Genomic DNA, 49128 nt, shown 5'->3' on the forward strand with positions numbered 1-49128 from the left:
GGTGATGCCCGCCGCGACGACCATTTCGTCGACGCCGCCCGCTGTCGTGGATCGGCGCATCGACAGCGTGGTGCCGATTCGCCTTGCCGCACCGGTTCCCGGCGACCGCGTGATTCCGCTCGCGCAGCGGTTGCGTCGCGCGGGGACGAAGCCGGTGACCATCGAAGGCAAGCCGGAGGGCGAGGACGCTTGGGAGTTGTTGCGCCACGGCGTGCGCTACGAAGAATTGCGCGCGGCGGCGCAGCTCGCGAACCGCAGCGGCCCGCTCAACGAACTCGAGTTCTCGGAATTCGTGACGGGCGTGCAGCGCCTCGCCGACGCCGTCGACGGCGCGCCCGAATTCCCCGACATGATGGAAACCGTCGGCATGGCGCGCGAACTCGACGCGTTCGCCGCGCAATGCGACGCGCAACTGTCCATCAACATTCTGTCGGACGGCGCGCCGTGGTCCGCGAACTACGTGCAGGCGGTGGCGTCGCAGGACGGCTTGCTGCTGTCGCGCGACGGCACGCGCTTCGTCAAGCTCGACGCGAAGCAGAATCCGGTATTCATGCTCCAGTTCGGCGATACGAACTTCCTGCGCGACGACCTCACGTACAAGGGCGGCCAGATGATCACGCTCGTGCTCGACGTGCCCGTCGCGGACGAAGACATTCTGCCGTTCCGTCTGATGTGCGATTACGCGAAGTCGCTGTCCGAGCGCATCGGCGCGCGCGTGGTGGACGACCAGCGCCGGCCGCTGCCGGAATCGGCGCTGCTCGCCATCGAAAAGCAACTGATGACGCTCTACGCGAAGCTGGAGCAGGCGGGCATTCCGGCCGGCTCGGCCGCGACGCGCCGGCTCTTCAGCCAGTAGGCGTCGTCGTTTGCGCGCTGCATCGGCGCGCGCGTGTCATCCAGGATTGCGCCCCTTCGCCGGGGCGCTTTCCGTTGGTGCGCGCGAGCGCATATCCGTATGGCCTATGCCATCCGGCCGATGCCACATTTTCCGATCTTCTGAGACAATCGACCGGTCGATCGACTGACTTACCTCTTTCATCAAAAAAGGCCGCATGTCCGCAAAAACCAAAGCCGAAGCCGCCGCCACCGCGAAGTCCGAGGCCGCCGTGCCCAGCGCCGACCGGCCGGCGGAGCGCGCCGCGTGGCTGCGCACGGAACTGGAGCGCGCGAACTACGCTTATTACGTGCTGGACCAGCCCGAGCTGCCCGACGCCGAATACGACACGCTGTTCAAGGAACTGCAGGGCATCGAGGCCGAAAATCCCGACCTCGTCACGCCGGATTCCCCCACTCAGCGCGTAGGCGGGCAGGTCGCCGAAGGTTTTGCGCCGGTCGTCCATGACGTGCCGATGCTGTCGCTCAACAACGGCTTCGCGGACGAGGACATCGCCGCGTTCGACAAACGCGTGTCGGACGCGCTGGGCGCCGCGCCGGTGGAGTACGCATGCGAGCTGAAATTCGACGGTCTCGCCATTTCGCTGCGTTACGACGACGGCCGCTTCGTGCAGGCATCGACGCGCGGAGACGGCGCCACCGGCGAGGACGTCACGGCGAACGTGCGCACCATCCGCTCGATTCCGCTGACGCTCAAGGGCAAGCACGTACCGAAGCGGCTGGACGTGCGCGGCGAAGTGCTGATGTTCAAGCGCGACTTCGATCGCCTGAACGCGCGTCAGCGCGACGCCGGACAGCGTGAGTTCGCCAATCCGCGCAACGCGGCGGCGGGCAGCCTGCGTCAGCTCGACCCGAAGATGACGGCGCAGCGGCCGCTGTCGTTCTTTGCGTACGGCATCGGCGTGCTGGAAGGCGCGGAGATGCCCGGCACGCATTCGGGGCTGCTCGACTGGTACAAGGAAATGGGGCTGCCGGTGAATGCGGAACGCGCCGTCGTCGAGGGCGCGGATGGCTTGCTGGGCTTCTTCCGCAAAACAGGCGAGAAGCGTGAAAAGCTGCCGTATGACATCGATGGCGTCGTCTACAAGGTCAACCGCCGCGACGAACAGGACAAGCTCGGCTTTGTCTCGCGCGCGCCGCGTTTCGCACTCGCGCACAAGTTTCCGGCGCAGGAAGCGCTCACGCAGTTGCTCGCTATCGACGTGCAGGTCGGCCGCACGGGCGCAATCACGCCGGTCGCGCGTCTCGCGCCCATTTTCGTCGGCGGGGCGACGGTCACGAATGCCACGCTGCACAACGAGGACGAAGTGCGCCGCAAGGACATCCGCATCGGCGATACGGTCATCGTGCGGCGCGCGGGCGACGTGATTCCGGAAGTCGTGGGCGCGATTCTGGACCGGCGTCCCGACGACGCTCGCGAATTCGTGATGCCGACGGAATGCCCCGTCTGCGGCTCGAAAATCGAACGGTTGCCGGACGAAGCGATCGCGCGTTGCACGGGCGGCCTGTTCTGTCCGGCGCAGCGCAAGCAGGCGCTGTGGCACTTCGCGCAGCGGCGTGCGCTGGATATCGACGGACTCGGCGAGAAGATCATCGATCAGCTGGTCGAACAGAATCTGGTGCGCACGCCCGCCGATCTGTTCAATCTCGGTTTCTCGACGCTCGCGGCGCTCGACCGTTTCGCCGACAAATCCGCGCAAAATCTGCTCGACTCGCTCGAGAAAGCGCGGCACACGACGCTCACGCGCTTTATCTACGCGCTCGGCATCCGGCACGTGGGCGAATCGACAGCGAAGGATCTGGCAAAGCATTTCGGCTCGCTTGACCCGATCATTGCCGCATCCGTCGAAGAATTGCTCGAAGTTAATGACGTCGGCCCGGTGGTGGCCGAAGCCATACACAATTTCTTCAGCGAAGAGCACAACCAGCACGTGATCGAGCAGTTGCGTGTCAAAGTGTCGTGGCCGGAAGGGCCGCCCGCGCCGCGTGCGCCGCAGGGCGTGCTCGCGGGCAAGACGGTCGTGCTGACCGGCACGCTGCCCACGCTCTCGCGCGAGGAAGCGAAGGAAATGCTGGAAACGGCCGGCGCGAAAGTGGCCGGTTCGGTATCGAAAAAGACCGACTACGTCGTGGCGGGCGCGGAAGCGGGCAGCAAGCTCGCGAAAGCGGAGGAACTCGGGGTTCCGGTTCTCGACGAAGACGGCATGAAGAAGCTACTGGAAGGAGTCACTCCATGATCCGAGAAATCCTGAAGATGGGCGATCCGCGGCTGTTGCGTATCGCTCAGCCCGTCGAACATTTCGACACGCCCGAACTCCACACGCTCGTGCAGGACATGTTCGACACGATGCGCGACGCGAACGGCGCGGGGCTTGCCGCGCCGCAGATCGGCGTCGATCTGCAGGTGGTCATTTTCGGCTTTGGGCACAACGAGCGTTATCCGGACGCGCCGCCGGTGCCGGAGACGGTGCTCATCAATCCGATCATCACGCCCAACGGGCACGACATGGAAGAGGGCTGGGAAGGGTGCCTGTCCGTGCCGGGGCTGCGCGGCGCGGTGCAGCGGTATTCCATGATCCGCTATCAGGGCTTCGATCAGTACGGCAAGGCCATCGAGCGGCTCGCGGAGGGTTTCCACGCGCGCGTCGTGCAGCACGAGTGCGACCATCTGATCGGCAAGCTGTATCCCATGCGTATCACGGACTTTTCGAAGTTCGGCTTCACCGACGTGCTGTTTCCGGGCCTCGATTCGACGCGCGACGACTGAGCCTCGAATCGGCTTGGCGTCGGATGTAGCGATGAACCCGCTCCTTGCGAGCGGGTTTTTCTTTACGCGAACGTTGCCGGATTGCCGCTGGTATCGGGCCGGCGAAAGAGCGCGACGTGTTCGGGATTGGCGGAGCCTTGCAGACGCCCGTCAGGCAGGCGGGCAATCACCATTTCGCCGATGCCGGGACTCATGACGACCACTTCGTCCTGCAGGGCGAGAAGCGCCTGGAGCCGTCGTCGGCCGCTGACGATTTCCAGCCCGGTATCCGTTTCACGAACGATGATCTCAACTGCCATGGCGATCCTCCTTGATGCCTTTCAATGCCGTATGCCTTCGCTCCCGCGATGCGTCGTCCGCCGGAGCGCCGCGCTTGTCGGACTCGATACGTCCTTTCGCGCATACCTGCCTAACGGATCGATGAGCCATTTTCTTTAGCCAAAAAGCGAACAAAATTAACGGCGCGACCGGATGACCGATCGCGCCGTTTTAATGCGCCGGATGTCGCGTTTTTGCGACGCGTCATGCCACGGAAGCGTGACGGCGGACTTAGAAGCTCTCGTTCGGAGCGAGATAGCGCCACTGTCCGGGCGGCAGCGCGCCGAGCGTCACGCGCCCCATGCGGATGCGCTTGAGCCCGACCACGTCCAGCCCGACCAGTTCGCACATGCGGCGAATCTGGCGCTTCTTGCCTTCGCGCAGCACGAAGCGAAGCTGTTCGCCGTTCTGCCAACTGACTTGCGCGGTCTTGAGCGGCACGCCGTCGAGTTCGAGGCCGTGCCGCAAGAGCGCGAGCTTTTCCTCGGGGAAGCGCCGGTCGATATCGACGGTATGCTCGCCGTACTGCACGCGCACGAGGTACTCCTTGTCGACTTCGGAATGGCCGCCGATCAGTTGCTTCGCGATGCGGCCGTCCTGCGTCAGAACCAGCAAGCCGGTCGAATCGATGTCGAGACGGCCGGCCGGCGCGAGCGTGCGCAGATGCCCCGGCGCGAAGCGGATGCCGGAGCGGTCTTCGTCCCAATGATTCGCCGGATTGACGAGCGTGACGGCCGGCTCGTAGCCGTCCTCGGCCTGACCGGATACATAGCCGACGGGCTTGTGCAGCAGGATGGTGACGAGTTGCGACTGCGCGGAATGCGCGGCCGGCAGGACCTCGATGTTCTGGCCGGGACGGATGCGCGTGCCGAGTGTGTCCATGACTTCGCCATCGACGAGCACCCAGCCTTTCTCGATCCATTCGTCGGCTTCGCGGCGCGAGCACAGGCCGAGTTCCGACATGACTTTCGACAGGCGCACCAGGCCGTCGTGATGCGGGCGGGGTTTGGCTTCGGGTTCGGCGATTGGCGCGGCGTGATTGAGCTCGTCGCTGCGTGGCTTGGCGGGGCGGTGGTCGTCGGTGCGTTGTTTGAACGGACGTCGTTCATCATCACGCGGGCCTCGATTGCCTGCGCGGGAATCGTCGCCGCGCGGTTTGAACGGACGCCGTTCCTCACCACGCGGGCCGCGATCGCCTGTGCGCGAATCGTCGCCGCGTGATTGAAACGGGCGTCGGTCATCGCTGCGCGGCGGGCGGTCGCCAAACGACGGGCGCGAATCGTCGCCACGTGGCTTAAATGGGCGTCGATCATCACCGCGCGGACCGCGATCACCGAAAGACGGGCGTGAATCGTCGCCGCGCGGTTTGAACGAGCGCCGGTCGTCGCTGCGCGGGGCGCGATCGCCGAAAGACGGGCGCGGGTTGTCACCACGCGGCTTGAAGGAACGCCGCTCCTCGTCACGCGGACCGCGATCGCCAAAAGACGGACGCGAATCGTCGCCGCGCGGTTTGAACGAGCGCCGGTCGTCGGTGCGTGGGCCTCGGTCGCCAAAAGACGGACGCGAATCGTCGCCGCGCGGTTTGAACGGGCGTCGGTCGTCGGTGCGCGGACCGCGATCGCCAAACGACGAACGCGAATCTTCACCACGCGGCTTGAACGAACGTCGATCATCACCACGCGGACTGCGATCGCCTGTGCGTGAATCGTCGCCGCGCGGTTTGAACGAGCGCCGGTCGTCGCTGCGCGGACCGCGATCGCCAAAAGACGGACGCGAATCGTCGCCGCGCGGTTTGAACGAGCGCCGTTCGTCGCTACGCGGACCGCGATCGCCAAACGACGGACGCGAATCTTCACCACGCGGTTTGAACGAGCGCCGCTCCTCACCACGCGGACCACGATCGCCAAACGACGAACGCGAATCTTCACCACGCGGTTTAAACGGGCGTCGATCATCACCACGCGGACCGCGATCGCCAAACGACGGGCGGGAATCGTCTCCGCGCGGTTTGAACGAGCGCCGTTCGTCGCTACGCGGACCACGATCCCCAAAAGACGGACGCGAATCATCCCCACGCGGTTTGAACGGACGCCGCTCCTCACCACGCGGACCGCGATCCGCAGACGAAGCTCGCGAATCATCTCCGCGCGACTTGAAAGAACGCCGTTCCCCCGGCGCGTCTGCGCGCTTCGGGGCCGTCGCCCGCGCTTGCTCAGGCTTGCCGCGCTTGACCAGGGCCTCCTCCGGCGCGTTGTCGCGCACGGGCTTGCGGCTGATGGAACTGCCGGAACGCACCGGCGAACGCGTCGTCGATGTCGGACGCGGATGTTTGGCTGTCAGTTTGACGCGCATAAAGTCTCAGGCTGCGATCGCGCGCAGCAGTTCGGTTTCGACCTGGATTTGGGTCCGGTTCGACGACAGGCTCTTGCCGTCGAGCAAAAACACGTCTTCGACGCGTTCGCCGAGCGTATTGATGCGCGCCGCCTGCACGCCGATCCGGTGTTGCGCCAGAACGCGCGCGATCGAATAAAGAAGGCCCTGCCGGTCGTTCGCAGACACGGACAGGATGTAGTACTGGCCACGCTCGTCCGGGCGCAAATCCACGCGCGGCGTGACCGGGAAAGTTCGCACGAGCCGCGACACGCGGCCCTTCGACGGCTCCGGCAAGATGCTTTCGTCCGTCAGCCGCCCACTCAATTGCTGTTCGACGAGATTCGCGATATCGCGATAACTCCCGTCATGATCCGGATGTGCGACGAGAAAGTTATCGAGCGCATAGCCGTGGCGCGTCGTGGTGATGCGCGCATCGAGCACGGACAGGCCGTTCTTGTCGAAATACGCGCAGATGCCGGCGAAGAGGTCCGGCCGGTCCTTCACATACACGAGCACCTGCAGCGCCGCGCCGATCGGCGAGGGGCGCGCGCGCACGATCGGCGCGTCGCTCTCCACATGCCGATACAGCACGCGCGTCTGCCAGGCGATATCGGCGGGATCGTGGCGCAGAAAATAGCCGACGTCGAGCTGTTCCCACAGCCGCCGCTGCGCCCCCTCCGGCACCGTCTCCAGGCGCAGCAGCGCGAGCGCCGATTCCTGCCGCGACTTGAGTTCCGAATGGGCGTCCGGCTGCGCGCCGCCGAGCACGGCCAGCGTCGCGCGGAAAAGGTCCTCGAGCAGCTTGCCTTTCCAGTTGTTCCAGACCTTCGGGCTCGTGCCGCGAATGTCCGCGACGGTCAGCAGATACAGCGCCGTCAGCCGCCGCTCCGTCTTCACGACCGACGCGAACTGCTTGATGACTTCGGGATCGCTCGTGTCCTGCTTTTGCGCGACGTGACTCATCGTCAGATGCTGCTGGACGAGCCATACGACGAGTTCCGTATCGTCCTGTCCGATCTCGTGCTCGCGGCAGAAGCGGCGGGCGTCGACCATGCCGAGCGTCGAATGATCGCCGCCGCGCCCCTTCGCGATGTCGTGAAACAGCGCGGCGACATAGAGCACCCACGGGCGCTCGAAATTGCCCATCAACTGGCTGCAGAACGGATACTCGTGCGCGTGCTCGGCAATGGCGAAGCGGCGCAGGTTGCGCAGCACCATCAGGATGTGCTGATCGACCGTGTAGACGTGGTAAAGGTCGTGCTGCATCTGCCCGACGATGCGCCGGAAGTTGATCAGGTAGCGCCCGAGCACGCTCGTCTGGTTCATGAGCCTGAGCGCGTGCGTGATGCCTTCCGGCTGCTTCAGGATCTCCATGAAGAGACGCCGGTTTTCCGGATCGCGCCGCCAGTTGCGGTCCATCAGCTCACGCGCGTTGTAGATCGCGCGCAGCGTGCGCGCCGACAGGCCTTTGACGCCACGCGTCTGCTCGTACAGCAGGAAGGCTTCGAGGATGGCGTGCGGCTCGCGCTCGAAGACATCGTCGCGGGCGATTTCCAGCATGCCTTGCTTCTCGACGAATCGCCCGGAGAGGACGCGCGTGATGCCCGACGTCGACGGGAAAAGCTGCGCTTCCACGTTCTGGATGAGGATGGTCGCGAGCTGCGTGACCGCTTTGGCCGCCCAGTAGTAGCGGCGCATCATCTGCTCGCTCGCGCGCTTGGCGGCGGTCGCCTTGAAGCCGAAGCTCTCGGCAAGCGGCGTTTGCAGATCGAAGACGAGAATGTCCTGACGGCGCTTCGCGACGACATGCAGCCGCGCGCGCAACAGCTTGAGAAAGCCCTCGTTGCGGCGCAGTTCACGCGCTTCGCGTTCGGTGATGAGACCGCGCGCGTCGAGTTCGCGCCAGCTCGATCCGAATCCCGCCGCGCGCGTGATCCAGAGAATCAGTTGCAGGTCGCGCAGTCCGCCCGGGCTTTCCTTGATGTTCGGCTCGAGGCTATAAGGCGTGTCCTGAAACTTGGCGTGCCGCTGACGCATTTCCAGCACCTTCGCCTGGAAGAACGCGCGCGGGTCGAGCGTCTCCTTGTAGCGCTCCGAGAAGCGCTGGAAAAGCTGCGCGTCGCCGCAGATGCGCCGCGCTTCGAGCAGCGACGTGAGCACCGTGACGTCGTTGCTCGCCTCGCCGATGCACTGCTCGACCGAGCGCACGCTGCTGCCGATATCGAGCCCGAGGTCCCACGCCATGCCGATGAATCGCTCGACGCGCGCGTTCAGCGCGGCGTCGTCGGCTTGGGCGGCGGCATCGGGCAGAAGCACGAGGATATCGACGTCGGAGTAGGGCGCGAGCTCGCCGCGTCCGTAGCCGCCGACCGCCACGAGCGCCGCGTCCGCCGGCATCTCGCACGCGGACCAGGCGCCTTTGAGGGCGTCGTCGGTGGCGCGGGCGAGCGCGTGCATCAGCGGCTCGACGCTCGTGGCCGTCTTGAAGCGTTCGATGAGCGCCGCCTTCGCCGTCTTATAGGCGTTTCGCAGCGTTTCACAGGGCGTGGCGACGGCGACGGTGACGCTCATGAGTCGATATTCAGGACGAGGGGAAAAAGCGGCGGAGCCGGCGAAAGCGCGGTCAGGCGGTCGCCGCGATGAGTTGCGACGGCGCCTGCGTTCCCGCCGATACCGTCAGCACTTCATAGCCGGTCGGCGTGACGAGCACCGTGTGCTCCCACTGCGCCGAAAGGCTGCGGTCGCGCGTCTTGACGGTCCACTGGTCGGGCATCGTGCGGATATCGCGGCGGCCGGCGTTGATCATCGGCTCGACGGTGAAGATCATGCCCGCCTGCAATTCGATGCCCGTGCCCGGACGCCCGTAATGCAGCACTTGCGGCTCCTCGTGGAACACCTGGCCGATACCATGACCGCAATATTCGCGCACGACGCTGTAGCCTTGTGCCTCGGCGTGCTTCTGGATGGCGTGGCCGATGTCGCCGAGATGCGCGCCCGGGCGGACCTGATCGATGCCGAGCCACATGCAGTCGAAAGTCGTCTGCACGAGGCGTTTCGCGAGAATCGAGCCTTCGCCGACGATGAACATGCGGCTCGTGTCGCCGAAATAGCCGTTCTTGATGACGGTGATGTCGATATTGAGCGCATCGCCGTTTTTCAGCACTTTCTCGCTCGGGATGCCGTGGCAGATCACGTCGTTCACCGAGATGCAGGTGGCCTTCGGATACGGCGGATAGCCCGGCGGCTGATAGTTGAGCGGTGCGGGAATCGTGCCCTGTTCCTTCACCATGAAATCGTGGCAGAGGCGGTCGAGTTCCTCGGTGGTCACGCCCGGGACGATATGCGGCGTGATGAAATCGAGCACTTCGCTGGCGAGCCGGCAGGCGACGCGCATCTGCGCGATATCGTGATCGTTTTTCAGCGTAATGGACATGGATTGGCTCGGAAGTGCGCGGATAGCGAGGAGGCGGGCGAGCGCCGCCAAAGCGGCATTATCGCACCTCGGACAACGCGCCGCAGCGTGATATGGCCGGCGCCGCCGCTATCGCGGCAGATGGCGCCGCAGCGGGCGGCTACCGAGCGGCTTGAGCGGCGTAATCCTCACATGCTATACTCACGGGCTAAGTCTCGGTTCGCCTTGTTCTCTTGCCTGTAAGCAATGAATGAGCAATGAGAAGGGGCAATGAATGACGGAACCGAAGACTTGGAAGCGTAGTCTTATCGACGCTTTTTTTCGAAACTCAAGCCGGCGCACCCAGGGTGTCCCACGCATAGTCAAACTAAGCGCGGGATGCGGCAGCCGGCTTAAGACCCAACCCTCGCGGAGAATTTCATGGCAGTCACGATGCGTCAAATGCTGGAAGCCGGTGTCCACTTCGGTCACCAAACGCGCTTCTGGAACCCGAAGATGGCCCCGTACATCTTCGGTCATCGCAACAAGATTCACATCATCAACCTCGAAAAGACCCTGCCGCTCTACAACGACGCGCTGAAGTACGTGCGCCAGTTGGCAGCGAATCGCGGCACGATCCTTTTCGTCGGCACGAAGCGCCAGTCGCGCGACACCATCGCACAGGAAGCAGCGCGCGCCGGCATGCCTTTCGTCAACGCCCGCTGGCTCGGCGGCATGCTGACCAACTTCAAGACGCTGAAGGTTTCGATCAAGCGCCTGAAGGACATGGAAGCAGCCCTCGAATCCGGCGAAACCGAGCGCATGAGCAAGAAGGAAGCGCTCCTGTTCGAACGCGAAATCGCCAAGCTGCAAAAGTCGATCGGCGGCGTGAAGGACATGGGCGGCATTCCTGACGCAATCTTCGTGATCGACGTCGGCTACCACAAGATCGCCGTCACCGAAGCGAAGAAGCTCGGCATTCCGGTCATCGCCGTGGTCGACACGAACCACTCGCCGGAAGGCATCGACTACGTGATCCCGGGTAACGACGACGCCTCGAAGGCCGTCGCGCTGTACGCGGAAGGCGTCGCGGACGCGATCCTCGAAGGCCGCGCCAACGCGGTGAACGACGTGGTCCAGGCCGTGCGCAACGGCGAAGGCGACGAGTTCGTCGAGGTCAACGCAGAGGCGTAATCGAGCCCTGTGGCCGGCACAAAAGGGGGCTTTGCGAAAGGCCCCTTTTTTTTAAGCCGGCGCGATTCCGAAACACTTCAGCCGTGGGCGCTTTCTGCCGGCGGCACGTATCAAACAGACTCAAGGAGCGAATGATGGCGGCAATTACCGCAAGCATGGTGGCAGAACTGCGCGCGAAGACCGATGCGCCGATGATGGAATGCAAGAAGGCGCTGACGGAAGCCGACGGCGACATGGCGCGCGCCGAAGAGCTGCTGCGCGTGAAGCTCGGCAACAAGGCGAGCAAGGCGGCATCGCGCGTGACGGCGGAAGGCATTGTCGTGGCGCACGTCGAAGGCGGCGTGGGCGCGCTCGTCGAGCTGAACTGCGAAACCGACTTCGTTGCGAAGAACGACGACTTCATGGCGTTCGCCAAGGGCGTCGCGGCACTGGTCGCGAAGAGCAACCCGGCCGACGTGGCCGCGCTGTCGGCGCTGCCGCTGGAAAGCACGACGGTCGACGCCGTGCGTCTCGCGCTCGTCGGCAAGATCGGTGAAAACCTGTCGATCCGCCGTTTCGTTCGCTTCGAAACCGCGAACAAGCTGGCTGCGTACCTGCACGGCACGCGCATCGGCGTGCTCGTCGAGTTCACGGGCGCGGACGAGCAAGTCGGCAAGGACGTCGCGATGCACGTCGCCGCGATGAAACCGGTCTCGCTGTCGTCGGACGAAGTGCCGGCCGATCTGATCGCGAAGGAGCGCAGCATCGCCGAGCAGAAGGCAGCCGAATCGGGCAAGCCGGCCGAAATCGTCGCCAAGATGGTCGACGGTTCGATCCAGAAGTACCTGAAGGAAGTGTCGCTGCTGAATCAGCCGTTCGTGAAGAACGACAAGCAGACGATCGAGCAGATGCTGAAGGCAGCCAACGCGTCGGTGCAGAAGTTCGCGCTGTTCGTGGTGGGCGAGGGCATCGAAAAGCGTCAGGACGACTTCGCGGCCGAAGTGGCGGCGCAAGTCGCAGCAGCCAAGCAGGGCTAAGTTCGCAGCCCGCGGCGCGCGCGGCCAAAGGGCGGCGCGCGGCCTTGCATCATCTGCAGTCGCGACGGCGGCCTGTCGTCGCAGCAAAGATTCAGCGATCCGGTTCGCATCGAGCGGCGGGCGCGGCAAGTTCGGGTTTTCCCGTATGCGCCGCGCCCGTCGTCCCGATGCGGGCCGCTTGCGGTAAGTAATGTTTCACCCCTACAGTTCTACGTTGTTGCAAAACCCTCCTCGGCGCGAACGGAAACCTCATATGCCCACAGCCTACAAACGCGTACTCCTCAAACTCTCCGGCGAAGCCCTCATGGGCGACGATGCTTTCGGCATCAATCGCGCAACGATCGAAAGGATGGTGGCGGACGTCGCTGAAGTGGTGCGGATGGGCACACAACTGGCCGTCGTGATTGGCGGCGGCAATATTTTCCGCGGCGTCGCGGGCGGCGCGGCCGGCATGGACCGTGCAACCGCCGACTACATGGGCATGCTGGCCACGATGATGAACGCGCTCGCGCTGCAGGACGCCATGCGTCACGCGGGCATCGAGGCGCGCGTGCAATCGGCGCTGCGCATGGATCAGGTGGTCGAGCCGTACATTCGCCCGCGCGCCATTCGCCAGCTCGAGGAAGGCAAGGTCGTGATCTTCGCGGCCGGCACGGGCAACCCGTTTTTCACGACGGATACCGCCGCCGCGCTGCGCGGCTCGGAAATCGGCGCCGAAGTGGTGTTGAAGGCGACGAAGGTCGATGGCGTATACTCCGCCGACCCGAAGAAGGATCCGAGCGCCACGCGCTACAGCACGATCAGCTTCGACGAGGCGATCGGCCGCAATCTGCAGGTCATGGACGCTACCGCGTTCGCGCTGTGCCGCGATCAGAAGCTGCCGATCCGCGTCTTCTCCATTACGAAGGCGGGTGCGCTGAAGCGCATCGTGCAAGGCGACGACGAAGGTACGCTCGTCCACGTGTAAACTCTTGCGTATTCGGGCGCCGCGCGCACCCGGCGTGAATCGCGCCGGAAGAATCGCGGGAGAGGCGCCTGCATCGCCAGTAAACCAAGGTTTTGGAGGTTCAAATGAGTGTGGCTGACATTAAAAAGGGCGTCGACCAGAAGATGCAGCGGTCGATCGAAGCATTCAAGGCCGATCTCGCCAAGATCCGCACGGGCCGTGCGCACACCGGTCTGCTCGATCACATCCAGGTCGACTACTACGGCTCGAACGTGCCCATCTCGCAAGTCGCGAACATGACGCTCGTCGATGCCCGCACGATCGGCGTGCAGCCGTGGGAAAAGAAAATGGTGCCGGTCGTCGAGAAGGCGATCCGCGAGTCAGATCTCGGCCTGAACCCGGCGACGCAGGGCGACCTGATCCGCGTGCCGATGCCCGCGCTGACCGAAGAGCGCCGCCGCGAACTGACGAAAGTCGTGAAGAGCGAAGGCGAATCCGCGAAGATCGCCGTGCGCAACCTGCGCCGCGACGCGAACGAGCAACTGAAGAAGCTGGTGAAGGACAAGGAAATCTCGGAAGACGACGAGCGCCGCGCAAGCGATGACGTTCAGAAGTTCACCGACAAGTTCGTCGCCGAAATCGACAAGCTCGTTCAGACCAAAGAAGCCGAAATCATGACGGTGTGAGGCCGTAAGCGGTCTTGCCAGCTTTGGCTTTCACGACCCAGGGCTGGCGTTTCACATCCTGTCGATAACAAGATTCAGCGGCCATGACCTATACCAGCTCTACCGTTACCGTGCCCGATGTCGCGGCTGTCCCGCGCCACGTCGCGATCATCATGGACGGCAATGGCCGTTGGGCGACCGAGCGGCGTTTGCCGCGCGTCGCCGGTCATACGCGCGGCGTCGATGCGGTGCGCGCCACCGTCGAAAGCTGCGCGCGGCGCGGCGTCCAGTTCGTCACGCTGTTCGCGTTCAGTTCGGAAAACTGGCGTCGTCCAACCGACGAAGTGTCGTTCCTGATGCGCCTGTTCGTGACCGCGCTCGAGCGCGAGATCGGCAAGCTGCACGCGAACGGCATCCGCCTGCGCGTCGTCGGCGACGTGTCCATGTTCGACGACCGCATCCGCGCGCTCATCCAGCGCGCTGAAACCAAGACCGCGCGCAACACGCGCCTGACGCTGACCATCGCCGCCAATTACGGCGGCCGCTGGGACATCATGCAGGCGACGAAGAAGCTCATCGCGCAATCGCTCGAACAGGGCGCGCCGGTGCGCGTCGACGACGAATCGTTCGCCGAGCATCTCGCGATGGCCTACGCGCCCGAGCCGGATCTCTTCATTCGTACGGGCGGCGAGCAGCGCATCAGCAATTTTCTGCTGTGGCAGCTCGCGTACACCGAGTTCTATTTCACCGATATCTACTGGCCCGATTTCGACGCCGACGCGCTCGACCGCGCGATCGCATCGTATGGCGGCCGTGAACGCCGCTTCGGACGCACGAGCGCGCAACTCGCTTCCCAATCGCAGAAGGCCGACACCCTTTCATGCTAAAGACCCGTGTCATCACGGCAATTGTCCTGCTCGCGGTCCTCGTGCCCGTCACGCTGTTCGCGCCCATCGGGGCGTTCGGGGCGCTGATCGGTTTCGTCGTCGTGTTCGCTGCGTGGGAGTGGGGGCGGCTGCTCAAGCTCAACGGCGCGGGGCCGGTCGCGTATGCCCTGGTCGCGGGGCTCGCGCTCATCTTCAGCACGTTTCTGGGCGTCGCGCCGAAGCCGCTCTTTCAGATGGCCGGGATTTTCTGGCTGCTTGCGGGGCCGTACGCGCTCGTTCGCAAGCCGGTGCTGGCGGGCGGCGCGTGGCGCGCGTTCCTGCTGTTCGGCGGGATCGTCGTGTTCGTCGCGTGCTGGCACGCGGTCGTCGCGGCGCGGACGCAGGGCGTGGCGTTCGTGCTATCGCTTCTCCTAGTCGTCTGGCTGGCTGACATAGGCGCATACTTCGCCGGAAAAGCGCTCGGCCGTCACAAGCTCGCGCCGTCGATCAGTCCCGGAAAAACCTGGGAAGGCGCACTCGGCGGCTGGGTCGCCGTCATGGTGATCGGGTCGGTCGCCGCTGCCACCGGCGTCTACGCGCCGACCGTGTTCACCGCTTTGGTCGGACATCTCGGCTGGGACCGCGCGCTCGTCGCGCTGACCGTGTTGGTCGCGTTCAGCGTGGTCGGCGACCTGTTCGAATCGCTGATGAAGCGTCAGGCCGGTGTCAAGGATTCGAGCGGCCTGCTGCCGGGTCACGGCGGCGTCCTCGATCGCATCGACGCATTGTTGCCTGTATTGCCGATTGCCTTGCTGATGCTCGGCTGATCGGCCAGAGAAGATTTCATGCAAAAACGTCTTACATTGCTCGGCTCGACGGGCTCGATCGGCGATAGCACGCTCGACGTCGTCGCGCGGCATCCGGACCGGTTCTCGGTCTACGCGCTCACCGCTCACCGCAACGGCGACAAGCTCGTCGCGCAATGCCTGCGCTTCGCGCCGGAAGTGGCCGTCGTCGGCGATGCGGAAACCGCCGCGCGCGTGGCCGCCGCGTTGCGCGCCGCCGGTAGCAAGACCGAGGTGCTGCACGGCCCGGACGCGCTCGTCGACGTGGCGCGCGCCGCCCAGTGCGATACGGTCGTCGCGGCGATCGTCGGCGCGGCGGGACTTGCGCCCACGCTGGCCGCCGCGCGCGCCGGCAAGCGCATCCTGCTTGCGAACAAGGAAGCGCTCGTCATGTCCGGCCAGATCTTCATGGACGCGGTCCGCGACAACGGCGCGATCCTGCTGCCGGTCGACAGCGAGCACAACGCCGTGTTCCAGTGCCTGCCGGTCTGCTCGGACAACGAGGCGCAACTGCACGGCGGCGTATCGAAGATCATTCTGACCGCATCGGGCGGGCCGTTCCGCACGCGCGAACCGGCGACGCTCGTCGACGTCACGCCCGACGAAGCCTGCAAGCACCCGAACTGGGCGATGGGCCGCAAGATTTCCGTCGATTCCGCCACGATGATGAACAAGGGCCTCGAAGTGATCGAGGCGCACTGGCTCTTCAATCTGCCGGGCTCGCGTATCGAAGTGCTGATCCATCCGCAGAGCGTGATCCATTCGATGGTCTCCTACGCGGACGGCTCCGTGCTCGCCCAACTCGGCAATCCGGACATGCGCACGCCGATCGCGCATGCGCTCGCGTATCCGGAGCGCGTCGATTCCGGCGTCGCGCCGCTCGATCTCGCGCAGATCGCATCGCTCACGTTCGAAAAGCCGGATTTCGCGCGCTTTCCGTGTCTCGCGCTCGCCATCGAGGCGCTCGAAGCGGGCGGCATCGCGAGCGCGGCGTTGAATGCGGCGAACGAAATCGCCGTGGAAGCGTTCCTCGCGCGCCGCATCGGCTTCATGGCGATCGGCGGTGTAGTGGAGCGCGTGCTGAACGCCTTGCCGAACGCCAGCGCCGCGTCGCTCGACGACGTGCTCGCCGCCGATGCGAACGCGCGCCGTCTCGCGTCCGGTTTCGTTGCAGCGCTCACCGCGAGCGCGCCAGGCGCCGAACCCATCGCCCATTGAGGCCGTCATGAACTTCCTGACCGAAATCGTCGCCTTCGTCGTCGCGATAGGCGTGCTCGTCGTCGTCCACGAATTCGGTCATTACAGCGTCGCGCGAATGTGCGGCGTCAAGGTGCTGCGCTTCTCGGTCGGCTTCGGCAAGCCGCTCGTGCGCTGGGTCAGCAAGAAAACCGGCGTGGAATGGACGATCTCCGCGCTTCCGCTCGGCGGCTACGTCAAGATGCTCGACGAGCGCGAGACCGAAGGCACGATTCCGTCCGAAGACCTGCCGCGCGCGTTCAACCGGCAGCCGGTGCTGAAGCGCATTGCGATCGTCGCGGCGGGGCCGGCCGCCAACTTCCTGCTGGCGATTGCGCTGTTCGCGGCGGTGTTCGCGGGGGGCGTCACGGAGCCGCAGGCCATCGTTTCGACGCCGGCGCCCGAAAGCGCCGCTGCCCACGCAGGCTTCGAAGGCGGCGAGCAGATCGTCTCGTTGCGCGACTCGCAAGGCGGCGACACGCACGCCATCCGCTCGTGGTCGGATCTGCGCTGGAAGCTGCTGGATGCATCGTTCGATCATCGGAACATCGTGCTGACGGCGAAGACGCATGACGGCACGTTCGATTTCCCGTTGACGGTCTCGGGCATCACGGACGCCGACGCCGAGCAGGACTTCATGGACAAGCTCGGTTTCACGCCGGGCGGCGGCACGCTGACGGTCGCGGGCGTGGAAGCGGGCAGTGCCGCGCAGAAGAGCGGCCTCGTCGCCGGAGACAGGCTGCGCGCCATCGACGGCCGCCCGATCGACAGCGCGACGCGCTTCATCGACTACGTGAAGTCGCATGGCGGCAAGCCGGTGACGCTCGTCATCGAACGCGGCGACGGCAATCAAGCTAGGCGCGATACGGTGCAGATCGTGCCGGACGTGAAGCGCGATGCATCGACGGGCAAGGACATCGGCCGGATTGGTGCCGCGCTCGCCAATCAGCTGCCGACCGTGGACGTACGCTATGGTCCGTTCGAGAGCCTTCGCCTCGGCGTGAACCGCACGTGGGACATCAGTGTCTATTCGCTGCGGATGTTCGGGCGGATGATCGTCGGCGAAGCGTCGCTCAAGAACCTGTCGGGGCCGGTGACGATCGCGGATTACGCAGGCAAGAGCGCGCGCCTCGGCATGACGGCCTTCGTTTCCTTTTTGGCGCTCGTCAGTATCAGCCTCGGTGTGTTGAACTTGTTACCGATTCCGGTATTGGACGGTGGGCATCTGTTATATTATTTGGTTGAAGCCGTTACCGGCAAGGCGGTGTCCGATCGCTGGCAGCTGGTTCTGCAACGGGCGGGCCTCGTGTGCATCGTCGCTCTGTCGATGATCGCGCTGTTCAACGACCTGACTCGCCTGATCCGTTTTTGATCCATTTTGATAATCTCTGGCGGCGCGACAAGAGCGACCGCCGGAACGAATGCAGCTTTAAATACTGGGGAAGCACGTTGTTCAAACCTCATCGCTTTGTTCCTAAGTCGGCTGTGGCCGCGGCGCTCGCCGCAACGGGCATGGCGGCACACGCCACCACGCCGTTCGTCGTGCAGGATATCCGGATCGAAGGTCTCCAACGCATCGAGCCGGGCTCCGTGTTCAACTACCTGCCGATCAAGCAAGGCGACACGTTCTCCGACGACAAGGCCTCCGAAGCGATTCGCGCGCTGTATGCAACGGGCTTCTTCAACGACGTGCAGATCGCCACCGAGGGCAACGTGGTGGTCGTGCAGGTGCAGGAACGTCCGGCCATCTCGAACATCGAGTTCACCGGCCTGCATGAGTTCGACAAGGACACCATCACGAAGGCGCTGCGCTCGGTCGGTCTGTCGCAAGGCCGCTCCTACGACAAGTCGCTGCTGGACAAAGCGGAGCAGGAACTCAAGCGCCAGTACCTGACGCGCGGTTATTACGCGGCGGAAGTCACGACCACGGTCACGCCGGTCGACCGCAATCGCGTATCCATTCTGTTTTCGGTCGCCGAAGGCCCGAGCGCGAAGATTCGCCAGATCAACTTCGTCGGCAATCACGCGGTCAGTTCCGGCACCTTGCTCGGCGAAATGCAGTTGTCCACGCCGAACTGGTTCTCCTGGTACACGAAGAGCGATCTCTACGCGAAGGAAAAGCTGACCGGCGACCTGGAGAACGTGCGCTCGTACTATCTGAATCACGGCTATCTCGAATTCAGCATCGACTCGACACAGGTGTCGATTTCGCCGGACAAGAAGGACATGTACCTGACGGTCGCCGTGCATGAAGGCGAGCCGTACAAGGTCAGCAGCGTGAAACTGTCGGGCAATCTGCTCGACCGCGAAGCGGAACTCACCAAGCTGATCACGGTGAAGCCGGGTCAGTTGTTCTCCGCTGAAAAGCTGCAAGCAACCACCAAGGCGATCGTCGACAAGCTCGGCGAATACGGTTACGCGTTTGCGCAGGTCAACGCGCAGCCCGAAATCGATCAGACGCATCACACCGTCGCGCTCACGCTGAACGTCGAGCCGAGCCGCCGCGTATACGTGCGGCGCGTGAACATCGTCGGCAACACGCGCACCCGCGACGAAGTGGTGCGTCGCGAAATGCGCCAGCTCGAAAGCTCGTGGTTCGATTCGAGCCGCCTCGCGCTGTCGAAGGATCGCGTCAATCGTCTCGGCTACTTCACGGACGTGGACGTCACCACGACGCCGGTGGAAGGCACGAACGACCAGGTCGATGTGGACGTCAAGGTGGCCGAAAAGCCGACCGGCGCCATCACGCTGGGCGCGGGCTTCTCGTCGACGGACAAGGTGGTGCTCTCGGCGGGCGTGTCGCAGGACAACGTGTTCGGTTCGGGCACGAGCCTTTCGGTGAACGTCAACACCGCGAAGACGTACCGCACGCTGACCGTCACGCAGGTGGATCCGTACTTCACCATCGACGGCATCAAGCGCATTACCGACGCGTACTACCGCACGTATCAGCCGCTGTATTACTCGACGGATTCGAGCTTCAAGATCATCACGATGGGTGCGGACACGAAGTTCGGCATCCCGTTCTCGGAGCAGGACACGGTGTTCTTCGGCGTCGGCGCCGAACAGAACACGATGGACGTGGATGCGAGCACGCCGCAGTCGTATAAGAACTACGTTAAGGAATTCGGGCGCGTGGTGAACAACTACCCGCTCACGGTTGGCTGGTCGCGCGACAATCGCGACAGCGCGCTCGTGCCGAGCCGTGGTTACTACCTGCAGTCGAACGCGGAATACGGCACGCCGCTCGGCAACACGACGTACGCCAAGTTCGACGCGCAGTTCCAGTATTACTACTCGTTCGCGCGCGGCTTCGTGCTCGGCTTCAACCTGCAGGGCGGCTACGGCAAGGGCCTGCAAGGTCAGACGTACCCGATCTTCAAGAACTACTACGCGGGCGGTATCGGTTCGGTGCGTGGCTACTCGCCGAGCTCGCTGGGTCCGCGCGACGCGACCACGAACGATCCGATCGGCGGTTCGCGCATGGCAGTCGGCAATATCGAACTGACGTTCCCGCTGCCGGGCACCGGCTACGACCGCACGCTGCGTGTGTTCACGTTCCTCGATGCCGGTAACGTCTGGGGCGACCCGGGCCAGGGCGGCACGACCAACGGTGCGAACGGCCTGCGCTACGGCTATGGTGTGGGTCTCGCGTGGATTTCGCCGATCGGCCCGCTCAAGCTCTCGCTCGGCTTCCCGCTGCAGAAGCACGATGGCGACCAGTACCAGAAGTTCCAGTTCCAGATCGGTACGGCGTTCTAAGCGCGTCAAGCTCTCAGGAACAGGACTTCATTCATTTCGACGTAACGTGAGGAACACTTTGCGAACCGGTAAGCTCTCGAAACACATGGCGCTGGCTCTTGCGTTGTCGATGTTTCTCGGCCTCGGCGCGGGCGCGAAAGCGGACGCTCAGGAAGCGCGCATTGCAGCGGTGAATTCGGATCGCATCCTGCGCGAGTCGTCGGCTGCGAAGGCGGCCCAGTCGAAGCTGGAGCAGGAGTTCTCCAAGCGCGACAAGGCTCTGCAGGACATGGCGCAACGGCTCAAGTCGATGTCCGACAACATCGACAAGAACGGTCCGTCGATGGCGCCCACCGACCGCGCGGCGCGCCAGCGCGATCTCGCGCAACTCGACGCGGACTTTCAGCGCAAGCAGCGCGAATTCCGTGAAGACCTGAACCAGCGCCGCAACGAGGAACTCGCGGCGGTGCTGGATCGCGCGAACAAGGTCATCAAGCAGATCGCGGAACAGCAGCACTACGATCTGATCGTGCAGGAGGCGGTGTACGTGAGTCCGCGCATCGACATTACGGATCAGGTGCTGAAGGCGCTCGCCGCCACGAGCCAGACCGGCGGCGCGAGCCCGAACTGACGAGGAGTCTTCATACGCATGGCATCAGGCATGGCGATCACGCTCGACGAACTGGTCAAGCGCTTTGGCGGCGAAGTGGTGGGTCAGGGCGCGCATCGCGTCGAGGGCCTCGCGCCGCTCGACAAGGCCGGCCCGGCGCAACTCGCGTTTCTCGCGAACCAGAAGTATTTGCCGCAGGTCGAGACGACCCGCGCGGGCGCAGTGCTGATCTCGCAGGCTGACCTCGACAAGCTCGGGACGCCGCGTGAGGGCAGCAATTTCATCGTTACGCCGAATCCTTACGCTTACTTCGCGCGCGTGGCGCAGGCGTTCATCGAACTGTCCGCGCCGAAGGCACAGCCGGGCGTGCATCCGAGCGCGTACATCGATCCGGCCGCCAAGGTCGCGGCGAGCGCGGTGATCGGTCCGCACGTGACGGTGGAGGCGGGCGCGGTCGTCGGCGAGCGCGTGAAGCTGGACGCGGGCGTGTCCGTTGGCCGTGGCGTCAAGCTCGGCGACGACGTTCATCTGTATCCCCACGTCACCGTCTATCATGGCTGCAAGCTCGGCGCGCGCGTGATCGTGCATGCCGGCGCGGTGATCGGCGCGGACGGCTTCGGTTTTGCGCCGGACTTCGTCGGCGAGGGCGATGCCCGCACCGGAAGCTGGGTGAAGATTCCGCAGGTCGGCGCCGTGGATATCGGCGACGATGTGGAGATCGGCGCGAACACGACGATCGATCGCGGCGCAATGGCGGACACCGTCATCGAAGAATGCGTGAAGATAGACAATCTCGTGCAGATCGGCCATAACTGCCGCATCGGCGCGTACACGGTCATTGCCGGCTGCGCGGGCATCGCGGGCAGCACGAACATCGGCAAGCATTGCATGATCGGCGGGGCCGTGGGCATCGCGGGTCACGTGACGCTTGCGGACCATGTCATCGTCACGGCGCAGTCTGGCGTGTCGAAGTCGCTCAACAAGCCCGGCATGTACACGAGCGCGTTCCCGGCCGTGAGCCACGCGGACTGGAACAAGAGCGCCGCGCTGGTCCGCAACCTGGACAAGCTGCGCGATCGCATCAAGGCGCTGGAAGCGGCGCTGACCGAGAAAAAGACCGACGAAGCCTGACCGCCCGCCAGCACGCGCATCCGGCGTGCGGGCCGGTCGAAGCCACACGGCACAGCATCGTAGATTTCAAGCGGGCGTTGCGCGCCCGCGATCCATTTCCGCGCACGAGACGCGCGAGCAGAACGACCATGAGCACAGAAAAAATCAACCTCGACATCCACAAGATCCTCACGCTGCTGCCGCATCGGTATCCGATCCTGCTCGTGGACCGCGTGCTCGAACTCGAGCCGCACAAGAGCATCAAAGCGTTGAAGAACGTGACGATCAACGAGCCGTTTTTTCAGGGACATTTCCCGACGCGGCCCGTGATGCCCGGCGTGCTGATTCTCGAAGCGCTCGCGCAAACCGCCGCGCTGCTGACTTTCGCTGAAGAGCCGCACGATCCGACGACGACGCTGTACTACTTCGTCGGCATCGATGGCGCGCGCTTCAAGCGCGTGGTCGAACCGGGCGATCAACTGATCCTCAACGTCAACTTCGAGCGGTACATGCGAGGCATCTGGAAGTTCAAGGCACGCGCCGAAGTGGATGGCGTGACCGCCGCCGAAGCCGAACTCATGTGTACCGTGAAGAACACGGACGCCAGCGCGTGATCGTAGCGAACGAAGAGCGTACGACAACCAGCGTGGCGAAACACAGCATTCAGAGGCGAGGCGCATGACCATCATTCACCCCACCGCGATTATCGAGCCGGGCGCTCAGATCGACGGTTCCGTCGAGATCGGACCGTATGCGATCGTCGGTGCGAACGTCGTCATCGGCGCGGGCACGACCATCGGCTCGCATAGCGTGATCGAAGGGCATACGACGATCGGCCGCGACAACCGCATCGGCCATTACGCGTCCGTCGGCGGCCGGCCGCAGGACATGAAGTACAAGGACGAGCCGACGCGTCTGGAAATCGGCGACCGCAACACCATCCGCGAATTCACGACGCTGCATACCGGCACGGTGCAGGATCAGGGCCTGACTTCCATCGGCGACGATTGCTGGATCATGGCTTACGTGCACGTCGGCCACGACTGCCGGCTGGGCAACAACGTCATCATGTCGAGCAACGCGCAACTCGCGGGGCACGTCACGGTGGGCGATCACGCGATCGTCGGCGGCATGTCGGGCGTACACCAGTTCGTGCGAATCGGCGCGCATTCCATGCTGGGCGGCGCTTCCGCGCTCGTGCAGGACGTGCCGCCGTTCGTGATAGCCGCCGGCAACAAGGCGGAGCCGCACGGCATCAACGTTGAAGGCTTGCGCCGGCGCGGCTTCACGCCGGACGCCATTTCGGCGCTGCGCTCGGCGTATCGCATCGTCTACAAGAGCGGGCTGTCGCTCGAAGAGGCGAAGGCGCAACTGCGCGAACTGAGCGTGGCGGGCGGCGAGGGCGATGTGCCCGTCAAGGCGTTCACCGACTTCATCGCGGCGTCGCAGCGCGGCATCATCCGCTGAACGCGCTTTTTCGATGACGCTGATCACCACTGCCCCGCGCATCGCGATGGTCGCGGGCGAGCCCTCCGGCGATTTGCTCGCGGCGTCGCTGCTGAACGGCCTGCAGGCGCTGTTGCCCGCCGGCACGCGGTATAGCGGCATCGGCGGACCGCGCATGACATCGGCGGGCTTCGAAGCGCACTGGCCGATGGACAAGCTCACCGTGCGCGGTTACGTCGAAGCGCTGCGGCATATTCCCGAAATTCTCGGCATTCGCAACGAACTCAAGCGCCAGTTGCTGGCGGAGCCGCCGTCGGTGTTCATCGGCGTCGATGCGCCCGATTTCAACTTCGGCTTGGAGCAGCCGCTGCGCGAGGCGGGTATTCCCACCGTGCATTTCGTGTGTCCGTCCATCTGGGCGTGGCGCGGCGGGCGCATCAAGAAGATCGTGAAGGCCGTCGATCACATGCTGTGCGTGTTTCCGTTCGAAACCGCGCTGATGCAGAAAGCGGGCGTGGCGTCGACCTATGTCGGCCATCCGCTCGCCGATGAAATTCCGCTCGAACCCGATGTCGCCGGCGCGCGGCGCGAGCTGGGCATCGCGGAAGGCGGTCCGGTGATCGCCGTGTTGCCGGGCAGCCGGCGCTCGGAGATCGCGCTGATCGGCCCGACATTCTTCGACGCCATGGAGCTCATGCAGCTTCGCGAGCCGGGCGTGCGCTTTCTGATGCCCGCCGCCAACCCGGCGCTGCGCGAACTGCTCCAGCCGCTCGTGGACGCGCATCCGCATCTGTCGCTCACGATCACCGATGGGCGCGCGCAAACCGCAATGACCGCCGCCGACGCCATCCTCGTGAAAAGCGGAACGGTGACGCTCGAAGCCGCGCTGCTCAAGAAGCCGATGGTCATCTCGTACAAGGTGCCCTGGCTCACGGGCCAGATCATGAAGCGGCAGGGTTACTTGCCTTACGTCGGCTTGCCGAACATTCTCGCGGGGCGGTTCGTCGTGCCAGAGATTCTTCAGCATTTCGCGACGCCCGAAGCGCTCGCCGACGCCACGCTGAAACAGTTGAACGACGACGCCAACCGCCGTACCCTGACGGAAATCTTCACGGACATGCACATTGCGCTGCGGCAGAACACGTCGCAGCGGGCGGCCGAGGCCGTCGCGCGAGTGCTGGAAACACGAGGGGCGCGGTAATGGCGCGTCAGGCCAGTCAGCAAAAAACGCAAGGCGGGCTGGATTTCAGTTCGCCGTTCGACATCATCTGCGGTGTCGATGAAGCCGGGCGCGGTCCGCTCGCCGGACCGGTCGTGGCCGCAGCCGTTATCTTCGATCCGGCCAAACCCCGAATCAACGGCCTCGACGACTCCAAAGCGCTGACCGCCAAGAGGCGCGAAGAGCTGTACGAGAAGATCGTCGATCGCGCGCTGGCGTTCTGCATTGCGTCGGCGAGCGTCGAAGAGATCGACACCATCAACATCCTGCACGCGACGATGCTCGCGATGAAGCGCGCGGTCGAGGGTCTCGGCGTGGCGCCGACGCTCGTCAAGGTCGACGGCAACCGCTGCCCGACGTTGTCGATTCGCAGCGAAGCCGTGATCGGCGGCGACGCGCTCGTCAAGCAGATTTCGGCGGCATCCATTCTCGCGAAGGTCACACGCGACCGCATGCTGGTCGAGTTGCACGAGACGTTTCCGGTGTACGGTTTCGCGACGCATTCCGGATACGGCACGCCGCAGCATCTCAAGGCGCTGCGCGAGCATGGGCCGTGCGAGCATCATCGCCGGTCGTTCGCGCCGGTGCGCGAGGCGCATGCGCTCTTCTTCGGTTCGGTGCTGCCGGAGATCGCGCCGGAAGTGCTGCACGCCGCCGAGACGCTCGACGGCGACTCCGACGCGCTCGCATTCTGACGTTCCGACCGCGGCTCAATCAACGTGAAATCCATCACTTCGCGGGACAATCCGCTCTATAAGCGCCTGAAGGCGCTCGCCGGCTCCACCGCGCAGCAGCGCCGAAGCGGCCATGCGCTGCTCGAAGGCCTGCACCTCGCGTCTGCTTTTCTCGATACAGCCGGCCAGCCGGAAACCTGTGTCGTCACCGAAGGCGCGCTCACGCATGCGGAGGCGCGCGATATCGTGGCGCGTATCGAGGAAAGGCGGGTGGTCGTTTTGCCGGATGCGCTCTTCGGCCAGCTTTCGAGCGTCGTGCATGGCGTCGGCATGTTGCTGCTGGTCGAGAAGATCGACGCGGCCTTGCCCGAGCGCGTGCGCGAAACCTGCGTGATTCTCGACGGCCTTCAGGACGCGGGCAATGTCGGCTCCATTCTTCGCAGCGCCGCCGCCGCCGGCATCACGCGCGTGTTCTGCGCGCCGGGGACGGCGTATGCGTGGTCGGCCAAGGTGCTGCGCTCGGGCATGGGCGCCCACTTCCTGCTAGATATCTACGAGGAGGCCGAGCCGTCCGATCTCATCGCGCGGCTCGACGTGCCGGTCACCATCACGGATTCGCATGGCGCCGTGGCCATCTACGATTGCGATCTCTCGACGCCGCTCGCGTGGGTCTTCGGCAACGAAGGCGCGGGCGTGTCGCAGGTATGGCGCGATGCCGTGACGCATCGCGTGACCATTCCACAGCCGGGCGGCATGGAATCGCTGAACGTGGCGGCTGCGGCGGCGATCTGTCTCTTCGAGCAATGCCGCCAGCAGCGCGGTTGACGCTTCGTCAATAGTACGACGGCCGCTCCGGCTTGATTTCCTGCAGGATCGTCGTGGCGATTTCCTCGATCGACTTGTGTGTCGACGAGAGCCACTTGATGCCTTCGCGCTTCATCATGCTTTCCGCTTCGTTGATCTCGTAGCGGCAATTCTCCAGCGCGGCGTACTTGCTGCCGGGCCGCCGTTCGTTGCGGATTTCCGCGAGCCGCTGCGGATCGATGGACAGCCCGAACATCTTTTCGCGATGATCCAAAAGCGGCGTCGGCAGCTTGCCGCGCTCGAAGTCTTCCGGAATCAGCGGATAGTTCGCCGCCTTTACACCATATTGCATTGCCAGATAGAGGCTCGTCGGCGTCTTGCCGCTGCGCGATACGCCGACCAGGATCACATCCGCTTCGGTGAGGTTGCGGTTCGACTGGCCGTCGTCGTGCGCGAGCGAGAAGTTGATCGCCTCGATGCGGTTCTTGTACTCCTCGGTATCGGCGTTCTGGTGAACGCGGCCCATCGCGTGCGTCGACTTGATCTCGAATTCGTGTTCGAGCGGCTCGATGAACGTCTGGAACATGTCGAGCACGAGCGCGTTGCAGCGCTTGACGATCTCGTTCGATTCGCTGTCGACGAGCGTCGTGAAGACGATCGGCCGCCGCCCGTCGAGCGAAACGGCTTCGTTGATCTTCTCGACGGTGGCGTGCGCCTTGTCGATGGAATCGACGAACGGCACGCGCACGAGCCGGAATTTTTGGTCGAACTGGGCGAGGATCGAATGCGCGAAGGTTTCGGCAGTGATCCCAGTACCGTCGGAAACGATGAATACGGAAGGCGGCATCGGCGGGTGATCAGAAGGGAACGAGTTGCATGGAGAGCGCTCAAACGGTGACGCCAGCGACACGGCGTTCCGGCGAGACCCTGTGTTACATTGGTCGGCCCGTGCGTGCGCGTGTTCATGTGCGCGGGCGAACCCTGAGGCGTCAAACACCTCGATTTTGCCGTGGAATTACTGTCCCTGCCGAGACAAATTTGATAATCGGCACGGTAGAATAGCGGCAACCTGTTCGATAAGCAATTGCGGACAATTTGAACCGGATTTTCGTCGAATCGCGGGTATTTCATGGATTTTGCGGTAGAAAACCCATGATTTCGAGCACATTCGGCCGGCCGCTTCATTCGTTTCTTTCGCTTCGCGCGGCAATCGCGCGGGCGCATGACTTCCGCGAAGGCTTATCAAACAGGTTGTACGAGATGCGGCGGCGCTTTCCAATGAGCGCCGCCGCATGCGAGCCCACTCGTGCGATCGTGAATTCCATCCACCTTAGGGGCTTGTATGACTAACGCAGTCAATGTTGCGAACGATGTCGCAAAGGATCAGGCGTATGTAGTTCCATTCGAGCAGTTGCGAATGACCGACGTGGAAATCGTCGGTGGCAAGAATGCGTCGCTCGGCGAAATGATCAGCCAGCTTTCCGAAGCCGGCGTCAGCGTGCCGACGGGCTTTGCCACGACCGCGCTCGCATTCCGCGACTTCCTGCAGCATAACGACCTGACCGACCGCATCGCCAAACGTCTCGAAACGCTCGACGTCGACGACGTGAAGTCGCTTGCCGAAGCGGGCAAGGAAATCCGCCAGTGGATCGTCGACGCGCCGCTGCAGCCGCGTCTCGAAGACGAGATCCGCCGTCAATTCGAAGTCCTGCAAAAGGGCTCGCCCGAAGAGCTTTCGTTCGCCGTGCGTTCGTCCGCGACCGCCGAGGACTTGCCCGACGCATCGTTCGCGGGCCAGCAGGAAAGCTATCTGAACGTGGTCGGCATCGAGGACGTCCTCGATCGCATGAAGCACGTGTTCGCGTCGCTTTATAACGACCGCGCCATTTCTTATCGCGTCCACAAGGGCTTCACGCATGCTGAAGTCGCGTTGTCGGCGGGCGTGCAGCGCATGGTGCGCTCGGACGTCGGCGCGGCCGGCGTCATGTTCACCATCGACACGGAATCGGGCTTCAAGGAAACCGTGTTCATCACGTCGAGCTACGGCCTGGGTGAAACGGTCGTGCAGGGCGCGGTGAATCCGGACGAATTCCACGTCTTCAAGACCACGCTCGCGCAGGACAAGTATCCGATCATCCGCCGTTCCATCGGCTCGAAGCTCATCAAGATGGAGTTCACGCAGCCGGGCGAGCCGGGCCGCGTGAAGACCGTCGACGTGCCGCACGAGCAGCGCAACCGCTTCTCGATCTCGGACGAAGACGTGATCGAACTGGCGAAGTACGCGGTGATCATCGAGAAGCATTATCAGCGTCCGATGGACATCGAGTGGGGCAAGGACGGCCGCGACGGCAAGCTGTTCATCCTCCAGGCGCGTCCCGAAACGGTGAAAAGCCAGGCAGCCGGCAAGGCCGAGATGCGCTTCAAGCTCAAGGGCCAGTCGAACGTCATTGCAACCGGCCGCGCGATCGGCCAGAAGATCGGCGCGGGCCCCGTGCGCGTCATTCACGATCCGTCGGAGATGGAGCGCGTGCAGCCGGGCGACGTGCTGGTCGCCGACATGACCGATCCGAACTGGGAGCCGGTGATGAAGCGCGCATCGGCTATCGTGACGAATCGCGGCGGGCGCACCTGCCACGCGGCGATCATCGCGCGTGAGCTGGGCGTGCCGGCGGTGGTCGGCTGCGGCGACGCCACCGACGTGCTGAAGGACGGCGCGCTCGTCACCGTGTCGTGCGCGGAAGGCGACGAAGGCAAGATCTACGACGGCCTGCTCGAAACCGAAGTGACCGAAGTCCAGCGCGGCGAACTGCCTAAGATTCCGGTCAAGATCATGATGAACGTTGGCAACCCGCAACTCGCGTTCGACTTCGCGCAGTTGCCGAACGCGGGCGTCGGCCTCGCGCGGCTCGAGTTCATCATCAACAACAACATCGGCGTGCATCCGAAGGCGATTCTGGAGTACCCGAATGTCGATGCGGACCTCAAGAAGGCGGTCGAGAGCGTTGCGCGCGGTCACGCATCGCCGCGAGCGTTCTACGTCGACAAGCTGACGGAAGGTATCGCCACGATCGCGGCGGCGTTCTATCCGAAGCCCGTCATCGTGCGTCTGTCGGACTTCAAGTCGAACGAGTACAAGAAGCTGATCGGCGGTTCGCGCTACGAGCCGGACGAAGAGAATCCGATGCTCGGTTTCCGCGGCGCATCGCGTTATATCGCGGAAGACTTCGCCGAGGCGTTCCATATGGAATGCATCGCGCTGAAGAAGGTGCGCGAGGAGATGGGTCTCGACAACGTGCAGATCATGGTGCCGTTCGTGCGCACGCTGAAGCAGGCGGACCGCGTGGTCGAACTGCTGAAGAAGTTCGGTCTGGAGCGCGGCGTCAACGACCTCAAGCTCGTGATGATGTGCGAAGTGCCGTCCAACGCCATTCTCGCCGAGCAGTTCCTGGAGCGCTTCGACGGCTTCTCGATCGGCTCGAACGACCTGACGCAGTTGACGCTCGGCCTCGACCGCGATTCCGGCATGGAACTGCTCGCCGCCGACTTCGACGAGCGCGACGAAGCCGTGCAGTTCATGCTGAAGCGCGCCATCGAAACGTGTTTGCGCCTGAACAAGTACGTGGGCATTTGCGGGCAGGGGCCGTCGGATCATCCGGACCTCGCCGAGTGGCTGGCGAAGGAAGGCATCGAGTCGATGTCGCTGAATCCGGACACGATCATCGACACGTGGCAGCAACTCGCGAAGACCTTGTCAAAATGAGTGGTAATCGCGCCTTTCCGCTTGCTTACGCATAAGCGCGGCATGCTATAAAAAACACCCCGGACCTTTCCGGGGTGTTTTCGTTTGGAGACCCATGATGCTAACGGGCGGCTTGTTCTGGTGGGCCGCGGCGGGCGCCTTGATCGTCGCGGAGCTATTCACCGGCACGTTTTATCTGCTGATGATCGCGCTCGGCATGATCGCGGGCGGGATCGCGTTCGTGGCCGGTGCGCTGCCGCATGTGCAGATGGGCGCGGCGGCGGTCATCGCGCTGATCGCGGTCGTGGTGCTGCGGCGTTCGCGCTTCGGCAACTGGAAGCGGCGCAGCGATGCTTCGCATGATGCCGCCGTCAACCTCGATATCGGCGCGACCATCGAAGTCGATCAATGGCGCGACCGTCGCGCGCGGACGATGTATCGCGGCGCGCAATGGGACGTTGAGCTTGCGCCGGGCGAATCGGAAGGGGCGCGGCTTTATCGCATCACGGCGCTCGACGGCAATCGCCTCATCGTGGCGGCCAAACGCTAGCTTGATTAGGAGAAAAAGATGTCAATGTACTTCGCGCTGATTGTGCTCGTCATCGCGGTCGTGATCGTGTCCAAAACGGTGAAGATCGTTCCGCAGCAACACGCATGGGTGCTCGAGCGGCTCGGTCGCTATCACGCCACGCTCACGCCGGGGCTCAACATCGTGCTGCCGTTTGTGGATCGAATCGCGTACAAGCACGTGCTCAAGGAGATTCCGCTCGACGTGCCGAGTCAGGTCTGCATCACGCGCGACAACACGCAGTTGCAGGTGGACGGCGTGCTGTATTTTCAGGTTACGGATCCGATGAAGGCGTCGTATGGATCGAGCAATTTCGTGATCGCCATCACGCAGCTTTCGCAGACGACACTGCGCTCGGTCATCGGCAAACTGGAACTCGACAAGACGTTCGAGGAGCGCGAGTACATCAATCACAGCATCGTCAATGCGCTCGACGAAGCCGCGTCGAACTGGGGCGTGAAGGTGCTGCGCTACGAGATCAAAGACCTGACGCCGCCGAAGGAAATTCTTCACGCGATGCAGGCGCAGATCACGGCTGAGCGTGAGAAGCGCGCGCTGATCGCGGCATCGGAAGGGCGCAAGCAGGAGCAGATCAATCTGGCGTCGGGCGCGCGCGAGGCCGCCATCCAGAAGTCCGAGGGCGAGCGTCAGGCGGCGATCAATCAGGCGCAGGGCGAAGCAGCGGCGATTCTCGCGGTGGCTGAAGCCAACGCGCAGGCCATCGAGAAGATCGGGGCGGCGATCCAGACGACAGGCGGCATGGAAGCCGTCAACCTGAAGGTCGCGGAGCAGTATGTCGGCGCGTTCGGGAACATCGCGAAGTCCGGCAATACGCTGATCGTGCCGGGCAACATGTCGGATATGAGTTCGATGATCGCGTCGGCGCTCGCAATCGTGAAGGGCGAGGGCGGCGGAGTGATCCGGAAGAGTTGAAACAAGACGGGGCGCTCGTGAGCGCCCGTTTTCTCATCGCGTTGCCGTACGCATGAGACGGCCACGTTCGCGTTCCCAGTCGCGCTTCTTTTCCGTCTCGCGCTTGTCGTGCAGCTTCTTGCCCTTCGCGAGCCCGATCTCGCACTTCACGCGGCCTTCTTTGTAGTGAAAGTTGAGCGGCACGAGCGTATGACCGCGTTGCTCGACCTTGCCGATGAGCTTGTCGATCTGCTCGCGATGCAACAGCAGCTTGCGCGTGCGTACCGGATCGAGATTCGCGAACTTCGATGCTTCGGGCAGCGGGCTGATGTGCGTACCGATCAGAAACAGCTCGCCGTTCTTGATGACGACGTAACCTTCCTTGATCTGCGCGCGGCCTGCGCGCAGCGCCTTGACTTCCCAGCCTTCGAGCACGAGACCGGCCTCGTAGCGTTCCTCGATGAAGTAATCGAAGAATGCTTTTCTGTTGTCAATGATGCTCATGAATGGAAAGTGCCCAACTCGTTTAAAATCACGATTTTAGCAGCGCGCCGCCTGACAGACGAAGCCGTCTTCGCGGGCCGCACGCGCCGCCACCTTCTCAAGCCACCCGCTGCGCCCTTATGGCCGACGTCCAGAAAACCGTGTTGATCCGTCATTCGGCGGAAGAAATGTTCGACCTCGTCACCAATGTCGCCGATTACCCGAACTTCCTGCCGTGGTGCGGCGGCGTCGAAATCGGGCGTCATGACGAAAACGGCATGGAAGCGAAGATCGACATCAGCTTCAAGGGCATCAAGCAGCACTTCGCGACGCGCAACGTTCACAAGCGCCCGACGCATATCGACATGGAGTTTCTGAGCGGTCCGTTCAAGAAGTTCACGGGCTCCTGGCGCTTCACGCCGCTGCGCGCCGATGCCTGCAAGATCGAATTCGCGCTGCACTACGAGTTCGCCAACGTGATCCTCGAGAAGATCATCGGGCCGGTGTTCAGCCATATCGCGAACACCTTCGTCGATTCCTTCGTGAAGCGCGCCGACCAGCGCTACGGCAAGAAATGAACCTGCACGTCGATGTTTGCTACGGCCTGCCCGGCGGCGACAGTTTCTACGCGCACGTCGAACTCGGCGATGGCGCGACCGTGCGCGAAGCGATCGAGGCGAGTGGGGTGCTGAACGCACACCCGGAGATCGATCTGGCGGCGCAGAAAGTCGGCGTGTTCGGCAAGTTGAAGACGCTGGACGCGACGTTGGCGGACCTGGATCGCGTCGAGATTTACCGGCCGCTCAAGGTCGATCCGAAAATGGCGCGCCAACGACGCGTCGACAAGGCGCGCAAGGCGGGATCGATCGAAGGCCGCAAGTGGCAGTCGAAGGACTCGCGTTAATTCAGCGTTGATTCAGTGCGCCGGCGCTTCCTTCGCCGCGCCAGCCGGCTCGACTGCATGCTGCCGCACCGACCAGCTCACGCCCGCGAGCAGCAGCACAATAGCCAGCACTTCCGGCACGCGTGGCCATCGGCCGTCGTAGACAAAAGCGTAGAGCAGCGCGAAGAGCGTTTCGAACGCGATCATCTGACCGGAGAGCGTGAGCGGCAAGCGCTTCGCCGCCGCGTTCCACAGCATGTTGCCGAGCCACGATCCGCCCGTGGCGAGCGCCGCGCACACGATCCAGAAGATATGCCAGCGTGCGTCCGGCACCGCCGCCTGCACCGTCCCGGCAGGAAGCATCCAGACGATCGCGCCGAGCGCCGCCCCGAGCACGCCCGTGACGATGCCCCACAGCACGGACCACTCATTGCCGTCGAAGTGATGATTCGCCTGCAAATAGCGCGCGTTGACGACCGCGTACCACGTCCACGACGCCAGCGCGCCGACCGCGCACGCGAGCCCGGCCATGCGCGTTAGCACGCTCGTGGCGGGTGCATCGCCGGCATGCGTGGCGGCGCCGCTGAGCACATCGCGGAATACGTCGAAGTTGATGCACGCGATTCCTGCGACCACGAGCAGCAGCGGCGCCACGAGGCGCTTCAGTTCGACCGCGCCGTGATCGCGTCTTCCGGCGAGCGTGACCGTCACCGGCAGAATGCCGACGATCAGCGACGACGGCGCCACGCCCACGAGCTGCACCGCGCTCGCAAGCAGCATGTAGTAGAGCAGGTTGCCGACGAGCGCGAGCTTCACGAGCGCGACGAGATCCGCGCGGGTCAGCTTGGCAAGGAGCCTGCGCGCGAACGGTAACGCGACGGCCACCGATACCGCGCCGTACATCAGATAACGCCCGATGCTCAGCATCAGCGGCGAAAAATCCGGCAGAAGGCGCGGCGCGAGAAAGATGAAACCCCAGATGGCTCCCGCCAGCATTCCGTACATCACACCGCGCTGCATTACCCGACTCCTGCCTTGATCCGATCGACGGCGGAGGTTACATGCGTCACCGGGCGGGCGTCTTGTCGAAACGTGCACCGCGAGCGGGCGGAAAACTGGCCCGATCTTTGCACGGAGATGACGTAACCTGCTGTCCAGACAGTGAAAACCCGGGGAACTATCGGTATAATCTGCTTTTGCGCCCATAGGATTTGCCATGCGTCTGATCCAGAAAGCACTCACGTTCGATGACGTGCTCCTCGTGCCCGCGTTCTCCAGCGTTCTCCCGCGCGACACCAGCCTGAAATCCCAGCTGACTCGCAACATCTCCCTGAACATGCCCCTCGTGTCCGCCGCCATGGACACGGTCACCGAAGGCCGGCTCGCCATTGCAATGGCGCAGATGGGCGGCATCGGCATCGTCCACAAGAATCTCACCGCAAAGGAACAGGCGCGCGAAGTCGCGAAGGTGAAGCGCTTCGAATCGGGCGTCGTGCGCGATCCGATCACCGTGCCGCCGCAAATGCGCGTGCGCGACGTGATCGCGTTGACGCAGCAACACGGCATTTCCGGCTTCCCGGTGGTGGAAGGCGCGCAACTCATCGGCATCGTGACGAACCGCGACCTGCGCTTCGAAGAGCGTCTGGATGAGCCGGTGCGCAACATCATGACGCCGCGCGAGCGCCTCGTGACGGTCAAGGAAGGCACGTCGCTCGCCGAAGCGAAGGCGCTGATGCATAGCCATCGCCTGGAACGCGTGCTCGTGGTCAACGACGCGTTCGAACTGCGCGGCCTGATGACCGTGAAGGACATCACGAAGCAGACCGAGAACCCGGACGCGTGCAAGGACGAAGACGGCAAGCTGCGCGTGGGCGCGGCAGTGGGCGTGGGTCCGGACAATGAAGAGCGCGTGGATCTGCTCGCGCAGGCAGGCGTCGACGTGATCGTGGTCGATACCGCGCACGGCCACAGCCAGGGCGTGCTGGAGCGCGTGCGCTGGGTCAAGCAGAACTATCCGCGGGTGCAGGTCATCGGCGGCAATATCGCGACGGCGGCGGCCGCGAAGGCGCTCGTCGAATACGGCGCGGATGCGGTGAAGGTCGGCATCGGTCCCGGCTCCATCTGCACGACGCGGATCGTCGCCGGCGTGGGCGTGCCGCAGATCACCGCGATCGCCAACGTGTCGGAAGCGCTGCGCGGCAGCGGCGTGCCGTGTATCGCGGACGGCGGCGTGCGCTTCTCGGGCGACGTCGCGAAGGCGCTCGCGGCGGGCGCGAACGTCGTCATGATGGGCAGCATGCTCGCGGGCACCGAAGAGTCGCCGGGCGACGTGTTCCTGTTCCAGGGCCGCCAGTACAAGGCGTATCGCGGCATGGGCTCGGTCGGCGCGATGAAGGACGGCGCGGCGGACCGCTACTTCCAGGACAACTCGGCGAACATCGACAAGCTCGTGCCGGAAGGCATCGAAGGCCGCGTGGCCTACAAGGGCTCGGTCAACGCGATCCTGTTCCAGGTCGTCGGCGGCGTGCGCGCGAGCATGGGCTATTGCGGCTGCCGCACTATCGCCGAACTGCACGAGAAGGCGGAATTCGTGCAGATCACGGCGGCCGGCATGCGTGAGTCGCACGTGCATGACGTGCAGATCACGAAGGAAGCGCCGAACTATCACGTCGATTGAAACGCGTCGAATAATGCATCGATAACCCCGGTGGAACCATCATGAAACCGTTGCTGCGCGTCGTGCTGGTCGTCAATGCCCTGATTTTCGTGGTGTTCGGCGTGCTGTTCCTGCTGACGCCCTGGGCAGGACTGTACGACGCGTTGCAGATCGGCGCGATGCGCATCGCGCCCGCGTTCGCGGGGCAGTTGCTCGGCATCGCGCTGATCGGGTTCTCGTGGATTTCGCTGCACGCGGCCATCGACGGCGCGCTGACCGCGGCGGCCGCGAAAGCGTCGGGTCACGTGCAGTGGCTGTCGGGCATCGTCGTGCTGGTCTGGCTGCTCGGATTGCGCACGCCGGAAGTCGGCGGCTTCGGGCAGGTGAGCGCCGCGCTCATCGGCATCGTGCTGTTGGTGCTCGGCTTGGGCAGTGTGCGGCTGGCATCGGCGGTACGGCGGCGCGAGCGCGCGGCGGCGGTGGGGGCGGCATCGGCGGAACGCGCGGAGAAGAAGGCCGCGCAAACGCGTGACGCGACGCGTCCGCCCGTCGTGACCGTGCCGACGCCGCCTGACACCGCGGTTCGTCCCACGGCGCGCGCGCCCGACGTCACCGGCATCGATCCGATCACCGGCCGCGCAGTCGATCCGGCCGGTCGCCCGGTGGATGGCGTCGCGCCCGCACCGGCGTCGCGCGTGCGAAGCGAAGCCGGCATGGTCGATCCGGTCACGGGCCGCACGCTCGATCCGCAAACAGGCCGCGAAATCGATCCGGTCACCGGAAAGCGCATCGATCCGGTGATCAGCGGCGATATCGATCCGGCGACGGGCCGGCGTGTCGATCCGCTGACGGGGCGCGTCGTTCCGGATCCGGCCAGCGGAGCGCCACGCTGAACGCGCGCACGCACCAGCAAAAGCCGCACGCAAGCGGCAAGCACAAGCACGGTCGGCCTTCGCGCCGGCCGTCGATTTATCTGGCGGAGAGGCGCGCACGCGCGCGGCTCTTCGGCCCACACCTCATTCGTTCACTTAGCCTTTGCCCGCAGCCATGCACGACAAAATCCTGATTCTCGATTTCGGCTCCCAAGTCACCCAACTGATCGCCCGGCGCATCCGCGAGTCGCACGTCTACTCGGAAATCCATCCGTATGACGTCGACGAGGCGTTCATCCGCGAATTCGCGCCGAAGGGCATCATCCTGTCGGGCGGACCGAATTCGGTCACCGAGGCGAAGTCGCCGCGCGCGCCGCAAATCGTCTTCGATCTGGGCGTGCCGGTGCTCGGCATCTGCTACGGCATGCAGACGATGGCCGACCAGCTCGGCGGCAAGGTCGAGCTCGGCAAGGTGCGCGAATTCGGCTATGCGGAAGTGCAGGCGCTGAATCACACGGGCTTTCTGGAAGGCATCGAAGATTTTCGCAACGCCGAAGGCGAGGCGATGTTCAAGGTCTGGATGAGCCACGGCGACAAGGTCGCGGACCTGCCGGCCGGTTTCAAGCTGATGGCCTCGACGCCCGCGTGCCCGATCGCCGCGATGGCCGACGACGATCGCCGCTTCTACGGCGTGCAATGGCATCCGGAAGTCACGCACACGGTGCAGGGCCGCGCGATGCTCGACCGCTTCGTGCTCGAACTCTGCGGCGCGAAGGCGGACTGGGAGATGGGCCATTACATCGATGAAGCCGTCGAAAAGATCCGCGCCCAAGTCGGCGACGAACACGTGATTCTCGGCCTCTCGGGTGGCGTGGATTCGTCGGTGGCGGCGGCGCTGTTGCATCGCGCGATCGGCGATCAACTGACGTGCGTGTTCGTTGATCACGGCCTTTTGCGTCAGAACGAAGCAGAGCAAGTGATGTCGACGTTCGCGGATCATCTGGGCGTGAAGGTCATTCACGTCGATGCCAGCGAAGCGTTCCTGTCGAAACTCGCGGGCGTGACGGATCCGGAAGCGAAGCGCAAGATCATCGGCGCCGAGTTCGTGGAAGTGTTTCACGCCGAGTCCGACAAGCTCACGGACGCGAAGTGGCTCGCGCAAGGCACGATCTATCCGGACGTGATCGAATCGGCGGGCAAGGGCAAGAAGGGCGCGCATACCATCAAGAGCCACCACAATGTCGGCGGATTGCCCGAGACGCTCAACCTGAAGCTGCTCGAACCGCTGCGCGAACTGTTCAAGGACGAAGTGCGCGAACTGGGCGTGAAGCTGGGTCTGCCGCCTGCGATGGTGTATCGCCATCCGTTCCCCGGTCCGGGCCTCGGCGTGCGCATTCTCGGCGAAGTGAAGCGCGAGTTCGCGGATCTCCTGCGCAAGGCCGATGCGATTTTCATCGAGACGCTGCGGGACACCATCGATCCGGAAACGGGCAAGTCGTGGTACGACCTGACGAGCCAGGCTTTCGCAGTGTTCCTGCCGGTGAAGAGCGTCGGCGTGATGGGCGATGGCCGCACGTATGAATACGTCGTCGCGCTGCGCGCGGTGCAAACGCTCGACTTCATGACGGCGCATTGGGCGCATCTGCCGCATGAGCTGCTGGGGCATGTGAGCAATCGCATTATCAATGAAGTACGTGGCGTGAATCGCGTGGTGTACGACATTTCGGGCAAGCCGCCGGCAACGATCGAGTGGGAGTGAAGTAGCCACGCCCCACCCAAGCGAGTCAGCGAGATGAGCGCTCCCAAGCCCACCCGTCCCACCGACTCGCTTTTCCTCGCCGTCTACCCCGACGCCGCCGCCGCTTCCCGCATCCGCGACGAGGCGGCGCGTATCCGCATCGAGCACGGCCTGCGGGCGACGCCGATCCCGGCCGATCGCCTGCACATCACGCTGCATTACCTCGGCGCATTCGCGGGCCTGCCTGCCGATACCATCGAACAGGCGCGCGCTGCGGCATCGTCCGTCGCGATGCCGCCGTTCGACGTCACGCTGGACCGCATCGAGAGCTTCGCGTCGCGCCGGCCGAAGCATCCGCTCGTCATTGCCGGCGATCCGGACGAAGCGTTCTCCGCCTTCGTCGATACGCTCGGAGAGGCGCTGCAAACCGCCGGGATCTTCGTCAAATCCCATCCCCGTTTCATCCCGCATGTGACCGTGCTTTACGATGAGCATCGCGTCGCGCGCCAATCCATCGCGCCGATCGAATGGACCGTGCGCGAGTTCGCGCTCGTGCATAGCCTGCTCGGACGATCGCAGCACGAAGTCCTCTTTCGCTGGCCGCTCGGCTCGTAAGAGCCTCACCGGATCGGACAAAACAGTTTCGCGGATTTATCGTCCGGGTTATGGTTAGCGTTATCGACACCGATCGATGCGACAAAGACGCAAGAAAACGCCAGGATTCCGATTACATGACTCGATCCCGTCTGCTGCACGTCACACCGGAAACGCATCACGTCCAGATCGACCTCGTCTACGCGACCGATCGCAATTTCACCGGCAAGCCCATCTACAAGGCGCAGCACTGCCTGCTGCTCGAACCCGCCGAAGCCGCGCTGAGAAAGGCGGTCGACACCGCGCAGAGCTTCGGCATGACGCTTCGGATCTTCGACGCCTACCGTCCGCCGCAAGCGCAAAAGGTGCTGTGGGACTTTCTGCCCGATCCCAATTTCATCGCCGAACTCGGACGCGGCTCCAACCATAGCCGCGGCACGGCGGTGGACCTGACGCTCGTCGACGAAAACGGCGAGGCGCTCGACATGGGCACCGGCTTCGACGCGATGGTCGCCGAATCCGCGCACTTCTACCCCGGCTTGCCGGCGCACGTGCAGCGCAACCGCACGCTGCTGCTCGGCGTGATGCACGGCGCGGGCTTCACGCATATTCCGAGCGAGTGGTGGCACTACGAATTGCCCGGCTCGCGCGATCTCGCGCTCATCGACAACGAAGAAAGCGGCCCGTTGCGGCTGATGTAATCCCCCATCCCGACAGGAGACGAGATGACACACGGCGCGCGAAAAGTATTGGCGATGGCGGCACTCGCGGCGGCGCTGACGGCCACGTACACGCTTCCCACGCAGGCGGCCACGCCGAAGGACATGTTCGTGATGGCGACGCTGCTCGACGAATTCACGACGCTCGATCCCGGCGAAATCTACGAACTCGTGCCCGAGGAGTACGTGGCGAACACGTATGACCGGCTGGTGCGCGTCGATCTGAAAGATCCGTCGAAGTTCAACGGCGACGTCGCGCAGTCGTGGACCGTGAGCCCCGACGGCCTCACGTTCACGTTCAAGCTTCGTTCCGGCCTCAAGTTCCATTCGGGCAATGCGCTCACGGCCGACGACGTCGCGTGGTCCATCCAGCGCACCGCGTTGCTGGACAAGGGCGCGGCGGCGGTGCTCGCGGGCATCGGCATCACGAAAGCGAACGCGCTGCAGAACGTGAAGAAGATCGACGATACGACCGTCGCCATCACCACCGATCAACGCTACGCGCCGACCTTCGTGCTCAACGTGCTCGGCTCGTGGCCCGCGTCGGTGGTGGATCGCAAGCTGGCGGAATCGCATCAGAAGGGCAACGACTACGGCAACGAATGGCTGAAGACGAACGAAGCCGGATCGGGTGCGTACAAGCTCGTGAAGTGGACCGCGAACGACAGCATCGTGCTGCAACGCTTCGACGGTTATCGTCTGCCGCTCGCGATGAAGCGCATCGTGCTTCGGCACGTGACCGAAGCCGCGAGCCAGCGCCTGATGATCCAGAACGGCGACATCGACGTGGCGCGCGATCTCAGCCCCGACGATCTCGACACGCTCTCGAAGAACGGGGTCATCAAGGCGACGGCGGTGCCGCAAGCCACGCTCATGTATCTCGGCCTCAACAACAAGAATCCGAATCTCGCGAAGCCGGAAGTCTGGGAAGCGATGAAGTGGCTGATCGACTATCAGGGCATCCAGAAGAACGTGATCCGCACGACCTACAAGGTCCACGAGACGTTCCTGCCCGAAGGCTTCCTCGGCGCGCTGAACGAAAATCCGTATCACCAGGACGTCGCGAAGGCGAAGGCGCTGCTCGCGAAAGCGGGTCTCGCGAACGGCTTCAGCGTGAAGATGGACGTGCGCAACGATTACCCGTACAGCGAAATCGCGCAGGCGGTACAGGCGAATCTCGCGCTCGCGAACATCAAGGTGCAGCTCGTGCCCAGCGACAACAAGCAGACGCTAGGCCGATACCGCGCGCGGGCGCATGACATCTACATCGGCGAGTGGTCGGCGGATTACATCGATCCGCACAGCAACGCACAAGGTTTCGCGTGGAATCCGGACAACTCGGATGCGTCGAGCTTCAAGATGCTCGCGTGGCGCAACGCGTGGAATATTCCCGACTTGACGAAGGAAACCAACGCGGCGCTCGCCGAAAGCTCGACGGCCAAACGCGCACAACTCTACGAAAAGATGCAGCGCGAGATGCTCGCGAAGTCGCCGTTCGTCATCATGTTCCAGAAGGTGTCGCAGGTGGCGGCGCGGCCGGACGTGAGCGGGCTGGAGGTCGGGCCGATCAACGATCTCGTGTCGTATCGCAATCTGAAGAAGCAGTGAGCGCGTTGCCGTTCCTAGACCGCATGAGAGCCGCGAACGCGCATCGCGGCGGCGTGCGGATCGCGCTCGCGCTGATGCGCTGGACCGCGATGCTCGCCGTCACGTTCACCGGCCTGCTCGCGATCACGTTCTTCATCGGCCGCAAGATTCCGATCGATCCCGTGCTCGCGATACTCGGCGATCGCGCATCGGCGGCGGCGTATGCGGCGGCGCGCGTGCAGCTCGGCCTCGACAAGCCGCTCGTCGATCAATTCCTCATCTACGCGCGCGATGTGCTGCACGGCCATCTGGGCGTGTCGCTATTGACGGCGAATCCGGTCATCGACGACATCCGCCGCGTGTTTCCCGCGACGCTCGAACTCGCGACGCTCTCGACATTCATCGGCGTGACGATCGGCGTGCCGCTCGGCGTGATCGCGGCAGTGCGGCACAACCGAATCGTCGATCACGTCGCGCGCGTGATCGGCCTCGCGGGCAGTTCGGTGCCGGTGTTCTGGCTCGCGCTGATGGGCCTTCTGCTGTTCTACGCGCGTCTGCATTGGGTGTCGGGACCGGGGCGCATCGATCCGCTCTACGACGGCATGGTCGATACGCGCACGGGCAGCTTGCTGATCGATTCGCTCATCGCCGGCGAATGGGATGTCTTCAAAAACGCGTTCTCGCACATCGCGCTGCCGGCGGGCGTGCTCGCGTTCTATTCCATCGCTTATCTCTCGCGCATGACGCGCTCGTTCATGCTCGAACAACTGAGCCAGGAATACGTGACGACCGCGCGCGCCAAGGGCCTGCCCGAGCGCCGCGTGATCTGGCGTCATGCGTTCGGGAATATCGCGGTGCCGCTTCTGACGGTGATCGCGCTTGCTTATAGCTATTTGCTGGAGGGATCGGTGCTGACGGAAATCGTGTTCGCGTGGCCGGGCATCGGCTCGTATCTGACGGGCGCGCTGCTCAACGGCGACATGAACGCGGTGCTGGGCAGCACGCTCGTGATCGGCGCGACGTTCATCGCGCTGAATCTTTTGACGGATGCGCTGTACCGCGTGTTCGATCCGCGCGCCCGCTGACATGGAGAACGCCTTCGCATGCAAACGCCCGCCGGCCGCACGCCGATGAAGCCATCGCGAACGCCTTGGCGCGCATGGCTTTTGACCGACACGCCCGCGTCACCGCGACAGGCCGCGCTCGGCCGTGCGTATCGCCGGTGGCGGCGATTCGCGTCGAATCCGCTCAGCATGCTGGGACTCGCGATTCTGCTGCTGCTCATCGTGGTCGCGGCGATCGGGCCGCTCGTCGTCACGCAGGACCCGCTGCGTCAGGTGCTCGCTGAACGCCTCACGCCGCCGGGCGCCGCGCACTGGTTCGGCACGGATCAGCTGGGTCGCGACATTCTGTCGAGACTCGTGCACGGTTCGCGCCTCACGCTCGCCATCGCGATGCTCGTCGTCGTGCTCGTGGTGCCGGTGGGCCTTTTGATTGGCACGGTGGCGGGCTATTGCGGCGGTTTCGTCGATACCGTGCTCATGCGCATTACCGATGTCGCGCTCGCGTTCCCGAAGATCGTGCTCGCGCTGGCCTTCGCAGCGGCGCTCGGACCGGGCGTGCTGAACGCGGTCATCGCGCTCTCCATCACCGCATGGCCGCCCTACGCGCGGCTCGCGCGCGCGGAATCGTTGAGGCTCACGGGCGCGGACTTCATCCACGCGGCGCGGCTCGCGGGGGCATCGCATACGCGGATCCTGCTGCGGTATATCGTGCCGCTGTGCTCGTCGTCGGTGATCGTGCGCGCGACGCTCGACATGGCCGGCATCATTCTCGCCGTCGCGGGGCTCGGCTTTCTGGGCTTAGGCGCGCAGCCGCCGAGCCCGGAATGGGGCTACATGGTCGCGTCGGGCCGCAACGTGCTGCTCGATGCGTGGTGGGTCGCGACCATTCCCGGCCTCGCGATTCTCGCGGTGAGCCTCGCGTTCAATCTGCTCGGCGACGGTCTGCGCGATGTCTTCGATCCGCGTCAGGGAGGCTGACATGGACGACGCGCCACTCGCGGAGATCGACGGCCTGCAAGTCGCTTTCTCCGGTCACGACGGCGCGCTCACGCCTGCCGTGCGCGGCGTCTCGCTGACGCTGCGGCGCGGCGAACGGCTCGGCATCGTCGGGGAGTCGGGTTCGGGAAAGTCACTGACGGGGCGCGCGCTGCTCGGCCTCTTGCCGCCCGAAGCGAAGTGGTCGGCGAACGCGTTGCGCTTCGACGGCCACGATCTGCTCGCGATGAAACTGAACGAGCGCCGGCGCCTCTGCGGCACGCAGATGAGCATGATCCTGCAGGACCCGAAATACTCGCTCAATCCGGTGATGACGGTCGCGCAGCAGATGCGCGAGACCATCGCGCGGCAGGGCGAGCGGCTCGGCCGGCGGGCGATGCGCGCACGCATCGTCGATTTGCTCGCGGCCGTGCATATCCGCGATCCCGAGCGCGTGGCGGACGCGTATCCGCACGAACTCTCGGGGGGCATGGGCCAGCGCGTGATGATCGCGATGATGGTCAGCAGCGGCCCGCGCCTCCTGATCGCCGACGAGCCGACCAGCGCGCTCGACGTCCTCGTGTCGATGCAGGTGCTCACCGTCCTCGACGAAATGATCGAGCGCCATCACACCGGCCTCATCTTCATCAGCCACGACCTGCCGCTCGTGATGTCGTTCTGCGATCGCGTCGCGGTGATGTACGGCGGGCGCGTCGTCGAAACGTGCGCGGCGCGCGATCTGGGGGAGGCGCGTCATCCGTACACGCGCGGGCTCCTCGCCGCGAATCCGCCGCTCGCGAATCCGCCCGCCGAATTGCCGACCTTGCGGCGCGATCCGTCATGGCTCACGGAGATCACGCGATGATCGACATCGACCGCGCGCATATCCGCTTTCGAACCCGGAGCGGTCACGTCGATGCGGTGCGCGAGGTGTCGCTGCGCATTGAGGAGGGCGAAGTGTTCGCGCTCGTCGGCGAGTCGGGCAGCGGAAAGTCGACGCTCTTGCGCGCGCTCGCGGGCCTCGTGCCGCTCGCGGGCGGCGCAATGCGCATCGGCGGGCAAGACGCGGCGCGGCGTCCGGCGCGCGACGTGCAGATGGTGTTTCAGGACCCGTATGGCTCGCTGCATCCGCGCTTCACGGTCGATAAGACGCTGCGCGAGCCGCTCGCGATCAACGGCATCGGCGATCAGGACGCGCGCATTCTCGCGGCGCTCGCCGAAGTCGGCCTCGGCCCGGCGTTCCGTTTTCGGTATCCGCATCAGTTGTCGGGCGGGCAGCGGCAGCGCGTGTCGATCGCGCGCGCGCTGATCGTCGAGCCGCGCGTGCTGCTGCTCGACGAGCCGACTTCCGCGCTCGACGTATCGGTGCAGGCGGAAATCCTCAACCTGCTGCGGCGTCTGCACGGCGAACGCAAGCTCACGATGATCGTCGTGAGTCATAACCTCGCGGTGGTCGGTTTTCTGTGCGAGCGCATCGCGGTGATGCGCAACGGGGAAGTGGTGGAAGAGGCGGGCATCGAAGCGGTAAGGGCCCACGATGTTAAGCACGACTACACGCGCCGCCTTCTGCACGCGACGCAAGGCTATACGCGCAGCTAAACGCCGCTGGCAAGCGCCGTGTTGCGAAAACTCCGCAGACGCCGAACGGCCGTGCGCGAGTCCGAAGCGAGATCGCGCCCGCTGATAGAATACGAGATGGATTGTCGAGATGTGCCGAACAACGCGCGAGCGCGTCATTCCGGATGCCGTCCGACTTCAGGCTAACCCATGCAAATCGCGACAGACCGCGCCCGTTTCGGGTGAAAGCCGGTCGTAATCCCCGATGAAATTGCTAGATGCTCTAGTCGAACAGCGGATCAACGAAGCCGCCGCCCGCGGCGAGTTCAATGACTTGCCGGGCGCAGGCGCTCCGCAGCAGCTCGACGACGATCTCCTCGTTCCCGAGGAGGTGCGCGTCGCCAATCGTATTCTCAAGAACGCGGGCTTCGTCCCGCCGGCCGTCGAACAACTCCGCGCACTGCGCGGCCTTCAGGAAGAGCTCGACAGGGTCACGGACCCCGCCGCGCGCTGCCGCATCCAGGTGAAGATGCTCGCGCTCGACATGGCGATCGAATCGCTGCGCGGCGGCGGCTGCGTGCCGCACGAATATCGCCGGCGCATTGCGGAGCGGCTGTCGGAGCGCGCCGCCGCACAGGTCGAGACGGAGTCGAAGGAATCTTGAGCCTCGTCACGACGCCCGCCGCGGCGCCCCCATCGCCTGACGCCGACGCCGATCCCGCCAGCGCGCGCGATTGCCGCTTCATGGCGCTGGCGCAACAGGCCGCCGACGAAGCGCGGCGCGCGGGCGAAGTGCCGGTGGGTGCGGTCGTCGTGCTCGGCGATGAAGTCATCGCCACGGGGTTCAATCATCCGATTCGCGGCCACGACCCGTCCGCGCACGCCGAAATGGCCGCGCTGCGCGCGGCGTCCCAGGCGCTCGAAAACTACCGGCTGCCGGGCTGCGAACTGTACGTCACGCTCGAACCGTGTCTCATGTGCGCCGGCGCGATCATGCATGCACGCATCGCCCGCGTGGTCTTCGGCGCGGCAGACCCGAAGACGGGCGCGTGCGGCAGTGTCGTCGACATGTTCGCGAACGCGCAACTCAATCATCACACGGCCGTGACGGGCGGCGTGCTCGCCGACGAATGCGGCCACGCGCTCAAGAATTTCTTTGCCGAACGCAGGCGGCTCGCGCGCGAAGAACGCGCCGCACGCCAGGCGCGCGAGGCCCACGCTTTCCTGACCAAAACGAACTGAACACCGTGAAATCACGCACCATCGATCTCGTCGCGCCTTCTGGTTATCCGCAAGATCCGGCAGCCGTGGAGCGGGGCATCGGGCGATTGCGGGCGCAGGGCCACCACGTGCGGAACGTCGAAGCGACGCGGCGGCGCTTTCAGCGCTTCGGCGGCACCGACAGCGAGCGCGCCGCCGACCTCAACCGCCTCGCGGACCGGTCGAGCCGGCTGCCGGATATCGTGCTCGCCGTGCGCGGCGGATACGGCGCATCGCGCATCCTGCACGGCCTCGATTACGACGGCTTGCGGCGGCTCGCGGATGAGCCGGTCGTGCTCGTCGGCCATAGCGATTTCACGGCGATCCAGTGCGCGCTGTACGCACGCGCCGCCGTCAAGACCTTTGGCGGTCCGATGTTTTCCAGCGATTTCGGCGCGGAACACGTCAGCACGTTCACAATGCACCACTTCTGGAACGCCATCTCGCATCCGAGCTTCACCGTGAAGAGCCAGACGCCGCAGCGCCTGTCGGTCGACGTGACCGGCATGCTATGGGGCGGCAATCTCGCGATGCTCGCGGCGATGGTCGGCACGCCGTATCTGCCGCCCGTCGAGGGCGGCATTCTCTTCATCGAGGATGTGAACGAGCATCCGTTTCGCATCGAACGGATGATTTATCAACTGCATCAAGCGGGCGTGCTCGGACGGCAACAGGCGGTCGTGATGGGGGAATTCTCCGGCGGCCGCCTTTCGGAGTACGACAACGGCTACACGTTCGACGCGATGGTGGAGCAGATGAGGGCGGCGACAGGCGTTCCGTTCGTGACCGGCCTGCAATTCGGCCATGTGGAGAAGCTGCTGACGCTGCCTTTTGGTGCAACGGCGCATCTCGTGGCAGACGAAGGCGGCTTCACGCTCACGATGAGCGACTATCCGCACCTGGCTTGACGCGGGGAGAAGGGCGCTCCTCGATGAGCGCCTTTTTAACGGGCCATGTACGCAACTAACCGTCTTTCTTTGCCGTATCCACGCTACAAAACGGTGCGAACGTCTGCCTTAGATTGTCAACAAAACGGTGCCGACAATGCTGACAAAAAATGCTGGAATCCGCGCAGAGGCTTGTCAGGAAAGGTTTGTGGCCCGATCGACGTCGCCTGAAACCCGCCTCCAGCCCGCGAATTTAAATTGAATTGTTGACAATCTTTATGTCGATTCTAAGATGCCTAACATGCAAGCGAGCACATCATGTCCGACGCTAAACCGAGTCCTGCACCGAACGCTTCAGCCGGCCCGATGAACGGCGCCGCCGCAGCGAATGCCGAGTCGATCGCCGAGAACATCCGCGCCGCGATCCTCGAGCATCGCCTGGCGCCCGGCGCGAAGCTGACCGAAGCGCAGTTGTGCGAAGTGTTCGATGTGAAGCGCGGTCCGGTCCGTCAGGCGCTCGCGCAACTGGCGAACGAACGGCTCGTCGATCTCGAGCCGAATCGCGGCGCGTTCGTCGCGAGTCCGTCGCTGCAGGAAGTGCATGAAGTGTTCGAGATGCGCCGGATCATCGAACTGGCGGTTGTCGAGCGGATCGGGAAAGGGCACGGCACGCGCCGGCTCAAGTCGATCAGCACGACCATCGGCCGTGAGCGGCGCGCGTTCGAAAACCACGACTTTTCCGCGTGGATCCGGCTGTCGGGCGAGTTTCACACCGAACTCGCCGCGCTCACCGGCAACACGGTGCTCTGCGATTGCCTCTCCGGACTCGTCGCGCGCTCGACGCTGATTTCGGCGCTGTATGAATCGCTCGGCAAGAGTTCGTGTTCTTTTGAGGATCACGAAGCAATCCTCGCCGCGCTAGATGCAGGCGATGCCGCGAAAGCCGCGGACCTCATGGCGCAGCATCTGCGCGATGTCGAATTGAAGATGCTCGAACGGCCCGCACGCGGCGCCGTCGATCTGAAGGAAGTGTTTTCGCGCCCCGGCGAACGCGAGAAAGCGTTCGGCGCATGACGCGACAAAGCAGGACATAAACGACTGGAGACCGTGCCCACCCAAAGGGCGCGTGAATCGACGCATGCGCGAACACGCAGCATGCGCGCACTGAACGAAACGCTTGCAAGAGCGTGCAATGAAAGAAGGCCCATCGGCGGGTGAACAGGCACGAGCCCGTTCGCTCTCGGCATCACGCCGTGGACCCGAGCAAATCCGAAGAGTACCGCGCGTGACCCGGCTCGTAGGCGGGCGCGCGAAGGTATCCGATCGACGCTTGTCACCCCGAGCATTTGCCGCCTTTTCATTTTGCAAGCCGCCCATCGAAGGAGATGTCATGGCCCAGTTCAGTGCAACGCCCGGCAGTTCCGCGCTGCCGCCGTATGAGAACCAGTACGACGGACAATCCCCCGCGCACGAGACTGGCCTGCCAGCCGGTTATAGCGATCGCCTCTACAACGAAGACCTCGCGCCGCTGAAGAACCAGACCTGGGGCGCGTACAACATCTTCGCGTTCTGGATGTCGGACGTGCATAGCGTCGGCGGCTACGTGTTCGCGGGCAGTCTCTTCGCGCTCGGTCTCACGAGCTGGCAAGTGCTCGTGTCGCTCCTGATCGGCATCGGGCTCGTGAACGTGCTGTGCAATCTCATCGCGAAGCCGAGCCAGGTGGCGGGCGTGCCGTATCCGGTCGCGTGCCGCGCGACTTTCGGCGTGCTCGGTGCGAACATTCCCGCTGTCATTCGCGGGCTGATCGCGGTGGCGTGGTACGGCATCCAGACGTATCTGGCGTCGAGTGCGCTCGTGATCGTCGTGCTGAAGTTCGTGCCTTCGCTCATGCCTTACGCCGATGTGCATCGCTACGGCTTCGTCGGGCTTTCCGCGCTCGGCTGGGCGGGGTTCATGCTGCTGTGGGTGCTGCAAGCCGTGGTGTTCTGGCGCGGCATGGAGATGATCAAGAAGTTCATCGACTTCGCCGGTCCCGCTGTGTATGTCGTGATGTTCCTTCTCGCCGGCTATATGGTGTGGCGCGCGGGCATCCACAATATCGGGCTCAATCTCGGCGGCGTGAAGTATCACGGCATGGAAGTGGTGCCGGTGATGATCACCGCGATCTCGCTCGTCGTGTCCTATTTCTCCGGCCCGATGCTCAACTTCGGCGACTTCTCGCGCTACGGCAAGAGCTTTCGCAGCGTGAAGCGCGGCAACTTCTGGGGCCTGCCGGTCAACTTCCTGGCGTTCTCGCTCGTGACCGTCATCACGACCGCCGCGACCTTGCCGGTGTTCGGCCAGCTCATCACCGATCCGGTGGAAACAGTGGGCCGCATCGATCATCCGACCGCCGTGATTCTCGGCGCGCTGACGTTCACCATCGCGACCATCGGCATCAAGGCGGATTCAACCGGTCGTCGCAACACCTTTAATCGAGGAGGTGTTGCGTGGTGCGAAGTGCAAAGCAGGTGTATCG

Annotated in this window: 46 protein-coding genes (1 of these 46 only partly in view); 39 read left to right on the forward strand and 7 right to left on the reverse strand. The window is 64.2% G+C overall.

Features of this window, described 5'->3' with window-relative positions; all coding sequences use genetic code 11:
- From AWB72_RS23855 to def, 3 genes are all read left to right on the forward strand, one after another.
- Positions 1–856, forward strand: partial view of a cell division protein ZipA C-terminal FtsZ-binding domain-containing protein gene (locus AWB72_RS23855; protein ID WP_040049385.1) — the 3' portion only. Its footprint begins 413 nt before the window's first position; 856 of the gene's 1269 nt are visible here — the last part of the coding sequence; the start codon falls outside the window, past its left edge; the stop codon is at positions 854–856.
- Between the two features lie 196 nt (positions 857–1052).
- Positions 1053–3131: an NAD-dependent DNA ligase LigA gene (ligA, locus tag AWB72_RS23860; RefSeq protein ID WP_040049386.1), complete on the forward strand. Its 2079-nt coding sequence runs from the start codon at positions 1053–1055 to the stop codon at positions 3129–3131.
- Positions 3128–3661 (forward strand): peptide deformylase, encoded by a 534-nt coding sequence (gene def / locus AWB72_RS23865; protein ID WP_040049387.1) that lies wholly within the window; start codon positions 3128–3130, stop codon positions 3659–3661. Before ligA ends, def begins: the two co-directional genes overlap by 4 nt.
- Positions 3662–3723: 62 nt before the next feature.
- On the opposite strand, the gene AWB72_RS23870 is transcribed toward def, so the two are convergent.
- From AWB72_RS23870 to map, 4 genes are all read right to left on the reverse strand, one after another.
- The gene (locus tag AWB72_RS23870) at positions 3724–3960 is read right to left on the reverse strand and encodes a hypothetical protein (protein ID WP_040049388.1); all 237 of its coding nucleotides are present in this window, start codon (positions 3958–3960) and stop codon (positions 3724–3726) included.
- Positions 3961–4210: 250 nt separating this feature from the next.
- Complete coding sequence (locus tag AWB72_RS29885) at positions 4211–6331, reverse strand: pseudouridine synthase (protein WP_040049389.1); 2121 nt, start codon at positions 6329–6331, stop codon at positions 4211–4213.
- 6 nt (positions 6332–6337) lie between these two features.
- Positions 6338–8923 (reverse strand): [protein-PII] uridylyltransferase, encoded by a 2586-nt coding sequence (locus AWB72_RS23880; protein ID WP_040049390.1) that lies wholly within the window; start codon positions 8921–8923, stop codon positions 6338–6340.
- A 52-nt stretch (positions 8924–8975) separates the two neighbouring features.
- A complete protein-coding gene (gene map, locus AWB72_RS23885; protein ID WP_040049391.1) occupies positions 8976–9785 on the reverse strand; it encodes a type I methionyl aminopeptidase in 810 nt (269 codons plus the stop codon).
- Positions 9786–10184: 399 nt separating this feature from the next.
- Here map and rpsB point away from each other — a divergent pair, with 399 nt between their 5' ends.
- From rpsB to AWB72_RS23965, 16 genes are all read left to right on the forward strand, one after another.
- Positions 10185–10937 carry a 30S ribosomal protein S2 gene (rpsB, locus tag AWB72_RS23890; RefSeq protein WP_040049392.1) on the forward strand — a complete coding sequence of 251 codons (753 nt, stop codon included), beginning with the start codon at positions 10185–10187 and terminating at the stop codon, positions 10935–10937.
- A gap of 134 nt (positions 10938–11071) precedes the next feature.
- Positions 11072–11953: a translation elongation factor Ts gene (tsf, locus tag AWB72_RS23895; protein ID WP_040049532.1), complete on the forward strand. Its 882-nt coding sequence runs from the start codon at positions 11072–11074 to the stop codon at positions 11951–11953.
- A 253-nt stretch (positions 11954–12206) separates the two neighbouring features.
- A complete protein-coding gene (gene pyrH / locus AWB72_RS23900) occupies positions 12207–12920 on the forward strand; it encodes a UMP kinase (protein WP_040049393.1) in 714 nt (237 codons plus the stop codon).
- 104 nt (positions 12921–13024) lie between these two features.
- Positions 13025–13585 (forward strand): ribosome recycling factor, encoded by a 561-nt coding sequence (gene frr / locus AWB72_RS23905; protein WP_035969503.1) that lies wholly within the window; start codon positions 13025–13027, stop codon positions 13583–13585.
- Between the two features lie 83 nt (positions 13586–13668).
- Positions 13669–14451, forward strand: coding sequence for a polyprenyl diphosphate synthase (uppS, locus tag AWB72_RS23910; protein ID WP_040049394.1), 783 nt, complete (start codon positions 13669–13671; stop codon positions 14449–14451).
- Positions 14445–15257 (forward strand): phosphatidate cytidylyltransferase, encoded by an 813-nt coding sequence (locus AWB72_RS23915; protein ID WP_040049395.1) that lies wholly within the window; start codon positions 14445–14447, stop codon positions 15255–15257. The genes uppS and AWB72_RS23915 overlap by 7 nt, the downstream gene beginning before the upstream one ends.
- An 18-nt stretch (positions 15258–15275) precedes the next feature.
- Positions 15276–16493 (forward strand): 1-deoxy-D-xylulose-5-phosphate reductoisomerase, encoded by a 1218-nt coding sequence (locus AWB72_RS23920; protein WP_040049396.1) that lies wholly within the window; start codon positions 15276–15278, stop codon positions 16491–16493.
- A gap of 7 nt (positions 16494–16500) precedes the next feature.
- Positions 16501–17883, forward strand: a complete 1383-nt coding sequence (gene rseP, locus AWB72_RS23925; RefSeq protein ID WP_087128773.1) for an RIP metalloprotease RseP — start codon at positions 16501–16503, stop codon at positions 17881–17883.
- A 77-nt stretch (positions 17884–17960) separates the two neighbouring features.
- Positions 17961–20273, forward strand: coding sequence for an outer membrane protein assembly factor BamA (bamA, locus tag AWB72_RS23930; RefSeq protein WP_040049533.1), 2313 nt, complete (start codon positions 17961–17963; stop codon positions 20271–20273).
- An 85-nt stretch (positions 20274–20358) separates the two neighbouring features.
- Positions 20359–20883, forward strand: coding sequence for an OmpH/Skp family outer membrane protein (locus tag AWB72_RS23935; RefSeq protein WP_040049398.1), 525 nt, complete (start codon positions 20359–20361; stop codon positions 20881–20883).
- A gap of 30 nt (positions 20884–20913) precedes the next feature.
- Positions 20914–21993, forward strand: coding sequence for a UDP-3-O-(3-hydroxymyristoyl)glucosamine N-acyltransferase (lpxD, locus tag AWB72_RS23940; RefSeq protein WP_040049399.1), 1080 nt, complete (start codon positions 20914–20916; stop codon positions 21991–21993).
- Positions 21994–22121: 128 nt separating this feature from the next.
- Complete coding sequence (fabZ, locus tag AWB72_RS23945) at positions 22122–22586, forward strand: 3-hydroxyacyl-ACP dehydratase FabZ (RefSeq protein WP_040049534.1); 465 nt, start codon at positions 22122–22124, stop codon at positions 22584–22586.
- A 64-nt stretch (positions 22587–22650) separates the two neighbouring features.
- Positions 22651–23439 carry an acyl-ACP--UDP-N-acetylglucosamine O-acyltransferase gene (gene lpxA / locus AWB72_RS23950; protein ID WP_040049400.1) on the forward strand — a complete coding sequence of 263 codons (789 nt, stop codon included), beginning with the start codon at positions 22651–22653 and terminating at the stop codon, positions 23437–23439.
- 13 nt (positions 23440–23452) lie between these two features.
- Positions 23453–24619 carry a lipid-A-disaccharide synthase gene (gene lpxB, locus AWB72_RS23955; RefSeq protein WP_040049401.1) on the forward strand — a complete coding sequence of 389 codons (1167 nt, stop codon included), beginning with the start codon at positions 23453–23455 and terminating at the stop codon, positions 24617–24619.
- Positions 24619–25332 (forward strand): ribonuclease HII, encoded by a 714-nt coding sequence (gene rnhB / locus AWB72_RS23960; protein ID WP_040049402.1) that lies wholly within the window; start codon positions 24619–24621, stop codon positions 25330–25332. Before lpxB ends, rnhB begins: the two co-directional genes overlap by 1 nt.
- A 24-nt stretch (positions 25333–25356) precedes the next feature.
- Entirely contained in the window at positions 25357–26136 is a 780-nt protein-coding gene (locus AWB72_RS23965) for a TrmH family RNA methyltransferase (protein ID WP_040049403.1), read from the forward strand.
- A gap of 7 nt (positions 26137–26143) precedes the next feature.
- Here the strand turns inward: AWB72_RS23965 and ppsR are convergent, their stop codons facing one another.
- Positions 26144–26962 (reverse strand): posphoenolpyruvate synthetase regulatory kinase/phosphorylase PpsR, encoded by an 819-nt coding sequence (ppsR, locus tag AWB72_RS23970; protein ID WP_040049404.1) that lies wholly within the window; start codon positions 26960–26962, stop codon positions 26144–26146.
- A 495-nt stretch (positions 26963–27457) separates the two neighbouring features.
- On the opposite strand from ppsR, the gene ppsA reads away from it, so the two are divergent.
- The 3 genes from ppsA (at position 27458) to AWB72_RS23985 (ending at position 31355) form a co-directional block, all read left to right on the forward strand.
- Entirely contained in the window at positions 27458–29875 is a 2418-nt protein-coding gene (gene ppsA / locus AWB72_RS23975) for a phosphoenolpyruvate synthase (protein WP_040049405.1), read from the forward strand.
- A 97-nt stretch (positions 29876–29972) separates the two neighbouring features.
- A complete protein-coding gene (locus tag AWB72_RS23980) occupies positions 29973–30404 on the forward strand; it encodes an NfeD family protein (RefSeq protein ID WP_040049535.1) in 432 nt (143 codons plus the stop codon).
- 24 nt (positions 30405–30428) lie between these two features.
- The gene (locus AWB72_RS23985) at positions 30429–31355 is read left to right on the forward strand and encodes an SPFH domain-containing protein (protein ID WP_087128779.1); all 927 of its coding nucleotides are present in this window, start codon (positions 30429–30431) and stop codon (positions 31353–31355) included.
- A gap of 33 nt (positions 31356–31388) precedes the next feature.
- Here AWB72_RS23985 and smpB read toward each other — a convergent pair whose 3' ends face one another.
- Complete coding sequence (smpB, locus tag AWB72_RS23990; protein WP_040049407.1) at positions 31389–31838, reverse strand: SsrA-binding protein SmpB; 450 nt, start codon at positions 31836–31838, stop codon at positions 31389–31391.
- Between the two features lie 119 nt (positions 31839–31957).
- Between smpB and AWB72_RS23995 the strand changes: the two genes are divergently transcribed.
- Together AWB72_RS23995 and AWB72_RS24000 are read left to right on the forward strand one after the other, a co-directional pair.
- Entirely contained in the window at positions 31958–32395 is a 438-nt protein-coding gene (locus tag AWB72_RS23995; protein WP_087128774.1) for a type II toxin-antitoxin system RatA family toxin, read from the forward strand.
- Positions 32392–32721, forward strand: a complete 330-nt coding sequence (locus AWB72_RS24000) for an RnfH family protein (protein WP_040049409.1) — start codon at positions 32392–32394, stop codon at positions 32719–32721. Before AWB72_RS23995 ends, AWB72_RS24000 begins: the two co-directional genes overlap by 4 nt.
- A gap of 12 nt (positions 32722–32733) precedes the next feature.
- Here AWB72_RS24000 and AWB72_RS24005 read toward each other — a convergent pair whose 3' ends face one another.
- Entirely contained in the window at positions 32734–33720 is a 987-nt protein-coding gene (locus tag AWB72_RS24005) for a DMT family transporter (protein WP_040049410.1), read from the reverse strand.
- A 196-nt stretch (positions 33721–33916) separates the two neighbouring features.
- On the opposite strand from AWB72_RS24005, the gene guaB reads away from it, so the two are divergent.
- From guaB to AWB72_RS24080, 15 genes are all read left to right on the forward strand, one after another.
- The gene (guaB, locus tag AWB72_RS24010; RefSeq protein WP_040049411.1) at positions 33917–35377 is read left to right on the forward strand and encodes an IMP dehydrogenase; all 1461 of its coding nucleotides are present in this window, start codon (positions 33917–33919) and stop codon (positions 35375–35377) included.
- A gap of 41 nt (positions 35378–35418) precedes the next feature.
- Positions 35419–36249, forward strand: coding sequence for a hypothetical protein (locus AWB72_RS24015; protein WP_040049412.1), 831 nt, complete (start codon positions 35419–35421; stop codon positions 36247–36249).
- A gap of 154 nt (positions 36250–36403) precedes the next feature.
- Positions 36404–37987: a glutamine-hydrolyzing GMP synthase gene (gene guaA, locus AWB72_RS24020; protein WP_040049413.1), complete on the forward strand. Its 1584-nt coding sequence runs from the start codon at positions 36404–36406 to the stop codon at positions 37985–37987.
- 33 nt (positions 37988–38020) lie between these two features.
- Positions 38021–38581, forward strand: coding sequence for an RNA 2',3'-cyclic phosphodiesterase (gene thpR / locus AWB72_RS24025; protein ID WP_087128776.1), 561 nt, complete (start codon positions 38021–38023; stop codon positions 38579–38581).
- A 116-nt stretch (positions 38582–38697) separates the two neighbouring features.
- The gene (gene ddpX, locus AWB72_RS24030; RefSeq protein ID WP_040049536.1) at positions 38698–39261 is read left to right on the forward strand and encodes a D-alanyl-D-alanine dipeptidase; all 564 of its coding nucleotides are present in this window, start codon (positions 38698–38700) and stop codon (positions 39259–39261) included.
- 24 nt (positions 39262–39285) lie between these two features.
- Positions 39286–40887, forward strand: a complete 1602-nt coding sequence (locus tag AWB72_RS24035) for an ABC transporter substrate-binding protein (RefSeq protein WP_040049415.1) — start codon at positions 39286–39288, stop codon at positions 40885–40887.
- A 23-nt stretch (positions 40888–40910) separates the two neighbouring features.
- Positions 40911–41951 (forward strand): ABC transporter permease, encoded by a 1041-nt coding sequence (locus AWB72_RS24040; protein ID WP_040049537.1) that lies wholly within the window; start codon positions 40911–40913, stop codon positions 41949–41951.
- 18 nt (positions 41952–41969) lie between these two features.
- Positions 41970–42908, forward strand: a complete 939-nt coding sequence (gene nikC, locus AWB72_RS24045) for a nickel transporter permease (protein ID WP_374728922.1) — start codon at positions 41970–41972, stop codon at positions 42906–42908.
- Position 42909: 1 nt separating this feature from the next.
- A complete protein-coding gene (locus AWB72_RS24050; protein ID WP_040049416.1) occupies positions 42910–43770 on the forward strand; it encodes an ABC transporter ATP-binding protein in 861 nt (286 codons plus the stop codon).
- Positions 43767–44504, forward strand: a complete 738-nt coding sequence (locus AWB72_RS24055) for an ABC transporter ATP-binding protein (RefSeq protein ID WP_040049417.1) — start codon at positions 43767–43769, stop codon at positions 44502–44504. The genes AWB72_RS24050 and AWB72_RS24055 overlap by 4 nt, the downstream gene beginning before the upstream one ends.
- A gap of 223 nt (positions 44505–44727) precedes the next feature.
- On the forward strand, positions 44728–45126 hold the full coding sequence (locus AWB72_RS24060; RefSeq protein WP_040049418.1) for a DnaJ family domain-containing protein: 399 nt from the start codon (positions 44728–44730) through the stop codon (positions 45124–45126).
- Positions 45120–45704, forward strand: coding sequence for a tRNA adenosine(34) deaminase TadA (gene tadA / locus AWB72_RS24065; protein ID WP_084592763.1), 585 nt, complete (start codon positions 45120–45122; stop codon positions 45702–45704). Before AWB72_RS24060 ends, tadA begins: the two co-directional genes overlap by 7 nt.
- 5 nt (positions 45705–45709) lie before the next feature.
- Positions 45710–46630, forward strand: coding sequence for a muramoyltetrapeptide carboxypeptidase (gene ldcA, locus AWB72_RS24070; protein ID WP_040049419.1), 921 nt, complete (start codon positions 45710–45712; stop codon positions 46628–46630).
- Positions 46631–46975: 345 nt separating this feature from the next.
- Positions 46976–47683 (forward strand): GntR family transcriptional regulator, encoded by a 708-nt coding sequence (locus AWB72_RS24075; RefSeq protein ID WP_052449760.1) that lies wholly within the window; start codon positions 46976–46978, stop codon positions 47681–47683.
- A gap of 316 nt (positions 47684–47999) precedes the next feature.
- Positions 48000–49128: NCS1 family nucleobase:cation symporter-1 (locus tag AWB72_RS24080; protein ID WP_244285727.1), on the forward strand; the 1129-nt coding region annotated here is incomplete at its 3' end.

Source organism: Caballeronia concitans (genome assembly GCF_001544615.1).
Taxonomy (GTDB): Bacteria; Pseudomonadota; Gammaproteobacteria; order Burkholderiales; family Burkholderiaceae; genus Caballeronia; species Caballeronia concitans.

Bases quoted from the DNA above. Each gene is read 5' to 3' on its own strand.
- ligA (WP_040049386.1), top strand. From the start codon at position 1,053: ATGTCCGCAAAAACCAAAGCCGAAGCCGCCGCCACCGCGAAGTCCGAG.
- def (WP_040049387.1), top strand. From the start codon at position 3,128: ATGATCCGAGAAATCCTGAAGATGGGCGATCCGCGGCTGTTGCGTATC.
- AWB72_RS23870 (WP_040049388.1), bottom strand. From the start codon at position 3,960: ATGGCAGTTGAGATCATCGTTCGTGAAACGGATACCGGGCTGGAAATC.
- AWB72_RS29885 (WP_040049389.1), bottom strand. From the start codon at position 6,331: ATGCGCGTCAAACTGACAGCCAAACATCCGCGTCCGACATCGACGACG.
- AWB72_RS23880 (WP_040049390.1), bottom strand. From the start codon at position 8,923: ATGAGCGTCACCGTCGCCGTCGCCACGCCCTGTGAAACGCTGCGAAAC.
- map (WP_040049391.1), bottom strand. From the start codon at position 9,785: ATGTCCATTACGCTGAAAAACGATCACGATATCGCGCAGATGCGCGTC.
- rpsB (WP_040049392.1), top strand. From the start codon at position 10,185: ATGGCAGTCACGATGCGTCAAATGCTGGAAGCCGGTGTCCACTTCGGT.
- tsf (WP_040049532.1), top strand. From the start codon at position 11,072: ATGGCGGCAATTACCGCAAGCATGGTGGCAGAACTGCGCGCGAAGACC.
- pyrH (WP_040049393.1), top strand. From the start codon at position 12,207: ATGCCCACAGCCTACAAACGCGTACTCCTCAAACTCTCCGGCGAAGCC.
- frr (WP_035969503.1), top strand. From the start codon at position 13,025: ATGAGTGTGGCTGACATTAAAAAGGGCGTCGACCAGAAGATGCAGCGG.
- uppS (WP_040049394.1), top strand. From the start codon at position 13,669: ATGACCTATACCAGCTCTACCGTTACCGTGCCCGATGTCGCGGCTGTC.
- AWB72_RS23915 (WP_040049395.1), top strand. From the start codon at position 14,445: ATGCTAAAGACCCGTGTCATCACGGCAATTGTCCTGCTCGCGGTCCTC.
- AWB72_RS23920 (WP_040049396.1), top strand. From the start codon at position 15,276: ATGCAAAAACGTCTTACATTGCTCGGCTCGACGGGCTCGATCGGCGAT.
- rseP (WP_087128773.1), top strand. From the start codon at position 16,501: ATGAACTTCCTGACCGAAATCGTCGCCTTCGTCGTCGCGATAGGCGTG.
- AWB72_RS23935 (WP_040049398.1), top strand. From the start codon at position 20,359: ATGGCGCTGGCTCTTGCGTTGTCGATGTTTCTCGGCCTCGGCGCGGGC.
- lpxD (WP_040049399.1), top strand. From the start codon at position 20,914: ATGGCGATCACGCTCGACGAACTGGTCAAGCGCTTTGGCGGCGAAGTG.
- fabZ (WP_040049534.1), top strand. From the start codon at position 22,122: ATGAGCACAGAAAAAATCAACCTCGACATCCACAAGATCCTCACGCTG.
- lpxA (WP_040049400.1), top strand. From the start codon at position 22,651: ATGACCATCATTCACCCCACCGCGATTATCGAGCCGGGCGCTCAGATC.
- lpxB (WP_040049401.1), top strand. From the start codon at position 23,453: ATGACGCTGATCACCACTGCCCCGCGCATCGCGATGGTCGCGGGCGAG.
- rnhB (WP_040049402.1), top strand. From the start codon at position 24,619: ATGGCGCGTCAGGCCAGTCAGCAAAAAACGCAAGGCGGGCTGGATTTC.
- ppsR (WP_040049404.1), bottom strand. From the start codon at position 26,962: ATGCCGCCTTCCGTATTCATCGTTTCCGACGGTACTGGGATCACTGCC.
- ppsA (WP_040049405.1), top strand. From the start codon at position 27,458: ATGACTAACGCAGTCAATGTTGCGAACGATGTCGCAAAGGATCAGGCG.
- AWB72_RS23980 (WP_040049535.1), top strand. From the start codon at position 29,973: ATGCTAACGGGCGGCTTGTTCTGGTGGGCCGCGGCGGGCGCCTTGATC.
- AWB72_RS23985 (WP_087128779.1), top strand. From the start codon at position 30,429: ATGTACTTCGCGCTGATTGTGCTCGTCATCGCGGTCGTGATCGTGTCC.
- smpB (WP_040049407.1), bottom strand. From the start codon at position 31,838: ATGAGCATCATTGACAACAGAAAAGCATTCTTCGATTACTTCATCGAG.
- AWB72_RS23995 (WP_087128774.1), top strand. From the start codon at position 31,958: ATGGCCGACGTCCAGAAAACCGTGTTGATCCGTCATTCGGCGGAAGAA.
- AWB72_RS24000 (WP_040049409.1), top strand. From the start codon at position 32,392: ATGAACCTGCACGTCGATGTTTGCTACGGCCTGCCCGGCGGCGACAGT.
- AWB72_RS24005 (WP_040049410.1), bottom strand. From the start codon at position 33,720: ATGCAGCGCGGTGTGATGTACGGAATGCTGGCGGGAGCCATCTGGGGT.
- guaB (WP_040049411.1), top strand. From the start codon at position 33,917: ATGCGTCTGATCCAGAAAGCACTCACGTTCGATGACGTGCTCCTCGTG.
- AWB72_RS24015 (WP_040049412.1), top strand. From the start codon at position 35,419: ATGAAACCGTTGCTGCGCGTCGTGCTGGTCGTCAATGCCCTGATTTTC.
- guaA (WP_040049413.1), top strand. From the start codon at position 36,404: ATGCACGACAAAATCCTGATTCTCGATTTCGGCTCCCAAGTCACCCAA.
- thpR (WP_087128776.1), top strand. From the start codon at position 38,021: ATGAGCGCTCCCAAGCCCACCCGTCCCACCGACTCGCTTTTCCTCGCC.
- ddpX (WP_040049536.1), top strand. From the start codon at position 38,698: ATGACTCGATCCCGTCTGCTGCACGTCACACCGGAAACGCATCACGTC.
- AWB72_RS24035 (WP_040049415.1), top strand. From the start codon at position 39,286: ATGACACACGGCGCGCGAAAAGTATTGGCGATGGCGGCACTCGCGGCG.
- AWB72_RS24040 (WP_040049537.1), top strand. From the start codon at position 40,911: ATGAGAGCCGCGAACGCGCATCGCGGCGGCGTGCGGATCGCGCTCGCG.
- nikC (WP_374728922.1), top strand. From the start codon at position 41,970: ATGCAAACGCCCGCCGGCCGCACGCCGATGAAGCCATCGCGAACGCCT.
- AWB72_RS24050 (WP_040049416.1), top strand. From the start codon at position 42,910: ATGGACGACGCGCCACTCGCGGAGATCGACGGCCTGCAAGTCGCTTTC.
- AWB72_RS24055 (WP_040049417.1), top strand. From the start codon at position 43,767: ATGATCGACATCGACCGCGCGCATATCCGCTTTCGAACCCGGAGCGGT.
- AWB72_RS24060 (WP_040049418.1), top strand. From the start codon at position 44,728: ATGAAATTGCTAGATGCTCTAGTCGAACAGCGGATCAACGAAGCCGCC.
- AWB72_RS24075 (WP_052449760.1), top strand. From the start codon at position 46,976: ATGAACGGCGCCGCCGCAGCGAATGCCGAGTCGATCGCCGAGAACATC.